Source organism: Exiguobacterium sp. Helios (genome assembly GCF_014524545.1).
GTDB lineage: Bacteria > Bacillota > Bacilli > Exiguobacteriales > Exiguobacteriaceae > Exiguobacterium_A.
The window spans coordinates 2,923,353-2,981,023 of record NZ_CP053557.1 but is presented as its reverse complement, the minus strand read 5'-3'; the positions used below and the strand labels follow the sequence as shown (position 1 = coordinate 2,981,023).

General features: G+C 49.3%; 56 protein-coding genes and 3 riboswitches (1 of these 59 only partly in view). Of the genes, 41 read left to right on the top strand and 15 right to left on the bottom strand.

Annotated features, from left to right (window positions below):
* Positions 1-203: 203 nt before the first annotated feature.
* The gene (locus HNY42_RS15340) at positions 204-1,799 is read left to right on the top strand and encodes a CTP synthase (protein WP_131502434.1); all 1,596 of its coding nucleotides are present in this window, start codon (positions 204-206) and stop codon (positions 1,797-1,799) included.
* Between the two features lie 80 nt (positions 1,800-1,879).
* Here HNY42_RS15340 and HNY42_RS15335 read toward each other — a convergent pair whose 3' ends face one another.
* A complete protein-coding gene (locus HNY42_RS15335) occupies positions 1,880-2,389 on the bottom strand; it encodes a DUF2529 family protein (RefSeq protein WP_131502433.1) in 510 nt (169 codons plus the stop codon).
* A gap of 93 nt (positions 2,390-2,482) precedes the next feature.
* Here HNY42_RS15335 and HNY42_RS15330 point away from each other — a divergent pair, with 93 nt between their 5' ends.
* The 5 genes from HNY42_RS15330 (at position 2,483) to glpX (ending at position 6,928) form a co-directional block, all read left to right on the top strand.
* Positions 2,483-2,857, top strand: coding sequence for a response regulator (locus tag HNY42_RS15330; RefSeq protein ID WP_026827306.1), 375 nt, complete (start codon positions 2,483-2,485; stop codon positions 2,855-2,857).
* A gap of 132 nt (positions 2,858-2,989) precedes the next feature.
* Complete coding sequence (gene fba / locus HNY42_RS15325) at positions 2,990-3,844, top strand: class II fructose-1,6-bisphosphate aldolase (RefSeq protein ID WP_131502432.1); 855 nt, start codon at positions 2,990-2,992, stop codon at positions 3,842-3,844.
* Positions 3,845-4,008: 164 nt separating this feature from the next.
* Entirely contained in the window at positions 4,009-4,656 is a 648-nt protein-coding gene (gene fsa, locus HNY42_RS15320; protein WP_012371594.1) for a fructose-6-phosphate aldolase, read from the top strand.
* Positions 4,657-4,683: 27 nt separating this feature from the next.
* A complete protein-coding gene (murA, locus tag HNY42_RS15315) occupies positions 4,684-5,931 on the top strand; it encodes a UDP-N-acetylglucosamine 1-carboxyvinyltransferase (protein WP_131972053.1) in 1,248 nt (415 codons plus the stop codon).
* 31 nt (positions 5,932-5,962) lie between these two features.
* Entirely contained in the window at positions 5,963-6,928 is a 966-nt protein-coding gene (glpX, locus tag HNY42_RS15310; protein ID WP_114597299.1) for a class II fructose-bisphosphatase, read from the top strand.
* A gap of 645 nt (positions 6,929-7,573) precedes the next feature.
* On the opposite strand, the gene HNY42_RS15305 is transcribed toward glpX, so the two are convergent.
* Entirely contained in the window at positions 7,574-8,269 is a 696-nt protein-coding gene (locus tag HNY42_RS15305; RefSeq protein WP_304999573.1) for an SDR family NAD(P)-dependent oxidoreductase, read from the bottom strand.
* Positions 8,270-8,419: 150 nt separating this feature from the next.
* Complete coding sequence (locus HNY42_RS15300) at positions 8,420-9,103, bottom strand: C40 family peptidase (RefSeq protein ID WP_131502430.1); 684 nt, start codon at positions 9,101-9,103, stop codon at positions 8,420-8,422.
* A gap of 360 nt (positions 9,104-9,463) precedes the next feature.
* On the opposite strand from HNY42_RS15300, the gene rho reads away from it, so the two are divergent.
* Both rho and HNY42_RS15290 read left to right on the top strand, forming a co-directional pair.
* Positions 9,464-10,828: a transcription termination factor Rho gene (rho, locus tag HNY42_RS15295; protein ID WP_131502429.1), complete on the top strand. Its 1,365-nt coding sequence runs from the start codon at positions 9,464-9,466 to the stop codon at positions 10,826-10,828.
* A 97-nt stretch (positions 10,829-10,925) separates the two neighbouring features.
* Positions 10,926-11,171: a type B 50S ribosomal protein L31 gene (locus tag HNY42_RS15290; protein WP_012371588.1), complete on the top strand. Its 246-nt coding sequence runs from the start codon at positions 10,926-10,928 to the stop codon at positions 11,169-11,171.
* A 35-nt stretch (positions 11,172-11,206) separates the two neighbouring features.
* On the opposite strand, the gene HNY42_RS15285 is transcribed toward HNY42_RS15290, so the two are convergent.
* A complete protein-coding gene (locus HNY42_RS15285; RefSeq protein WP_188004807.1) occupies positions 11,207-11,857 on the bottom strand; it encodes a DedA family protein in 651 nt (216 codons plus the stop codon).
* 177 nt (positions 11,858-12,034) lie between these two features.
* On the opposite strand from HNY42_RS15285, the gene HNY42_RS15280 reads away from it, so the two are divergent.
* The gene (locus tag HNY42_RS15280; protein WP_131502427.1) at positions 12,035-12,655 is read left to right on the top strand and encodes a thymidine kinase; all 621 of its coding nucleotides are present in this window, start codon (positions 12,035-12,037) and stop codon (positions 12,653-12,655) included.
* Positions 12,656-12,722: 67 nt separating this feature from the next.
* Here the strand turns inward: HNY42_RS15280 and HNY42_RS15275 are convergent, their stop codons facing one another.
* Positions 12,723-13,481 carry an alpha/beta hydrolase gene (locus HNY42_RS15275; RefSeq protein ID WP_255508386.1) on the bottom strand — a complete coding sequence of 253 codons (759 nt, stop codon included), beginning with the start codon at positions 13,479-13,481 and terminating at the stop codon, positions 12,723-12,725.
* A gap of 62 nt (positions 13,482-13,543) precedes the next feature.
* Positions 13,544-13,647: riboswitch (SAM riboswitch) on the bottom strand.
* A 249-nt stretch (positions 13,648-13,896) separates the two neighbouring features.
* Positions 13,897-14,000, top strand: a riboswitch (SAM riboswitch).
* A gap of 86 nt (positions 14,001-14,086) precedes the next feature.
* On the opposite strand from HNY42_RS15275, the gene HNY42_RS15270 reads away from it, so the two are divergent.
* From HNY42_RS15270 to HNY42_RS15230, 9 genes are all read left to right on the top strand, one after another.
* Entirely contained in the window at positions 14,087-15,118 is a 1,032-nt protein-coding gene (locus tag HNY42_RS15270; RefSeq protein ID WP_188004805.1) for a methionine ABC transporter ATP-binding protein, read from the top strand.
* Positions 15,108-15,758 (top strand): methionine ABC transporter permease, encoded by a 651-nt coding sequence (locus HNY42_RS15265; RefSeq protein WP_188004804.1) that lies wholly within the window; start codon positions 15,108-15,110, stop codon positions 15,756-15,758. The genes HNY42_RS15270 and HNY42_RS15265 overlap by 11 nt, the downstream gene beginning before the upstream one ends.
* 33 nt (positions 15,759-15,791) lie before the next feature.
* The gene (locus tag HNY42_RS15260; RefSeq protein WP_131502423.1) at positions 15,792-16,613 is read left to right on the top strand and encodes a MetQ/NlpA family ABC transporter substrate-binding protein; all 822 of its coding nucleotides are present in this window, start codon (positions 15,792-15,794) and stop codon (positions 16,611-16,613) included.
* A gap of 26 nt (positions 16,614-16,639) precedes the next feature.
* Entirely contained in the window at positions 16,640-17,851 is a 1,212-nt protein-coding gene (locus HNY42_RS15255; protein ID WP_188004803.1) for a M20 family metallopeptidase, read from the top strand.
* Between the two features lie 158 nt (positions 17,852-18,009).
* Positions 18,010-18,157: riboswitch (FMN riboswitch) on the top strand.
* Positions 18,158-18,313: 156 nt separating this feature from the next.
* The gene (gene ribD / locus HNY42_RS15250; RefSeq protein ID WP_188004802.1) at positions 18,314-19,360 is read left to right on the top strand and encodes a bifunctional diaminohydroxyphosphoribosylaminopyrimidine deaminase/5-amino-6-(5-phosphoribosylamino)uracil reductase RibD; all 1,047 of its coding nucleotides are present in this window, start codon (positions 18,314-18,316) and stop codon (positions 19,358-19,360) included.
* Positions 19,345-19,974, top strand: coding sequence for a riboflavin synthase (gene ribE / locus HNY42_RS15245; protein WP_188004801.1), 630 nt, complete (start codon positions 19,345-19,347; stop codon positions 19,972-19,974). The genes ribD and ribE (HNY42_RS15245) overlap by 16 nt, the downstream gene beginning before the upstream one ends.
* The gene (gene ribB, locus HNY42_RS15240) at positions 19,971-21,155 is read left to right on the top strand and encodes a 3,4-dihydroxy-2-butanone-4-phosphate synthase (RefSeq protein WP_188004800.1); all 1,185 of its coding nucleotides are present in this window, start codon (positions 19,971-19,973) and stop codon (positions 21,153-21,155) included. The genes ribE (HNY42_RS15245) and ribB overlap by 4 nt, the downstream gene beginning before the upstream one ends.
* 1 nt (position 21,156) lies before the next feature.
* Positions 21,157-21,615, top strand: a complete 459-nt coding sequence (gene ribE / locus HNY42_RS15235) for a 6,7-dimethyl-8-ribityllumazine synthase (protein ID WP_131502418.1) — start codon at positions 21,157-21,159, stop codon at positions 21,613-21,615.
* A 126-nt stretch (positions 21,616-21,741) separates the two neighbouring features.
* Positions 21,742-24,378 (top strand): EAL domain-containing protein, encoded by a 2,637-nt coding sequence (locus HNY42_RS15230; RefSeq protein ID WP_188004799.1) that lies wholly within the window; start codon positions 21,742-21,744, stop codon positions 24,376-24,378.
* A gap of 58 nt (positions 24,379-24,436) precedes the next feature.
* On the opposite strand, the gene HNY42_RS15225 is transcribed toward HNY42_RS15230, so the two are convergent.
* A complete protein-coding gene (locus tag HNY42_RS15225) occupies positions 24,437-25,087 on the bottom strand; it encodes a DUF4352 domain-containing protein (RefSeq protein ID WP_131502416.1) in 651 nt (216 codons plus the stop codon).
* An 11-nt stretch (positions 25,088-25,098) separates the two neighbouring features.
* Complete coding sequence (locus HNY42_RS15220; RefSeq protein ID WP_131502415.1) at positions 25,099-26,457, bottom strand: alkaline phosphatase; 1,359 nt, start codon at positions 26,455-26,457, stop codon at positions 25,099-25,101.
* 259 nt (positions 26,458-26,716) lie between these two features.
* Here HNY42_RS15220 and HNY42_RS15215 point away from each other — a divergent pair, with 259 nt between their 5' ends.
* Positions 26,717-27,526, top strand: a complete 810-nt coding sequence (locus HNY42_RS15215) for a DUF6612 family protein (RefSeq protein ID WP_188004798.1) — start codon at positions 26,717-26,719, stop codon at positions 27,524-27,526.
* Between the two features lie 368 nt (positions 27,527-27,894).
* Positions 27,895-29,253: an alanine/glycine:cation symporter family protein gene (locus HNY42_RS15210; protein ID WP_131502413.1), complete on the top strand. Its 1,359-nt coding sequence runs from the start codon at positions 27,895-27,897 to the stop codon at positions 29,251-29,253.
* A 58-nt stretch (positions 29,254-29,311) separates the two neighbouring features.
* On the opposite strand, the gene treC is transcribed toward HNY42_RS15210, so the two are convergent.
* The 7 genes from treC to HNY42_RS15175 form a co-directional block, all read right to left on the bottom strand.
* Positions 29,312-30,955, bottom strand: coding sequence for an alpha,alpha-phosphotrehalase (gene treC, locus HNY42_RS15205; protein ID WP_188004797.1), 1,644 nt, complete (start codon positions 30,953-30,955; stop codon positions 29,312-29,314).
* Between the two features lie 23 nt (positions 30,956-30,978).
* Entirely contained in the window at positions 30,979-32,418 is a 1,440-nt protein-coding gene (gene treP / locus HNY42_RS15200; RefSeq protein ID WP_188004796.1) for a PTS system trehalose-specific EIIBC component, read from the bottom strand.
* A gap of 302 nt (positions 32,419-32,720) precedes the next feature.
* A complete protein-coding gene (locus tag HNY42_RS15195; protein ID WP_255508450.1) occupies positions 32,721-35,498 on the bottom strand; it encodes a sensor domain-containing protein in 2,778 nt (925 codons plus the stop codon).
* 141 nt (positions 35,499-35,639) lie between these two features.
* Positions 35,640-36,350 carry a trehalose operon repressor gene (gene treR / locus HNY42_RS15190; RefSeq protein WP_114597318.1) on the bottom strand — a complete coding sequence of 237 codons (711 nt, stop codon included), beginning with the start codon at positions 36,348-36,350 and terminating at the stop codon, positions 35,640-35,642.
* Positions 36,351-36,396: 46 nt separating this feature from the next.
* Positions 36,397-37,359 carry a hypothetical protein gene (locus HNY42_RS15185; RefSeq protein WP_131972077.1) on the bottom strand — a complete coding sequence of 321 codons (963 nt, stop codon included), beginning with the start codon at positions 37,357-37,359 and terminating at the stop codon, positions 36,397-36,399.
* Positions 37,352-38,218 carry an ABC transporter ATP-binding protein gene (locus tag HNY42_RS15180; protein WP_188004794.1) on the bottom strand — a complete coding sequence of 289 codons (867 nt, stop codon included), beginning with the start codon at positions 38,216-38,218 and terminating at the stop codon, positions 37,352-37,354. The genes HNY42_RS15185 and HNY42_RS15180 overlap by 8 nt, the downstream gene beginning before the upstream one ends.
* Complete coding sequence (locus HNY42_RS15175) at positions 38,212-38,580, bottom strand: GntR family transcriptional regulator (RefSeq protein ID WP_114597321.1); 369 nt, start codon at positions 38,578-38,580, stop codon at positions 38,212-38,214. Before HNY42_RS15175 ends, HNY42_RS15180 begins: the two co-directional genes overlap by 7 nt.
* 194 nt (positions 38,581-38,774) lie before the next feature.
* Here HNY42_RS15175 and prfA point away from each other — a divergent pair, with 194 nt between their 5' ends.
* The 14 genes from prfA (at position 38,775) to wecB (ending at position 51,503) form a co-directional block, all read left to right on the top strand.
* Complete coding sequence (prfA, locus tag HNY42_RS15170) at positions 38,775-39,833, top strand: peptide chain release factor 1 (protein WP_131502407.1); 1,059 nt, start codon at positions 38,775-38,777, stop codon at positions 39,831-39,833.
* Positions 39,833-40,681, top strand: coding sequence for a peptide chain release factor N(5)-glutamine methyltransferase (gene prmC, locus HNY42_RS15165; RefSeq protein WP_188004793.1), 849 nt, complete (start codon positions 39,833-39,835; stop codon positions 40,679-40,681). Before prfA ends, prmC begins: the two co-directional genes overlap by 1 nt.
* Positions 40,678-41,676 carry an L-threonylcarbamoyladenylate synthase gene (locus HNY42_RS15160; RefSeq protein WP_131502405.1) on the top strand — a complete coding sequence of 333 codons (999 nt, stop codon included), beginning with the start codon at positions 40,678-40,680 and terminating at the stop codon, positions 41,674-41,676. The genes prmC and HNY42_RS15160 overlap by 4 nt, the downstream gene beginning before the upstream one ends.
* 17 nt (positions 41,677-41,693) lie before the next feature.
* Complete coding sequence (locus tag HNY42_RS15155) at positions 41,694-42,209, top strand: low molecular weight protein arginine phosphatase (RefSeq protein WP_012371560.1); 516 nt, start codon at positions 41,694-41,696, stop codon at positions 42,207-42,209.
* Between the two features lie 6 nt (positions 42,210-42,215).
* Positions 42,216-42,656 carry a ribose 5-phosphate isomerase B gene (gene rpiB / locus HNY42_RS15150; protein WP_012371559.1) on the top strand — a complete coding sequence of 147 codons (441 nt, stop codon included), beginning with the start codon at positions 42,216-42,218 and terminating at the stop codon, positions 42,654-42,656.
* Positions 42,657-43,196 carry a TIGR01440 family protein gene (locus HNY42_RS15145; RefSeq protein ID WP_131502404.1) on the top strand — a complete coding sequence of 180 codons (540 nt, stop codon included), beginning with the start codon at positions 42,657-42,659 and terminating at the stop codon, positions 43,194-43,196.
* Between the two features lie 110 nt (positions 43,197-43,306).
* Positions 43,307-44,566, top strand: a complete 1,260-nt coding sequence (gene glyA, locus HNY42_RS15140; RefSeq protein WP_131502403.1) for a serine hydroxymethyltransferase — start codon at positions 43,307-43,309, stop codon at positions 44,564-44,566.
* A gap of 100 nt (positions 44,567-44,666) precedes the next feature.
* Positions 44,667-45,338: a response regulator transcription factor gene (locus tag HNY42_RS15135; protein ID WP_255508384.1), complete on the top strand. Its 672-nt coding sequence runs from the start codon at positions 44,667-44,669 to the stop codon at positions 45,336-45,338.
* Positions 45,335-46,705 (top strand): HAMP domain-containing sensor histidine kinase, encoded by a 1,371-nt coding sequence (locus HNY42_RS15130; protein ID WP_188004792.1) that lies wholly within the window; start codon positions 45,335-45,337, stop codon positions 46,703-46,705. Before HNY42_RS15135 ends, HNY42_RS15130 begins: the two co-directional genes overlap by 4 nt.
* A 70-nt stretch (positions 46,706-46,775) precedes the next feature.
* Positions 46,776-47,807, top strand: coding sequence for an ABC transporter permease (locus tag HNY42_RS15125; RefSeq protein ID WP_188004791.1), 1,032 nt, complete (start codon positions 46,776-46,778; stop codon positions 47,805-47,807).
* The gene (locus HNY42_RS15120; protein ID WP_131502400.1) at positions 47,804-48,448 is read left to right on the top strand and encodes an ABC transporter ATP-binding protein; all 645 of its coding nucleotides are present in this window, start codon (positions 47,804-47,806) and stop codon (positions 48,446-48,448) included. The genes HNY42_RS15125 and HNY42_RS15120 overlap by 4 nt, the downstream gene beginning before the upstream one ends.
* 106 nt (positions 48,449-48,554) lie before the next feature.
* Positions 48,555-49,532: a hypothetical protein gene (locus tag HNY42_RS15115; RefSeq protein ID WP_188004790.1), complete on the top strand. Its 978-nt coding sequence runs from the start codon at positions 48,555-48,557 to the stop codon at positions 49,530-49,532.
* 76 nt (positions 49,533-49,608) lie between these two features.
* On the top strand, positions 49,609-50,238 hold the full coding sequence (gene upp / locus HNY42_RS15110) for a uracil phosphoribosyltransferase (protein ID WP_012371551.1): 630 nt from the start codon (positions 49,609-49,611) through the stop codon (positions 50,236-50,238).
* Between the two features lie 128 nt (positions 50,239-50,366).
* Entirely contained in the window at positions 50,367-51,503 is a 1,137-nt protein-coding gene (wecB, locus tag HNY42_RS15105; protein WP_188004789.1) for a non-hydrolyzing UDP-N-acetylglucosamine 2-epimerase, read from the top strand.
* Positions 51,504-51,860: 357 nt separating this feature from the next.
* On the opposite strand, the gene HNY42_RS15100 is transcribed toward wecB, so the two are convergent.
* Positions 51,861-52,652, bottom strand: a complete 792-nt coding sequence (locus HNY42_RS15100) for a pentapeptide repeat-containing protein (protein ID WP_131502397.1) — start codon at positions 52,650-52,652, stop codon at positions 51,861-51,863.
* Between the two features lie 647 nt (positions 52,653-53,299).
* On the opposite strand from HNY42_RS15100, the gene HNY42_RS15095 reads away from it, so the two are divergent.
* The 7 genes from HNY42_RS15095 to atpA all read left to right on the top strand — a co-directional run.
* Positions 53,300-53,518 (top strand): AtpZ/AtpI family protein, encoded by a 219-nt coding sequence (locus HNY42_RS15095; protein ID WP_012371548.1) that lies wholly within the window; start codon positions 53,300-53,302, stop codon positions 53,516-53,518.
* Positions 53,515-53,901: an ATP synthase subunit I gene (locus HNY42_RS15090; protein WP_012371547.1), complete on the top strand. Its 387-nt coding sequence runs from the start codon at positions 53,515-53,517 to the stop codon at positions 53,899-53,901. The genes HNY42_RS15095 and HNY42_RS15090 overlap by 4 nt, the downstream gene beginning before the upstream one ends.
* 8 nt (positions 53,902-53,909) lie before the next feature.
* The gene (atpB, locus tag HNY42_RS15085) at positions 53,910-54,653 is read left to right on the top strand and encodes a F0F1 ATP synthase subunit A (RefSeq protein WP_026827347.1); all 744 of its coding nucleotides are present in this window, start codon (positions 53,910-53,912) and stop codon (positions 54,651-54,653) included.
* Positions 54,654-54,728: 75 nt separating this feature from the next.
* Complete coding sequence (atpE, locus tag HNY42_RS15080) at positions 54,729-54,941, top strand: F0F1 ATP synthase subunit C (protein ID WP_012371545.1); 213 nt, start codon at positions 54,729-54,731, stop codon at positions 54,939-54,941.
* A 137-nt stretch (positions 54,942-55,078) separates the two neighbouring features.
* Entirely contained in the window at positions 55,079-55,612 is a 534-nt protein-coding gene (atpF, locus tag HNY42_RS15075; RefSeq protein ID WP_188004788.1) for a F0F1 ATP synthase subunit B, read from the top strand.
* Positions 55,612-56,145, top strand: a complete 534-nt coding sequence (locus tag HNY42_RS15070) for a F0F1 ATP synthase subunit delta (RefSeq protein ID WP_131502395.1) — start codon at positions 55,612-55,614, stop codon at positions 56,143-56,145. Before atpF ends, HNY42_RS15070 begins: the two co-directional genes overlap by 1 nt.
* A 19-nt stretch (positions 56,146-56,164) precedes the next feature.
* Positions 56,165-57,671 carry the 5' portion of a F0F1 ATP synthase subunit alpha gene (gene atpA, locus HNY42_RS15065; RefSeq protein ID WP_012371542.1) on the top strand. Its footprint extends 2 nt past the window's final position, so 1,507 of the gene's 1,509 nt are visible here — the first part of the coding sequence; it begins with the start codon at positions 56,165-56,167; its stop codon straddles the right edge of the window (only 1 of its three bases is visible, at position 57,671).

Below are 57,671 nucleotides of genomic sequence, written 5' to 3'. Positions count from 1 at the left end.
GGCTGACACAAGTGTGTGTGATTTTTTTCTTTAAAAAATCTGCTTGACGAAGTTTTCGGAATGACGTAAGTTAGTCATGGGCTTCTTTAAGCAACGTGCTTAATTTCAGCAAAAGTGTCTCCTGTGAATGGGGGCACTTTTGCTTTTTTATTTTTTAACGACCTCTGACAGATTTCTGGACTCGAGAAGGGAGCAATTTAATCATGACAAAGTATATTTTCGTAACCGGTGGGGTAGTATCTTCACTCGGTAAAGGGATCACGGCAGCATCACTCGCCCGTCTCTTGAAAAACCGTGGCCTCAACGTCACGATCCAAAAATTCGACCCGTACATCAACATCGACCCGGGGACGATGAGCCCGTACCAGCACGGGGAAGTATTCGTCACGGATGATGGCGCTGAAACCGATCTTGACCTTGGTCACTACGAACGGTTCATCGACATCAATCTCAGCCAGAATGCGAACGTGACATCCGGCCGGATTTACTCGACCGTTCTTAAAAAAGAACGTCGCGGTGATTACAACGGTGGAACGGTTCAGGTCATTCCGCACATCACGAATGAAATCAAAGATCGTGTCTTCCGTGCCGGGAAAGAAACAGGCGCAGATGTCGTCATCACAGAGATTGGCGGAACAGTAGGGGATATCGAATCGCTTCCGTTCATCGAAGCCATTCGTCAGGTGAAAAACGATATCGGAAAAGAGAACGTCATGTACGTTCACTGTACGCTCGTTCCGTATCTTGCAGCTGCTGGCGAGCTGAAGACAAAACCGACACAACACAGTGTCAAAGAACTCCGCAGCTACGGCATTCAGCCGGATATCATCGTGCTTCGTGCCGAGCATGATGTACCGCAAGAAATGAAAGATAAAATTGCCCTCTTCTGTGATACACGTCCGGAAGCCGTCATCGAAGCGAAGGATGCATCGACACTGTATGAAGTACCGCTTAACTTACAACGTCAAGGCATGGACCAGCTCGTCTGTGACTACTTCAAGTTCGATACACCGGTTGCTGATATGACAGCATGGAAGCAACTCGTTCACACCGTGACACACCTCGAGAAGAAAACGAAAATCGCACTTGTCGGGAAGTACGTTGAATTGCGTGATGCGTACATTTCGGTTGCAGAAGCTTTGAAGCATGCCGGTTTTGCTTTTAACAGCGACATCGAAATCGACTGGATCAATGCAGAAGATGTCACACGTGACAACGTTCAGGAACTGCTTGGCTCAGCAAACGGAATCCTTGTTCCAGGCGGATTCGGAGAGCGTGGAATCGAAGGGAAAATCGAAGCAACACGTTTTGCCCGTGAAAACAATGTACCGTTCTTCGGAATTTGTCTCGGTATGCAACTGGCGACAGTTGAGTTCGCGCGCAACGTCTTGAACTTAAAAGGTGCCCACTCGGCAGAAATCGATCCGGCGACACCGTATCCGATCATCGACTTGCTTCCGGAGCAAAAAGACATCGAGGATCTCGGAGGAACACTTCGTCTTGGTCTGTATCCATGTAAGCTCGAAGACGGTTCAAAAGCACGTGCCGCGTATTCAAGCGAACTCGTGTACGAGCGTCACCGTCACCGTTACGAGTTCGGTAACGAATTCCGTGAACAGTTCGAAGCAAACGGTATGATCTTCTCCGGTACAAGCCCGGATGGTCGTCTCGTTGAAATCATCGAGATTCCAGAACACAAATGGTTCGTCGCATGTCAGTTCCACCCGGAATTGATTTCGCGTCCGGAGCGTCCGCAAGCCTTATTCCATGACTTCATCCAAGCATCACTTGGTGAGTAAGAAATTTAGCGAACGGCTAAACAACCCTGTTTCCAAATTGGAGACAGGGTTGTTTAGTTTATTACTATAGAAGAAAAGCCTCATTCCCACTCTTCCGTCATCTCCTGTAATTGCGTCAAAATGTGCGTTAACAAGAAGGCACCAAGCGCGAGACTCGGCAATCCGTGACGGGAACCGTCCTCAGCCGGAAGCAGCCCTTTATCGAATTTCAAGGCAAGCGGAGCAATCGAACGTTCTAGTGTTTCGGTCACGTCGCCGAGCGTGATGATCGAATACGGCGTGTGCCAGGCATCATAGCGGGCAAGCGACGCGAGCAGATCGGAACGTTCCGTATCCGGTGTAAAAATCAACACGCGGTCGACCGCATGGAGGGTTTTATGATCCTTAATTTTCGAGACACGTTTCATCTGGTCCGGACCGTCTGACAACATTGGATACAGTCCTTCAAACTCGCCGTAGGCATCGAGATAGACTTTTCCTTGACCGACGAGTGCCTGGGCAAGCAGCCGGACGACATCGAACAATTCGTCTTCCTGTTTTGTAAGCGTTTGTAGTTTCCCATTGAATTGTGTCGCTAAAATTTTCAGCATTTCTAACATCCTTTCTAAATTTCTCACACACACAGTATATAGCAAGTTTTGCTTTCATGTAGAATGGAAATAACTAGAGGAGGAGTGTGGGAGATGAAAGGAAGATTACTCATCGCGGAAGATGAACCGGGGATTCGGAATTTACTGGCACAATTGTTTCGGGCGCAAGGATATACGACCGATGTCGCTGTCGATGGTCTTGAGACGATCGAACGGCTGAAAGAAACGGAATACGACTTATTATTGATGGATGTCAATATGCCGGGCCGAACCGGTCTTGAAGTATTGCGCCATCAGGACGAGGTCGGACGACGGATCCGGACGATTCTGATGACTGCTTTGGACGAAACAGAAGCGATGGAAGAAGCGAAACGACTCGGTGTCGTCGCCTTCTTCGGAAAGCCGTTTGACATCTTTGAATTAAAAAAAGAAGTGACTGTGCAAATTTCGAACGATGTAAGCGGTTAATCCTTCACGTCGTCGTCACAATCCTAAATTCGGAGTGAAATGCTGTACGTTCCGGTGAATCAGTGTGTTATAATCAGTCTGAAAATGCACGTTTACGTGTAAGTAGCGATCAAAACAGAGGAGGATGTCATTATGCCATTAGTATCTATGACAGACATGTTAAACAAAGCTCTCGAAGGTAAGTACGCAGTAGGTCAATTCAACATCAACAACCTCGAGTGGACTCAAGCAGTACTCGGTGCGGCTCAAGAAGAGCAGTCGCCGGTTATTCTTGGAGTATCTGAAGGTGCAGCACGTCACATGGGCGGATTCTACACAGTTGTTAAAATGGTAGAAGGTCTCGTTCACGACATGAAAGTAACAGTTCCTGTTGCAATCCACCTCGACCACGGTTCGAGCGTTGAAAAATGTAAAGAAGCGATCGACGCTGGATTTACATCTGTAATGATCGACGATTCACATAGCCCGATCGACACAAACATCGAAACAACAAAAGCTGTTGTTGAGTATGCGCATTCGAAGGGTGTTTCAGTCGAAGCGGAAGTTGGTACAGTTGGCGGACAAGAAGACGACGTCATCGGTGATGTCATGTACGCGAAACTTGACGACTGCGTTCGTATCGTCAAAGAAACTGGAATTGACACGCTTGCTCCTGCGCTCGGTTCTGTTCACGGACCATACAAAGGTGAACCAAACCTTGGTTTCACTGAAATGGAAGAAATCCGTAACGCAACAGACCTTCCACTCGTTCTTCACGGTGGAACAGGAATCCCGACACACGATATCGAAAAAGCAATTTCGCTTGGTACTTCGAAAATCAACGTCAACACGGAAAACCAAATTTCGTTCGCGAAAGTGGTTCGTGAAGTCTTGGCTGAGAAACCAGAAGCATATGACCCACGCGTATTCATCGCACCAGGTCGCGAAGCAATCAAACAAACAGTCATCGGTAAGATGCGTGAGTTCGGTTCAAGCAACAAAGCTTAATTTTCCATGCCTAAAGCACGGTAGACACTCGTCTATCGTGCTTTTTTTCATCTAAATCAGCAGATTGTTTTGGAAAACGTTAGGACTTCTCGGTGAAAAAATTTATAATAGAAGAGTAAGCGATTTCAAGGGATATTTTAAGGAATGAAAGGGGAAAGAGAGAGATGAGATTTTTTATCGACACAGCAAACGTAGAGGATATTAAAAAAGCACATAAAATGGGGATTTTGGACGGGGTCACCACAAACCCGTCACTTGTCGCGAAAGAAGGCGTCGATTTCCATACACGACTGCGCGAAATTTGTGAAATCGTCGGAGACGTCTCCGTCAGTGCCGAAGTCATTGCGCTTGATGCAGAAGGAATGATTCGGGAAGGGAAGGAACTTGCTCAGATTGCACCGAACATTACGGTAAAGGTTCCGATGACACCGGCAGGATTGGAAGCCGTCGCAGCTCTTTCAAAAGAAAACATCACGACGAACGTCACATTGATCTTCAACCCGAACCAGGCCTTGCTCGCGGCACGTGCCGGTGCGACATATGTATCACCGTTCCTCGGTCGTCTGGATGATATCGGTCAAGATGGAATGGGACTGGTCGAGACGATTGCTCAAATCTTCGTCATTCATGATATTCCGACACAAATCATCGCGGCTTCTGTCCGTAATCCGGTGCACGTCACGAATGCGGCACTCGCTGGAGCTGACATCGCGACGATTCCGCTCAATGTCATTGAGTCACTGACGCAACACCCGTTAACGACACAGGGAATCGAACGTTTCCTTGCTGACTGGGAAAAAGCGCAGCAATAACAGATTGTAGAGAAAGGTTGATGGAATGTGGACATTTTGCATATCGTAGGACAACAACGTCTTGAAGGAACCGTCATGATCAGTGGATCGAAACAGAGTGCGATTCCGTGTCTCGCGGCAGCATTACTGACCGATCAACAGGTCATTCTTGAGGGGGTACCGGACATTGGCGACGTTGCGACGATGATCCAGATCATTGAGATGCTTGGAGCCGTCGTAACACGTCAAGGCGATATGGTGACGATTGACCCGAGTCATGTCGAACCGATGCCGCTCACAGGGACAGATACACGAAAATTACGTGGATCGATTTATCTGATGAGTGTCCTCGCGGCGCGATTCAAACAGGGGGTCGTCGGTCTGCCCGGTGGTTATGCCATCGGTCCTCGGCCGATTGATTTACACATCAAGGCACTGGAACGACTTGGTGTCGCGATGCGAAATGAACAAGGGGTTTACTACATGCATGTCGAAGAGTTGAAGGGAAACCGGATCTATTTGGATCTTCCTTCATTCGGTGCGACGATCAGTGCTTTACTGGTCGCCGTCATGGCGGAAGGAACGACGGTCATTGAAAATGCAGCGTGTGATCCGGAAGTCATCGACGTCAGTACGATGTTGACGAATATGGGTGCGAGTGTCAAAGGTGCAGGGACCGATGAGATTCGAATCAAAGGCGTCAAGACGCTTCAAGGATGCCGCCATACCTTGATTCCGGACCGGATGGAAGCAGGTACGTTCCTGGCAATGGGAGCAGTCCTCGGCCGTGTGACGGTGGATAATGTCATTCCGTTACATCTTGAAAGCATCATTCAAAAGCTGGAACGGTTCGGGGCCAACATCGAGTTGGCGGATGATTCGGTCACAGCATCCATCGATATGGCGAAACCGATCGATATTCGTGTTTTTCACTATGGCGGCTTTCCGAGCGATCTTCAACCGATCATCTCGGCTGTCCTGTTGAAACCGAAAGGCGCGAGTGTCGTCGTCGATAAGCTGTATCCTCAACGTTTCCGGCATGTCCAGGAGATGCGGCGGTTGAATGCACGAATTACACACGAAGACGCTTCGATCATCATCCGTGGTGGTGAAGCGTTACGTGGTACGGAAATTGAAGCTCATGATCCGCGCGGTGCAGCGGCCCTCGTGTTAAGTGGAATGCTTGCTTCCGGTGAAACGTCATTACACCATGCAGAAGTACTTGATCAAAGCTATGAACAGTTCGTCGAGAAGTTAAAAGGACTCGGAGCTCTTGTTTGGCGCGAAACGGTTTAAGGTTTTCAGTTAGGGAGAGGGGATTATACACATGGAGAGAAGTTTATCAATGGAACTCGTACGCGTAACGGAGGCAGCAGCACTGGCTTCGGCACGCTGGATGGGGAAGGGCTTGAAAAACGAGGCAGATGACGCAGCAACAAGCGCCATGCGTGATGTATTTGATACGATCCCGATGAAAGGAACGGTCGTCATCGGCGAAGGGGAAATGGATGAGGCACCGATGCTTTATATCGGTGAGAAACTCGGAAATGGATACGGACCACGTCTTGACGTCGCCGTCGATCCGCTCGAAGGCACGAACATCGTCGCTAAAGGAACATGGGGCGCACTCGCAGTTCTTGCGGTCGCCGATGCGGGAGACTTATTACATGCACCGGATATGTACATGGATAAGATTGCTGTCGGACCGGAAGCAGCAGGACACGTCAGCCTGGATGCGACGATTGAAGAAAACATCGCGGCCGTCGCAAAAGCGAAAAATAAAGAAATCGAAGACGTCGTCGTCTCGATTCTTGACCGGGAACGTCATGAAGAAATCATTCAACGGATTCGGGCAACAGGGGCACGGATTCGTCTGATTGGGGACGGAGATGTCGCAGCAGCCATCAATACGGCTTTCCCGCACACAGGGATTGATATTCTGCTCGGTTCAGGCGGGGCGCCGGAGGGTGTTCTGGCAGCTGTTGCATTAAAATGTCTCGGCGGAGAACTTCAAGGCCGGCTCTTACCGGCAGATGAAGCGGAAGTCGCACGATGCAAGAAGATGGGGATTGAAGATCCGTCGAAAATCCTCATGATGGATGACCTTGTCACGGGAGATGACTGCATCTTCGCAGCAACCGGTGTCACGGACAGCGAGTTGATGAAAGGTGTTCAGTTCACGGCACAAGGCGGTCAAACGCACTCGGTCGTCATGCGTGCGAAGTCGGGAACAGTTCGTTTCGTTGAAGGAATTCACTCGTTCAAGAAAAAACCGAAGCTCGTTATTAAGTAATTGGGATGACAGGCTTATCCAAAAGAATCTACGTTTTCTTCACCCGCTTTCCTCGGGCGAGACACAAGCTGCGCCTACTTTGTCCAAATGGACAAGTAGTCGGGTTTTGTTTGTCTCTGACAGCGCGGAACACCGCGCTTTTTCCCGTAGGAGTCGAGTGAAGAACGTAATTCTTTTCGAAAAGGGAATGCAGTTTGATGCTGTATGCGAGTGATGATTCAAAAAATGAATGAAGGGAGGTAGATTTTCGGTATTTAATCCGGAAATCTGCTTCTTTTTTCTTTTTGTACAAGAAATAAGAGCATTTGTATGAGGTATCTCAATTACTCACCAAACTGTCGTAAATGAGCATAGAAACAGCCGATGGTCCCATGAAAAGGATCATCGGCTATTTGATTCCTGTAGAACGGAGGCATACATTCTCGACTCCTACGGGAAAAGGAAGCGCGATTAGTGCTTCCGTCAGGGATAGGGAAGACCCGGCAGATTGCATATTAATTCGAGCAGCCGCGGCTTGTCTCCCGCCCGTGGAAAGCGAGGATGTAGGAAACGTTCGTCATGAGAATTGATTTTGGAGTGACTGATGAGTCAGGCTCTGATATCAAATTTATAAAAGTCCAATCGCATGGAAATTATAAAACTGTATTAAAGACTGTGTGTCGGAGCTTGCAATTGGTGTGTCATCTGGACGAATTTACGACGTGTGAAAAAGCGTGTCATAAAGACATACACTGCATTACTGCGACCGGGGATGACAAGCGTTTTTCCTTTCATGTACCCGGTAATGGAAAGCTTTGCAACTGTATTGGCATCCATGATACCTGGTCGTTTAAACAATCCGGATGTCGCAAGATCGGCTGTTTTAGCGAAATCTGTATACGTGGCGCCCGGACAAACAGCTGTCACTTGAATATTGTAAGGCGCAAGCTCATCAGCCAAAGCTTCCGAAAAACTGAGGACGTACGCTTTTGTTGCATAGTAGACGCTCATGAAAGGACCGCCGTGGAAAGAAGAGGTCGAAGCAATCTGAATGATCCGTCCGCTCCCTCGAACTTTCATCCCACGGGCAAAAGCTTTCGTCAAATGCGTCAGTGCTCGAATGTTGACGTCAATCATGTTGAGTTCATGGGATAAATCAGTTTCGACAAACTCCCCATACAGACCAAACCCGGCATTATTGATCAAGATATCAACCGGAATGTTTTCTGTCGCACGTAACAAGGCTTCGATTTGAACGGTTTGTCCGATATCATATGGAAGCACGACGGCAGATCCGCCCCGCTGTTCAACAAAGTGTTTCGTTTCGAAAAGTTGTTCGACGTTCCGTCCGACCAGTAACAGGTGATGTCCTTATTCGGCATGCAGATAGGCCAGTTCGCGCCCGATTCCGGCAGAAGCGCCGGTAATTAATACGTTCATGATCCGTCCTCCTTATGTAATAGGGTAGAAAAAAAGCGATCGAGCCGATGCTCAACCGCTTGGTTTGTTCAATTATAGGTATGAACCCGCGCCGACAAGGCGTGAACCCCAGTAACCTGATTTGAAGCTTGAGTACTTAACGCCACCTGTTTCTGAGTTCACCATGCTTGTTTTGCTTGTTGCCATACCGACGTGTTGAATGCCGCTACCGTGTGAGAAGAAAACAAGATCTCCAGGTTGAACGTTTGAGACACTTACTTTTCTAGAAGAAGAATATTGTGAAGAAGACGTACGTGGCAATGTTTTGCCCGCTGCTTTTTTGTAGACGTAGCTTGTGAAACCAGAGCAGTCAAATCCACGAGTTGTCGTTCCGCCCCATACATAAGGAGTTCCTTTATGTTTAGCTGCTTCGCTTAGAAGGCGTGTACGTGTTGAAGATGAAGTTGTTGATTTTTTAGCCGTTGAAGTAGAAGACTTGTATGTTTTCGTATACTGTGTAGAAACATAACGTGTTTTTCCACCGTATGAAATTTTAGTCCAGCTGCCTGATTTACCTTTGTATGTAAATGTTTGGCCTGCGTTTACTTTACCAACGATGCTTGCTTTTGTAGAAGGACCCGTCCGAACACGTAATCCGCTGTCTGTGATTTTAACTTTCGTTACTGTAGAAGCTGCCTCAACCTTATCTGTTCCCACTGATGCAAATCCTGAAACCACTAATGCTGCCGTTGCGACCGATGCTAGAAAACGTTTCATATGTGAAATCCTCCATGTCATTTTAAAGTAGTTTTGAAAACCGAGTTATATGATGTATCTCATTAAGTGTTTGTTTAAGCAGTTTGCCTTACAACTGTGTAAGTTTTTCTCTGCACGATTATCTTAGCATGCGGAGACATGAAAACGTTTTTTCAGTTCCGCTACAAAACATGACGTTTTTGTAACATAACTGCAATAATATACTCGAATATTACAAAGAAGAAATTCCCATTTCTTAAATCACGACGAAATGGATGAAATGTGATACCTTTAATTCACGAAGAATATACAACATGATCATCGCACTATGATGATTACATCCTTTGCTCCTGAATTTATACGAAGAATAGGTGAATGCATATGCCAACTGAAAAAACTGACAAACCAGAACGTTCCTATACACTCGCTCAACTCAGCAACCTGACATTAAAAGATTTATATGAGATTGCAAAAACAAAAAACGTACCACAGTACCGAGAGGCGCGTAAGCGTGAATTGATGTTCAAGATTCTTAAAGCACAAGCAGAGTCCACCGGTCTTTATTTCCTCGAAGGGGTACTCGAAGTTATCCCCGGAAACCCACAAATGCAAAATGATGGCGGCTTCGGCTTCCTTCGTCCTATCAACTATTCGCAATCCTCTGAAGATATCTACATCGCCGCCTCACAAATCCGCCGCTTTAATCTCCGTAACGGAGACGTCGTGACTGGAAAAGTCCGGCCGCCAAAAGAAAATGAACGGTTCCAAGGTCTTTTAAGTGTGGAAGCCGTCAATGGAGAAGCACCGGATACGGCGCGCAATCGTCTGTTCTTCCCGGCATTGACACCGATCTATCCAGATCGTCTGATGCGTCTTGAGACAGAACCGCGTCATTTGTCGGTCCGGGTGATGGATATGATTGCCCCGGTTGGATTTGGCCAACGCGGTTTGATTGTCGCGCCGCCAAAAGCAGGTAAGACTTCTCTATTAAAAGAAATCGCCAATTCGATCCAGGTGAATCATCCGGATGTTGAATTGATTATTCTGTTGATTGACGAACGGCCGGAAGAAGTGACGGATATCGAACGTTCTGTCCCCGGAGCGGATGTCGTCAGTTCAACGTTTGACGAAACACCGGACAACCACGTCCGGATTTCGGAACTCGTTTTGGAGCGAGCGATGCGCCTCGTCGAACATAAAAAAGATGTCGTTATTTTAATGGACTCGATTACACGGTTGACGCGGGCTTATAACTTAACTGTTCCGCAAAGCGGTCGGACGTTGTCCGGGGGGATTGACCCGGCAGCCTTCCACAAACCGAAACGCTTTTTCGGTGCCGCCCGGAATATCGAACACGGTGGTAGTCTGACGATTCTTGCGACGGCACTCGTCGAAACCGGTTCCCGGATGGATGATGTCATCTATGAAGAGTTTAAAGGAACCGGCAATATGGAACTGCATCTGGACCGGAAATTATCCGAGCGCCGGATCTTCCCGGCCATCGATATCCGGAAATCCGGAACACGGAAAGAAGAGTTGTTGTTACCGCAAGATCAGCTCGATGCCTTGTGGACGATCCGCCGGACGATGAACGAGTCCAATGAGTTTGTCGACAGTTTCTTACGCAAGATTCGGGACACGAAAAATAACGAAGAATTTTTTGTCGAACTGGAGAAAGAAAAGAAGAAACCCGTACGGCGCGCACCTGTGAAGCCACGTGTGACGAAAACCGACACAACGACTTGAAAATAGGTATTGCGGGGCATGAAAAAATCGTTTAGTATAGGAAGGTAACTTACTCTGGCTCAGCAAATGAACCAGGGCGGAAGGAGAGAAAACAACCATGAAACAAGGAATTCACCCAAACTACAACAAAGTTGTATTTATGGACTCAACTACTGAGTACAAATTCTTGACTGGTTCTACACGTTCTTCGAACGAGACAATCACTTGGGAAGATGGAAACGAGTACCCACTCATCCGTGTGGATGTGTCTTCGGACTCGCACCCATTCTACACTGGTCGTCAAAAGTTCAACGCTGCAGACGGTCGTGTCGATCGCTTCAACAAAAAATACGGCCGCAAGTAATTGCGACTTCAGTATTAAAAAACAGCCTGTCTCCATTACTGGAGCAGGCTGTTTTTGTATAGACAGAACTTGGCACGGTACGCCAGATACGTTTTTAAAACGAAGGATAGACCGATTCCACCGGCAGCACCAATCAGATACGGAAGTGTATCCGGATTGTTCGCAAAATGTTCGAGTAAAAGACTGAAGGAAAAATGGCGACCTAGGAAATAACCTGCTCCTAAAAAGACACTGATCCAAATTAAAGCACCAGTATAGGCATAAGTAACGAAGATCCGGAACGGCATTTTCGAGACGCCGGCAAAAAAAGCGGACAGCTGCCGGAGACCGGGTATGTAATAACCGATGATTAAAACCGTTTTTCCGTAACGTAAAAATCCGGCTTCTGCTTTGAAAACATGTTTTTCAGAAATACGTAACTTCGGAGCCATTCGATGGAGCAACGGCATTCCAAGTTTCAGACCGAGCACATAGCTGATTGTCATTCCGATACAACTGCCGGCATAGGCAGCAAAAATTGTTCCGACGAGCGGCAAATCACCATGATGCATCCAGAATCCTGACATGACGAGTAACGTCTCGTCTGGAACCGGAAGACCGACGATTCCACCGGCCAGAAGAATTGCGAGTCCGAACGCTCCATATTGATGGAGGACTTCATGTAATATGTGATGAATCGGAGTCACCTTCCTTCAAAGAAACTTCTCTTTCAGTGTACAGGAAATACATACCAGTTGAAATGAGAAGATGAAGAAAGTGGCGAATTTGGCAAGGGTTTTTGATTTTTAGAAGTCAATCCTTTTTCTCAATTTAGATTCGGGCTATACTCGTTAAAGTGACTAATTTAGAGGACGGTGTTTACGATGATGCATGTGATCAATCAATATGGTTGGATTGAAGTGATTTGCGGAAGTATGTTTTCCGGTAAGTCAGAAGAACTGATCCGTCGTGTCAGACGGGCACAGTATGGAAAGTTACCGGTTCAAGTGTTCAAGCCGGCAATCGATGACCGGTATCATGAAGAGCATGTCGTGTCGCATATCGGCAACTCGGTCATTGCGATTCCGATGGCGACGAGCCGTGATGTCTATGCAGCAGTGGCGGAAGAGACGCAAATCGTCGCGATTGACGAAGTTCAATTTTTTGACGATGAGATTGTCGCAGTCATCGAAGCACTGGCTCAGGATGGCAAACGCGTTATTTGTGCGGGACTCGATCAGGATTTTCGGGCCGAGCCATTCGGCAAGATGCCTGAATTACTGGCACGTGCGGAATTCGTGACGAAATTACAGGCGATTTGTCTGTCGTGTGGAGATCCGGCGTCACGGACACAACGATTGATTGACGGGAAGCCGGCAAACTACAATGATCCAATCATTCTCGTCGGGGCGTCTGAATCCTATGAACCGCGTTGCCGTCATTGTCATCAAGTTCCGGGCAAACCGCAACCGTTACAGGAATGGAAAAAACAACAGCAAAATTGAGAATAGACGATTTGAAAAAGTGAACGATTCTTTGGCCTCACGGCCGGGAATCGTTCACTTTTTTTTATCAACCAGTTCGTGTCAACCGGCTGAACTGTTCGATGAATTGTAAGGTCTCACGGACAATCGTCTTTTGATCATGGTCAAGCGTCGCGACATGGTACGAGTCGAGCAGACAATAACTGCGTTTATCTGTTGCCCCAATCGTCCGGTACAAATAATCGGAACAGGCCGGCGGGACGACGTGATCCTCAGCAGAATATAAAATAAGTGTCGGAATTTGAATCGTCGCTAAGTGTAGTCGCGTGTCATCAATGAGTCGTAACAGTTCTGAAGCACAAACTGCGGGGACAAGATCATAGATGATTTCAAAAGCGGTCTGCTTGATATCAGGGGTGCTTTCCGGCAGATAGACCGGACAATCGGTGAAGGATAAGGCTTCGTAAGCAGGGACGGACAAGGCGGCATTGATCGTGATGATTCCTGCAATCGGGAGACCTTCAGCGGCAAGTGACAGGGCAAGTGTCGCCCCCATCGATTGTCCGACGATGAAGATCGATTCGCACCGTCTGGCTAACTGTTCGAAGCCGTCACGCAAGCTCTGTTTCCAGTCATCTGCCGTCGTCGCTTCGAATTCCAGGACATCGGTCCCATGACCGTGCAGGCGAGGGGCATAGACGGAGAAACCTTGTTCTGCGAACTGTTCTCCTACAGCCCGAACGCTTTGCGGCGTTGCGTTAAAACCATGACAGAGCAAAATGCCGACGGATCCGCGTCCTAAGGAAAAGGCTTCCGCACCCGGTATAACAGGATAAACCATACTCATCATCTCGTCCTCCATTTCAAAAATAAAAACCCGTTTGGCTTTGGACGCAAACGAGTTTCTCGTGTGTATCATCCAAAGCAACCGCTTTGCTGGTCGGAGCACCTTGCATAACAGCAGGTTGCCGTGGAGTCCTAGAGCCAGGTCTCTCGTCCACTCTTGATATATCGTATAGGAATTGTCGGATTAATCATTGAGAAGATGATAGCATTGGCGGAAATGAATTGTCAAACTCTCTTGAACAGGCGTCAAAATTCAAACAACGATCCAGTTTGTCCCGGGAAAAAAATCGATATGGGTCATATGGTTTATTTTTGAAAATATGGTTGACCTTTAAAAGATCTTTCTGTAGTGTAAAAATTAGTTTTACGACATAAGTTCAACCGGCAACAACACACATACGAATTTCATACCGCAACACTTATCCAGAGAGGTGGAGGGACTGGCCCTACGAAACCTCGGCAACAGACTCATTATGAGCACTGTGCCAATTCCATCAGACAATTGTCTGAGAGATGAGTCGAGTGGATTCTGCCATTGTGCGGATCCAGGTCTCTTCTTGTTTCTTAAGAAGAGACCTTTTTTGTATTTTAAAGGGGGAACAAGTGGTGATTACATTCAAAAATGTAAAAAAAATCTATGAAACAAAGGAACAATCGATTGCTGCGCTGAACGGGGTCGATCTCGAAATCCGAAAGGGAGAAATCTTCGGTGTCATCGGTTTCAGTGGAGCCGGTAAAAGTTCCTTATTACGATGCGTCAACCTGCTTGAACGGCCGACATCGGGCAGTGTGACGGTCGATGGCCAAGATTTGACGGCGCTCTCGGCGAAACAGTTACGGGAAGCCAAACAACACATCGGGATGATTTTTCAGCACTTCAATCTGCTGGATTCGAATACGGTTTTTGCGAACGTCGCAAAACCCCTTGTCTTAAAGGGCGTCAAAAAAGACGAGGTCCATCGGCGGGTCAATGAACTGCTGGATTTCGTCGACTTGGCGGATAAGGCCGATCATTACCCGGATCAGTTATCGGGCGGACAGAAACAACGGGTCGGGATTGCCCGGGCACTTGCCACCCAGCCGTCCGTCCTGTTGTGTGACGAAGCAACCTCGGCGCTTGATCCGCAGACGACACAACACATATTACGCCTGCTGAAACAAATCAATCAGGAATACGGCATCACGATCTTACTGATTACCCATGAGATGGGTGTCATCCGTGAAATTTGTGACCGGGTCGCCGTCATCGAAGCCGGCAAGTTGATTGAATCGGGTACCGTATTCGACGTCTTTTCGAACCCCCAGACGGCGACGGCAAAAAACTTCGTCCGTTCCGTCATGCAGGATGAGATTCCGGCGTCAGTTCAAAAAGTCATCGATCAACGGGATACCGGGCACCATATCTACAAAATCAACTTCCTCGGGGCAGGGACCGGACAACCGCTTTTATCGCAAGTCGCGAAACGGTTTGATGTCGACCTCAACATCCTGCACGGCAGCATCACGGAACTGCAAAACATTCCGTTTGGCAGTCTGCTTGTTGAACTGATCGGTGATGCGGCGGAAATCAAACGGGCACTGCATTACATCGATCAATCGGATGTCGTCGTCGAGGAGGTGCTCGCAGATGCTGGTTAACTATACGGATATTTGGACCGCTTTTTTGCAAACGATGACGATGGTCGGACTGTCGTTACTCTTTTCGACATTGATTGGTTTACCGCTCGGCATCCTGCTTGTCGTGACACGAAAAGGAGCATTGCTCGAACAAATCCCCTTCTTCAATGTCTTAAGCAGTATTGTCAACATCTTCCGGTCCGTTCCGTTCATTATTTTGCTCGTCGCGATCATTCCGTTGACCCGCTTGATTGTCGGATCGTCGATCGGGACGCAGGCAGCGATCGTTCCGCTCGTCTTTTATGCGGCACCGTACATCGCCCGCCTGATTGAAAGTTCATTGCTCGAAGTCGACACCGGTGTCTTGGAGGCGGCAGAAGCGATGGGGGCGACACCGCTGCAGACGATTTTCCGTTTCCTCTTGCCGGAAGCCCTCAGCTCGCTTGTCCTGAACCTGACGATTGCGACAATCGGCTTGATCGGGGCATCGGCAATGGCCGGGGCAATCGGCGGCGGGGGACTGGGTGACTTGGCGATCACGTACGGCTATCAACGGTTTGATACGACCGTCATGATCATCACGGTCGGGATTCTCGTCATTTTGGTTCAAGGGTTACAGACAACAGGCAACCTGTTGGCACGAAAAATTCGGAGACACTAAAAAAACATAGAACAGATAAGGGAGAGATGGATGATGAAAAAAGGATTAGCGATTGGTGCAGCATTGACGACGGTATTGTTTGCGGGATGTGCCGCTTCCGGAGAAGAAGATCAAAAGACGGTGAAACTTGGCGTCAGCGGTTCTGACACCCAAGTTTGGGAATACGTCGCGAAAAAAGCGAAGAAAGAAGGCATCACGATTGAGCTCGTTAAGTTCTCCGACTATGTTCAACCGAATCTCGCACTCGCGGAAGGAGAGATTGATGCGAACTCCTTCCAGACCGTCTCTTACTTTAACGCCTTCAAAAAAGAACATAAGTTAAAACTGTCGCCGATTGCGACTACGGTCATCGCGCCGATGGGAATTTATTCGGATAAGATCAAGGACGTCAAAGACATTCCGGTCGGTGGAAAGATTGCCGTCCCGAATGAAGCGACGAACATGGGGCGGGCATTGCTCCTGTTGCAGGAAGCAGGCCTGATCAAGCTGCCGGACGACTTTGACGGCAACGGATCCGTCGATAAGATCGTCGAGAATCCGAAAAAACTGAAGATTGTCCCGGTCGTCGCCGGACAGACACCACGCGTCCTACCGGATGTCTCCGCCTCAATCATCAATAACGGAATCGCTGTCGATGCCGGCTTTAATCCGATCAAAGATTCGATTCTCCATGAAAACGAGACGGCGAAACCGTACATCAACATCATCGCGACCCGGACAGAAGACAAAGACAAAAAGACGTTGAAAAAAATCGCTTCCCTTTACCAGCAGGACGATGTCGCTGCCTTCATCAAAAAAGAGTACAAAGGAAGCACGATTCCGACGTTCGTCCCACTTAGCGAGATTGGCGAATAACAAAAACCAAAAGGAGCGTGACCCAAATGACAATTCAGACGAGACGGCAAAACCTGACACAAACGATTGAACAGGATATTGAGCAAAAACGGGAGTCGTATCTTGAGACGAGCCATCGGATTCATGCGACACCGGAAATCGGCAATGAAGAATATTTTGCGTCGCGTCATCATGCGGAACGCCTGACAGCCGAAGGGTTTACAGTCGAACTTGGTGTGGCCGGACACGAGACAGCGTTTCTCGCCCGGAAGGTCTCGGATAAACCGGGAGCAACGATCGCTTTTCTAGCTGAATATGATGCCTTGCCGGGAATCGGTCACGCATGCGGACACAACATCATCGGCACGACAAGTGTCGCAGCAGCGATTGCCGTCAGTCAAGTTCTGGATGAAGTCGGCGGCAGTGTCGTCGTCCTCGGGACACCGGCGGAAGAAGGCGGACCAAACGGGAGTGCGAAAGGGAGTTTCGTCAAACACAATCTGCTGACGGGCATCGATGCGGCCTTAATGGTCCATCCGTCCGGACAGACCCGGATTACCGGTTCTTCGCTCGCCGTTGATCCGCTCGATTTTGCCTTTACCGGTAAACCGGCCCATGCGGCAGCTTCGCCGGAAGAAGGGATCAATGCCCTGGATGCCGTCATTCAGTTGTTTAACGGAATCAATGCGTTACGGCAACAGTTGCCGAGTGACATCCGGATTCACGGAATCATTACCGATGGTGGAGATGCGCCGAACATCATTCCGGAGTATGCCAAAGCCCGCTTCTTCATCCGGGCGACGACACGCGAACGGCTGAATGCGGTGACGGCAAAAGTCAAAGCCGTTGCCGAAGGGGCAGCCCTTGCGACCGGAGCGACGCTTGAGATCATCGCCTTCCAAAACGAAGTCGATAACCTGTTGTTCAACCGGACGTTTGACGAGATTTTCCGGGAAGAAGCGACGGCGCTTGGGGAAGACGTCAAGACCGATGAACGGCAGGGTCTCGGTTCGACCGACGCCGGCAACATCAGCCAGGTCCTGCCGACGATCCATCCGTACATCAAGATTGGAGCAGACGACTTAGTTGCCCATACGGAAAGTTTCCGGGAGGCGACGAAATCGGAACAAGGCGACGAAGCCTTGATCACGGGAGCGAAAATCCTGGCCCGGACGGCGTTCCGTCTGCTGACGGATGACTCGTTACTCGGGACGGTCAAACAGGAGTTCCACGACCGGAAAAACGGTTACTTGATGTAACAGCGAAAGACAGAAGTATGTGTTGGTCCGACCGGATGTCATCAAGACGACCGGGCGGGCCAAACCATACTTTTTTTGTTGAACCGGAAAAAAGAAAATAAATTCTCTTTTGTATTTTAAAATAACCTGTGCTAGTCTTGACCTGTACAACTGAATAACCAGTTCTTCGGGGTAGGGTGAAAATCCCAACCGGCGGTAATGCGATGATTTTCGAATCGACGAGCCCGCGACCCACAATGTACGCATTGTGGCTGACTTGGTGTGATTCCAGGGCCGACGGTAAAGTCCGGATGGGAGAAGAACGAAAAAATGTGCTTGAAACCATTTTCTGAAAAAATATGTTCGGGAAAAGGTCTATTTCTGTATGCTTTTGAACAGAAAACAAGACGTTTCTTTCGTGATCCTTCAATCATGACGCCCTGCAAATGCAGCGGCGTCTTTTCTTTTGAAAGGAGCGGAAATATGAATAATCGAATGCACCAGGCGATGCAGTTGGCACGGATGCTGGACGGACAAACGAGTCCAAATCCGAGTGTCGGTTGTGTCATTACGAAACATGGAAAAGTGATCGGCTTCGGTGCCCACCGGTTTGCGGGTGGTCCGCATGCGGAAGTCGAAGCATTAAACATGGCAGGAGAAGCGGCGCGTGGTGCGGATCTCTATGTCACACTCGAACCGTGTAACCATCATGGAAAGACACCGCCCTGTACGGAGGCGATTTTAGCCGCCGGCATCAAGCGGGTGTTCGTCGCAACGGAAGATCGGCATGCAATCGTCGCCGGACAAGGTATTACGCGTCTGCGTGAAGCCGGACTGACGGTCGAAACCGGATTACTCGAAGACGAAGCGGTTCGATTTTATACACCGTTTTGGCAAAGTCTCGAGCGGAAACGACCGGTCGTCACCGTCAAAGTCGCCCAAAGTTTAAACGGTGTCGTCACGACAGGTGAGCAACGCCTGATTACATCAGATGCAGCCCGGGCGGCAGGACGTGAGCTGCGGGCAACACATGACGCCATCTTAGTCGGGAGTGAGACGATTTTAATCGATGATCCCGCATTGACGTTACGCACGGAAGCCGGACCTGAACCGATTCGGGTCGTCGTCGACCGTCGTGGACGTTTGACGGAAAGCGCCCAAGTCTTTCGGGACGGTTTGAATCCGACATACTGGCTGACGGAACAACCGCGTGTCTCAATTCAATCGAACGTCACGGTTCTCGTCGGCACGTATACGACACCGAATCAGATTTTAGACATATTGTACGACCAGGGGATCCGCAGTTTGTTGATTGAAGGCGGACCAACGATTCAGTCGTCATTTTTAGAAGCAGACCTTGTCGATCGTCTTGAAATCTATCAAGCCCCGTCCGTCTTACAAGGGACGACCGGATTGACAAGCACAATCGAGATTGAAGACCGGTTCGATTTAACCGACGTCGCGCAAATCGGACAGGATGTCCATCTGCGTTATACGCGGAAAGGAGACGGCTTATGTTCACGGGATTGATTGAAGAAGTCGGGACGATTAAACGAAAAGTTCCGCGCCCGAACGGTTTAGCGCTCGAAATCGAGGCGCGGCATGTTCTTGAAGAAACGAAGATCGGCGACAGCATCGCCGTCGACGGGATTTGTTTAACGGTCACGGCGATGACGGCGACCGGGTTCACGGCGGACGCCGTTCACGAAACGATTCGGGCAACGTCCCTTCAGACGTTGCGGGTCGGCACACCGGTTCAGCTCGAACGGGCGATGCCGGCGAACGGACGGTTTGGCGGTCATTTCGTCAGCGGACACATTGACGGAACAGCCCGGTTCTTAAGCCGTCGACCGGACGGTGAAGCGATGGAATACCGGTTCGAGACCGGGGAGTGGAGTAAATACTGTATTCCGAAAGGCTCGATTGCGATCAACGGAACGAGCTTGACGGTCCAACACGTGGAACCGAACAGTTTAATCATCTCATTGATTCCGCACTCCCGACAGTTGACGACGTTCGACCGGTTGCAAAGCGGGGCACTCGTCAATATCGAGTGTGATTTGATGGCAAAACATTTGTATCACTTTACACAGCAGGAACAAAAAACGGATTGGTCGGCATTTTTAGGAGGCGGAGCAGGATGAACGGATTTGATCTCGTAGAAGAAGCGATTGAAGAATTAAAACACGGACGTCCGATCATCGTCTGTGATGATGAAAACCGGGAAAATGAGGGGGACCTGATTCTCCTCGCGGAACATGCGACACCCGAACAAATCAACTTCATGATCACGTACGGGAAAGGACTCGTCTGTGTTCCGGTCAGCCCGCAACTTGCAGAACGCCTTGAGCTGAATCCGATGACAGATCACAATACCGATCCGCACGGGACGGCGTTTACGATCAGCATCGATCATGAAGAAGCGAAGACCGGCATCAGTGCCGCGGAACGTGCGTTGACGATTCAACGGATGCTGACGGATGAGGCGAAACAATTTAAGCGTCCCGGTCATATTTTCCCCTTGATTGCGAAAGAGGGCGGTGTCCGGGAACGGCGTGGACATACGGAGGCCGGTGTGGATTTGGCACGGCTTGCCGGAAGTGCTGAAGCAGCTGTCATTTGTGAAATCATCTTAGAGGACGGGACGATGGCGCGCGTGGATGATTTGCTGACGTATAAAGAAGTCCACGGGCTGAAGATGATTACAATCGATGCCCTCGTCACGTATCTCGAACGCCCCGTCCGGCGCGAAGCGGACGTCCTGCTTCCGGCCGCGCACGGCGCGTTTCGGATACTCGGCTATACGACGCCTGATCAAAAAGAACACGTGACCGTCCTGTCGGGAGAGCCGGAAGACGGAATGCTCGTCCGGCTGCATTCGGAATGTCTGACGGGAGACGTCTTCGGATCAAAACGCTGTGATTGCGGTCCGCAACTTGACGCAGCACTGGCACGCATCGGACATGAAGGCGGAGCGGTACTCTACCTGCGCCAGGAAGGGCGCGGTATCGGCTTGATGGCGAAACTGAAAGCCTATGAGTTGCAGGAGCAGGGACTCGATACGGTCGAAGCGAATCACGCGCTCGGGTATGCGACTGATTTACGGGATTACAAAGTCGCAGCCGCGATGTTACACGATTTAGGTGTCACGAAAATTCGGCTGATGACGAATAATCCGGAAAAACAACAGGCACTCGAACAAAACGGTATTACGGTGCTCGAGCGGATTCCGCTTGAGATTGCCCCGGTTCCGGAAAACAAGCAGTATCTGCAAACCAAACAAACGAAACTCGGGCATCTGCTCGATATCCAAGGAGGACAATAACATGGTATTCGAAGGATTTTTAACAGGTGAAGGACTACGCGTCGCAATCGTCGCAGCACGATTCAATGAATTGATCACATCGAAACTGGTCGGTGGAGCAAACGATGCATTCCGTCGTCACGGAGTCGCTGCGGATGCTGTCGATACAGCATGGGTTCCGGGAGCGTTCGAGATTCCGCTCGTCGCGGAAAAGCTTGCGAAAAGCGGAAAGTATGACGCTGTCATCACACTCGGTGCCGTCATTCGCGGTGCGACATCACACTACGATTATGTCTGCAACGAAGTCGCGAAAGGTGTCGCCGGCGCGTCACGTGAAACAGGGGTGCCGATTATCTTCGGTGTCCTGACGACTGACTCAATTGAACAGGCGGTCGAACGGGCGGGAACGAAAGCGGGGAACAAAGGATACGAAGCAGCGGTCTCAGCAATCGAGATGGCGAACCTGTTACGGACTATTTAATGAAATAACTGAGTCTTGAGACCTGTTTCCGAATGGAACAGGTCTCTTTTTTTATTCTGGCAGGACTTTACGAACTCCATCCCTAATGATAAGGGAAAGACTCTTTACAGAAGGGTGGAAAGGAAGATGGTGCGTTCAAAAAAAGCTTATTATCTGCCTGTTATCGTCTGCTTTATTACAATTTACTATCTTTGGCTGATTATTTTTGCAAACCAGCCAGAGTTGTCAGCTTGGGGCAGTAACTTGTTTTCCATACTCGGTTGCGCGTTTGCGACATGTTTGTTGGTTCAGGCGCAACGAGAACCGGACCAACAAGAAGGACATTTTTTTCTCTACCTTGCATACGGAACAGGAAGTTATCTGATTGCCGAATTGATGTGGGGGACGTATGAGAATATTCTTCAAGTCGAAGTTCCCTTTCCCGGTATCTCGGATCTTTTTTACGTGTTGCAATCTGTCTTCTTTTTAGTGGCCTTTCTACACGCAATCCAACGCCATGTCACAAAAGCTCGTTTAGTCAGCTTTATATTTGATATCGCCATCGTTATGACGGTCGCTGTTACCTACAGTTGGTTTTTCTTAATCCGTCCGCTGTTTGACGAACCGTTCACCTCGAAAGCGGAATTCGTCCTGGCCTTTGCTTACCCGATGTGCGATATCGTTCTGTTATTTTGTATGATCAGTATCTATTATTTATTTGAGAAACACGAGTGGCAAAAACGACGACGTATGTTTCAGTGTTTGTTCATCGGATTGTTGTTACAGGTCGGCGCAGATACATCGTTTGTCTATGTGACGACCGTCAGCGGTGAGGATGTCATCCGGTTGATTGATCCATTGTTTGTCATTGGTTTACTGACGATTAGTATATCTGGTCATTTGGATAATCCCGTACAAAAAAGGCAACAGAAAGAAACAACGCGACGAAGACGTGCACCGATCGGGAAAATGTTTTTACCATATCTGTTAGTCATATTTTTATTTTCAACGATGACCTTTTATGCACGCCAAAATGAAGCAATGAATGGCTTAATGATAGGTTGCGCTATCACGATTCTCCTGATTTTAGTCCGCCAGATTCTAATGATTTTGAGTCACCAAGAATTAATTGAAGAAATTCATCATAAAGCGGACGAGTTAGAAGTGAGTGAGGAACGGTATAAGTCTTTGTTTACTTACCATCCGGATGCCATCTATTCACTTGACTTGAAGGGACGTATTGAAAGCGCGAATCCTTCGTTCGAAAAATTGACGGAGCAGGATGCGGAGGAATTGATTGGCAAAACGTATCGGCAGTTCACGACATGGCAACAGACATCGACAGACAAGGCGACAGCACAGCAATTTGAAACTGTTTTCCAAAAATCTGGCGGTCCAGATGTTTTGCTGAATGTAACCAACATTCCGATTCGCGTCCGGGATCGATTCGTCGGGATGTACGGGATTGGGCAGGATATCACGACCATCCGGGAAAATGAATTAAAAATCCGCCGGCTTGCTTATTACGATCATTTGACCGGGGTCATCAATCGGACCTACTTTGAAGAAGTATTGCACCATTTAGTCGAAGAAGAGCGGAAGGAAGAAACCATCATTCTCTGTTTTATTGATCTCGACGACTTTAAACTCGTCAATGATTCGTTCGGTCACCATGTCGGCGATCAGTTGTTGATTCAAGTGGCAGAGCGCCTGCAAGAAGCCGTCAATCCGGACGATATCGTCGCCCGTCAAGGCGGAGATGAGTTTACCGTCATCTTGCGGGATGTTACGTCGGATGAGCAGGGCAGAAGCCGAACGGCCCGTCTGCTCGATGACTTAAAACGAACGTATGCGATTGAAGGAATCGAATTGATTTCCAATCCAAGTATCGGAGCCGTCATATGTCAGCGGACAGCGGGAAAACACGTCGTGACGTTGCTGAAGCAGGCCGATCTTGCGATGTATCAGGCAAAATCGGGTGGCGGTAAATCCATCATCTTCTTTGAAGATATTGCCGAAAAAGCGTCCTACCGCTTGCGACTCGAATCGGAGCTGCCGATTGCCATTGAAACCAATCAATTGATTTTACATTATCAGCCGCAAGTCGATACGGTCACGTATAAGATGGTCGGTGTCGAAGGACTGATCCGTTGGAATCATCCGGAACTCGGAATGATTGCACCAAACGATTTCATTCCGATGGTGGAAGAAGTCGGCATGATTATCCGGCTTGGTGAATGGGTGTTACGCGAAGGGTTTTTACAGGCAAAACGGTGGGAAGATGAAGGAGTCACATTGAAGGTTGGACTGAATGTCTCGATGCAACAGTTTCATCATCCGACGTTCGTCCTGACTTTGATTCGTTTAGTAGAGGAAACAAGTGTTGATCCGACGCGTATCGATCTTGAAATCACGGAAGTCTCAGCTGTCGAAGATATCGAAGAAACCGTCGTGACGATGAATCGCTTAAAAGAACTCGGCTTTACGATTTCGATTGATGACTTCGGAACCGGCTACTCTTCCTTATCCCGTTTAGCGGACTTCCCGATTGATACATTGAAGATTCCCCGCGAGTTCGTCGAAAAAATCCAAGCGGCGACGACCGGCTACTCGATGATTTCATCCATCATCCATTTAGCGAAGTCACTCGATCTTGAGGTCATCGCGGAAGGTGTCGAGACGCTCGAGCAGGTCAACGTTCTAAATTGGTTGGAATGCTCGCGGATGCAAGGTTATTACTTTGGTCGCCCGATGCCCGCAGAACAAATTCCGGCTCTTTACTAAAAAAGAAGACGATCCTTTCCAGCAAAACAGGAAGGGATCGTCTTTTGGTCTTTTAGCATTATAAGCGCAAAGAAAGGGACGAACCTTTTCCAAGCACATCACGTTTCGCACTGAGGACATCACTCGTCAACAACTCGACTGATGTGAGCGGTTGTTCGATAATGAAACCGAAGTTTCCGCTTCGTGTCTCGCCGGGGGCATATGTCGCAGCGAGCGACTCGAGGTAGACATCGTCTTGCAGTGTCTTCTCGGTTTTTGCATCGAGCCTGAAGTGAGCGACGGGGTTAAACGTGACCGGCTCATCGCCTCTGTTCGTGATCGTCACACGTGTCTTGACGAGGTCAAACGATTCCTCATGCGTAAACCCGTGGAAGAAATCAATCATCCCGTAACTCGGCCGGGCATGGAACACTTTCACTTCTTCGACTTTCATCGTGATCGGTCCGATCGTGCGTGTCACGTCGGGACGGACAAACTGTTTTAACGTCAATTCGCCTTTGTCGTCGGTAACCGATGCGTCGACTTTCGTCAGTTTCCGGTCATCTGGTAATTGCGGGTTCGGGACATATGCGGCAGACTTTTCGATCGATACCGGTGTCTCCTGTTTCGGGGCCGACTTTTCTGATGACTTCTCTTGGACGGTGTCTGGCGTAGTGCCACAACCCGAAAGAATCGTCCCGAGCATCAAGGCAGCAAGTATCTGTTTCATGGAAAGTCTCCTTATTTCTTCGACTTCAGTAAATCGAAGATGATTTTGGCATGATCCGTATTATCGACTTGTCCGGCAAACCGTTCCTTCGCTGGACCAAACGCATAGACTGGAACGTCTTCACCCGTATGTCCGCCTGTCGTCCAGCCGGTGTGCGACCGTTCATTGAAGATGGCTTCGATCGCATTGTCGACATCAAGCAGTTTCTTCGATTCCGCAGCACGTGTAACGGATTCGATTTCATCTTCCGTCAGGGTGAGTTTCTTCTGGTCGATATATGTCGTCAACGTTTTTTTGACATCGGCACCTTCGATGATTTTTGCTGCCATGAAGTCTGGTGTCTTTTTCGCCGCCTTGATCGGCTCGGCGAACCAGTTATAGATACCATCCGCTCCAATCGAGTAACCGCCGGTCGAATGGTCGGCTGTCGCCACGACAAGCGTGTGCTTGTCTTTTTTGGCAAAGGCGATTGCCGCTTTGAAGGCACGTTCGAAGTCTTCCATCTCGCTCATGGCACCGACGATGTCATTGTCATGACCGGCCCAGTCGATTTGACTTCCTTCAACCATCAGGAAGAAGCCTTTTTTGTTTGAATCAAGTCGTTTGATGGCGGAATTCGTCATCTGTTCGAGTGACGGAACGGATGATTCCCGGTCGATGCGTTTCGGCAGACCACCGTCCGCAAACAGACCGAGGACCTGTTTGTTTTTATCCGCCTGCATTTGATCCAGATTCGTGACGTAGCTGTAACCGTCTTTCTTAAACGCTTTCGTCAAATCGGTATCCGGACGGACGAAGTTTGATTTCCCGCCTCCGAGCAGGACGTCGATCTTATGTTTGCCGTTGACCCGCTCCTTGAAGTAGTCGTCCGCAATCGCATTCATGTTTTTCCGGTTCTCATCGTGCGCGCCGAATGAAGCCGGTGTCGCGTGTGTAATTTCGGATGTCGCAACAAGTCCCGTCGATTTTCCGCGTTCTTTCGCTGCTTCAAGGACCGTCTTGACCTCTGATTTATCATTGTCGACGGCAATCGCGGCATTATATGTTTTGACACCGGACGACATCGCCGTCGCGGCGGATGCGGAATCCGTGATGTTTTGCTCCGGGTCTTCCGGATAGGTCATCTGTTGTCCGACGAGATATTGATCAAATGCCGTTTTTTCCGCGACCGGCGTCGAAGGATCATTTTTTAAGTACCGGTGGGCTGACGTATACGAGACACCCATCCCGTCCCCGATCAGGAAGATGACATTCCGGATTTCCGGTGATTTTGCATGTTTCGTCTTAGCCTCAGCGTCGTTCATCGAGACCATCGTACTTAAGGAAAGGGTCGACAAGGCAAGAATGGGAATGATTCGTTTTAACTTCATGGATTGTTCCTCCTTCAGGAAAATAAATAAATAGTTTAGTATCGGATCAAATCTACAGGACTAACTTTAGCGGTAGAGTGTAAAACGAACATTTGAGGGATGTAAAGTTTTGTTAAGAATCAAACAGAAAACTTTACGTCGGACAGGAAGTTCGATGAGTAAAAAACAGTCAGAACGGTAATAAGATAAGAAATGGTTTTGAAACATTTTCCAGTGACAGCTCGTAAATAAAGATAATCAATTTCAAGGAGGAATGACGATGAAGAAGACAAGGTGGATGACGGTCGGTCTCCTCACGGCAACGATTGGACTGGCAGGGTGTAATAACGAGACCATAGAAGATGGTCAAGGGGAGAACGGTTCCAAACAGCTTTCGAATACGGAGTTGCTGAAAAAAGCGTCAAGTGCACAAGAAAACATCAAGTCGTTTCATATGGACAGTGACATGATGTCGGAAGTTGGCGGTATGCCGATCAGTCAAAAGATTTCGGCAGACATCATCCAAAAGCCGATGACGATGTATCAAAAGATGACAATGAAAAATGCAGAAGACGGGACCGATGTCGAAACGGAACTGTATCTCGTGGATGATAAAATGTATATGTCGCAATCCGGACAATGGTTGGTACAAGATACATCGGAACTAGGGGATATGTTAGAAAACATGGAGTCGTCGGCATCGACAGAACAAAGTCTGAAGTTACTCAAAAAATATAAAGACAATTGGACGATGAAAAAAGAGGGCGATGTCTATCAAATCGATGTTGATTTGAAAGGCGATCAACTGAAAGCCTTCATGAAGGATTCTCTTGAACAATCCGGACAGCTTGCCCAAATGAAAGAGGTCATGGATCAAGTGGATTATAAAAAGATGGAGTACTCGATGACGTATGATGCAAAAACCTACTATCCAAAGACGCTTGATATGGAAATGGCGTTTGAGATTGAAGAAGGAACGGAATTTACGATGAAAAACGAATCTGTATTCTCGAAATTCAATGAGATTAAATCGATTGAGTTGCCGGCGGAAGCAAAAGACGCACAGGAGTTGCCGAGCAGCAAGCAATAAGAAGAAACTGATTGACCTGAAAAGGGACTGACTCAAAATTCAGTCTCTCCAAAGATAAGGGTGGCAGATTATAATTCTGCCACCCTTATCCCGTTTAAAGAGGAATCACTCGTTTCACGCTGGCAGAGACAAACAAGACCCGGTTTCCTGCCTGGATCAGGAAGGGAAACTGGCTTGTGTCTCGCTTGAGGAAAGGGCGTGAAAGGACGAGAGATTCCTTTTTGAGTCAGCCCCTTTTAGTGAGCAGTAAAAAGAATACAACAATATAAGCTAGGCAATCGTCTGCACAGAAAATTAACCATTGACAATAATCTGTAAATTCTGAAAAGATAGAAAAGTACATATCGAATTGAAGGAGGGGAAACAGAATGGGGACAGCGTTCAGTGAGTGGATTGGTACGGTATCGGATTTTGTCTGGGGACCGCCGTTGCTTATCTTTTTGGTCGGTACAGGGATTTACTTGACGATACGACTTGGATTCATTCAAATTACCAAGCTTCCGTATGCCTTAAAACTGGCATTCACGAAACATCAGGACGACACGTCGGAAGGGGATATCAGTCATTTTCAGGCATTGATGACAGCTCTTGCGGCAACGGTCGGTACAGGGAATATCGTTGGGGTTGCAACAGCCGTCGTCCTCGGGGGACCGGGCGCGATCGTCTGGATGTGGTTATCCGGATTATTCGGGATGGCGACGAAGTATGCCGAGGCGATTCTCGCCGTCAAGTACCGTGTTGTCGATGAGAAAGGACAGATGGCCGGGGGGCCGATGTACTATCTCGAACGGGGATTAAGACAGAAATGGCTCGGCGTGTTATTTGCCGCGTTTGCTTCGCTTGCCGCCTTCGGGATCGGTAACGGTGTTCAGACGAACTCTGTTGCACTGGCGATGAAATCGACGTTCGACGTGCCGTTGTATGTAACGGGGATTGTCCTGATGGTGGCGACGGGGGTCGTCATTATTGGTGGAGTTAAGTCGATTGGGAAAGTCGTCAGTTATTTTGTCCCGTTCATGATTTTCTTCTATGTCGGAAGCGGTCTCTTGATCATGGTCATGAACTTTGATTTGATTCCGGGTGCGCTCGCGACCATCTTCAGCAGTACATTCTCGAACGAAGCCATCACCGGCGGAGCAATCGGTGCCGCGATTCGTTACGGGGTCGCCCGCGGGGTCTTCTCGAATGAAGCAGGTCTCGGTTCTGCACCGATTGCCGCCGCCGCTGCAAAAACGGATTTCCCGGGGCGTCAGGCACTCGTCTCGATGACGCAGGTCTTTCTCGATACGCTTGTCGTCTGTTCGATAACCGGCTTGACACTCGTCATGGGTGGTCAGCTCGATAAAAAGCTGGAAGGGGTCGAATTGACGACAGCCAGCTTTGAAGTGTTCCTTGGACCGGCCGGGAAGTACATCGTGACGATTGGTCTTGTCATGTTTGCCTTCTCGACAGTCCTCGGATGGTCCTATTACGGGGAAAAATCAATCTATTATCTGTTTGGTCAAAAATCGATTTTACCGTACCGGATTCTGTTTGTACTCGTCGCGGGACTTGGTGCGATGACGACGAACTTGAACATGGTCTGGGCGATTTCCGACGTCTTCAACGGACTGATGGCCATCCCGAACTTGATTGGTTTGATTGGTTTGTCCGGTGTCGTCATTGCGGAAACACGACTGTTCCGGGAACAGTTGAAACGGGAGGAGGCCGAACGACGAATTTCATAGAATCTCTGACATTGCACAAATCCCGCATTCTCATATGGAGAGTGCGGGATTTGTTTGATTAAGCCGTTTGATACAGCATGAGGGATTCGTACGGGCGTAATGTGACTTGCCCTGACGTCTCTAAGACATCCGGATAGTTCTGAATCAGGATCTGATGATCAAGCCACTCGTCCGGTAACGTGAACGAAGTTGTCGTACCGTAAAAGTTTGACAAGACGAGCAGCCGTTCCTCATCAGTGATTCGTTCGTACGCCCAGAGCGCAAGATCATCAGGTGTCAGAAGCCGGTAAATGCCGTTCGTCAAAACATCATACTGTTTGCGCAGGTGAATCAGCTTCTTGTAATGATAGAAGACCGAGTCCGGATCGGCGAGAGCAGCTTCAACATTGATCGAAGTATGATTTTCAGGAACCGGAATCCATGGTGTCGCGGTCGAGAAACCGGCGTGCGGTGACGCATCCCATTGCATCGGTGTCCGGGCATTGTCCCGGGATTTTTGACGGATTGCGGCCAAAATATCAGCTTCCGTTTCACCGAGCGTTGTTTTTTCAGTATAGGCGTTCAGCGTCTCGACATCCCGGTAATCCGCCAAGTCGGTAAAGTCCGGGTTTGGTGTGCCAATTTCTTCGCCCTGATAGATGTACGGTGTTCCTTGTAAGCCGTGTAACGTCGTTGCAAGCATCTTCGCACTTTCGATCCGGTAAACCGTGTCGTCACCAAACCGGCTGACGACGCGGGGCTGATCATGGTTACACCAGAAAATCGCATTCCAGGCATTTCCCTGCATCCCGACCTGCCAGTCGGAGAGAATCCGTTTCAGCTCGAGGAAATCAAACGGAGCTGCCGTCCATTTCTCTCCGTTCGGATAATCAACTTTTAAGTGGTGGAAGTTGAAGGTCATTTTCAGTTCCTGCTCGTTTGTATTCGAGTAACGAAGGCAATGATCGAGTGTCGTTGACGACATCTCACCGACGGTCATCAAGTCATGACCGGCAAAGACACGCTGGTTCATCTCCTGCAGGTAGTCATGCACGCGCGGACCGTCCGTATAGTATTTCCGGCCGTCACCGGTCGGGTCATCTGCAAAACTGTCATCTTTTGAAATCAGATTGATGACGTCGAGCCGGAAGCCGCGGACGCCTTTATCGCGCCAAAAGCCCATCATCTGATAGACGGCTTCCCGGAGCGCCGGGTTTTCCCAGTTGAGATCGGCTTGCGTCTCGTCGAACAGATGCAGGTAATACTTACCGGCGACGTCGTCGAACGACCAGGCCGGTCCACCGAATTTTGACACCCAATCCGTTGGTTCGTCCCGCCAAATGAAGTAATCGTGGTAGGGGCTGTCGGGATTTCGTCCTTGCTGGAACCACATATGATCGGTCGAACAATGATTGACGACGATATCCATCATGACGGATAACTGGCGTTTGTTTGCTTCCACAATCAATTGATCGAAGTCTGCCATCGTACCGTAAGACGGGTCAATCGCGTAATAGTCACTGACATCATAGCCGTTGTCGCGTTGCGGGGACGCATAGACCGGCGTCAGCCACAGGTAATCGACGCCGAGCTCCGTCAGATAATCGAGTTTCGCCGTCACACCACGCAGGGTACCGGTCGCTTTGCCTTCCGGACTGTAAAAACTTTTCGGATAGATTTGGTAGACGGCGGATTTACGCCAGTCGGTTGTCGTAAGAGTCATATCAGGTCACACCTTTCTAAAACTTATGCTGCCTCTTTGAGTGCCGCTTTGCGGGCACGTTTCGTCGAGACGTAATGGAACAGGAACGTACAGACGATCGGAACGATGATCGCGATGACCATCCCGATGATGAAGGACAGAATCGATCCGGGAACAATTGAGATGAAGGCCGGAAGACCGCCGACACCGATTGCCGGTGCGAGTACTCCGCTGACAGCGATGAAGGAAGACGCAATCGCGGATCCGACCAGTGCCGCATAAAACGGATACTTGAACCGGAGATTGACCCCGAACATGGCGGGTTCGGTGATTCCGAAGTAAGCCGAGATGGCGGAAGTCGATGCCATGTTTTTATCATTGACGTTTTTCGCGAGGAACAGCATCGCAAGTGTCGCCGATCCTTGAGCGATGTTCGAGATGGCAATCATCGGCCAGATGAACGTCGTCCCGCTTTGACCGATCAGTTGCAGATCGACGGCGATGAACATGTGGTGCATTCCCGTGATGACGAGCGGGGCATAAAGCGCACCAAACAGCAACGCACCAAGAAGTGGAACGGCTTCAAACGTATTGACGACGCCGATTGTAATCCAGTCCCCGATTTGACGCGTGACCGGTCCGATGACGGCAAGGGCCAGGAAGCCGGTTAATGTGATGGTCGTGATCGGGACGACGAGCAGCTGAATCGCATTCGGAACACGGTTCTTGAGCCAACGTTCGATTGTACTTAAGACGTAAGCGGCAGCGAGGACCGGTAAAATCTGTCCTTGATAACCGACTTTTTCGATTTCAAATAAGCCGAGGATATTGAATGTCGGAATATCCCCTTTCAGTGCACTTTGACCGTAATTCCAAGCATTCAGGAGATCCGGGTGCACGAGCATCAGTCCCATGACAATCCCGAGGATTTCACTGCCGCCAAAGCGTTTCGTGGCGGACCAGCCGACCAGTGCCGGCAGGAAGACGAACGCCGTGTTCGCCATCATGTTGATTAAATCCCATAAACCCTGCAGGTTCGGATACCGTTCGATCATCGTCTTGCCGCCAAACTCGATGCCGAACAGATTGTTAATTCCCATTAACAGTCCGGCGACGATGATGGCCGGGATGATCGGCATGAAGACATCGGAAAAGACTTTGATCAGTTTTTGGAACGGATTCATTTTCGAGGCACCGGACGATTTGACGTCAGCGATTGTCGTCGCCTGTAAACCGGTTAATTGAATGAACTCGGCGTAGACACGGTCAACGTCGCCGGCACCGATGACGATCTGATAGACACCCGCATTCAGGAAAGCTCCTTTGACGAGCGGGACTTCAAGTAACGCTTCTTGTTCGACCAAACTTTGATCTTTTAATGTCAAGCGGAGGCGGGTGACACAGTGGGCTGCCTGCTCGACGTTATCTTTGCCACCGATTCGTTCGATGATTTGTTCTGCAATTTGCTGATAGTTGGGTTTCATCTCACATTCTCCTTTGGGATTGAACTGAAGACTCATTTTGAAATGAAAACGTTTTCTTATATGCGCACATTCATCTTAACTTATCTATATAAGTTAAGTCAACAACTTATATAGATAAGTTCGAAACCGCTTTGATCAATAAAAAAGGGGCTGACTCAAAAGTCAGTCCCTACAAAGAAAAGGATGGTAGATTCTAATTCTGCCGCCCTTTTCTCGTTTAAACAGGAATCACTGTTTCACGCAACTCCTACAGGAAAGAGCGTGAAAAGACGAGAGATTCCTTTTTGAATCAGTCTTGTTTTTCAGGAAGATTGCAGCGCTTCGAAGACGAGATGGGACTGCTTCACATCCAAGTACTGGCATTCATATTCGATCTTACCGTTATCCAGTTCGATCGCCTGAAGCGGTCGGACCGGAATCGGCTGTTGTTTCAAAATCAAAACAAGTTCAATCCCTTCATGAACAGGCAGATGTAGCGGGGAATAGAAGGAGACACTATGCATGGTCCCTTTGGAGACCACGATATTTGTTCGACCGACGTGGATATCCTGTCCGTTCAGCCGTTGAATCGTAATGGAAGCATCGACCGTCCGGGTGCTGATTGGGGCAGTCATCGCTTCCGTCGCTGCAATCTGCCGTTCGCGCATGGCGCGTTCGAAATGGACTTTAGGTAACGGTTTACTGAACAAGTATCCTTGGATGGTCGTACATTCGAGTCCTCGTAAGAAGTGGAGTTGTCCCATCGTCTCGACACCTTCTGCAACGACATCCATGCCGAATTCCTTTGCCATGAAGAGGACGCTCCGGACGACGGATTGTGTTTTTTTGTCCTGGATCAGCGTCGTCGCGAACTGCCGGTCAATCTTAATCGTATCAATCGGATACTGTTGCAGATAAGAGATTGATGAATAGCCTTTTCCGAAATCATCCAAGGCAATCTTGATGCCCATTTGACTGAGCATCTGAAGTGACTGCTGAATTTTACTGTTATCAAACAAGACATCGGTCTCGAGAATTTCGATTTCAAGCATGCTTGGGGAAACACCGAAGCGCTGGAGTGTTTCCTGGCAGGTCTCGGCAAAGTTCCCGTGGATCAAGCGTTTTGGAGAAACGTTGATTGAAATCGGAACGATCGGTAAATCGGCAAGAATCCATTGATTGATATTCCGGCATGTTTCTTCGAGCACCCAGTCGGCAATCAGGATATGCATCTCGCTTTCCTCGGATAACGGAATGAAATCGTTTGGCGGAATCCGGCCCCAGTCCGGATGTTGCCAGCGGATTAACGCTTCAGCTCCGACAATCGTTCCGGACCACGCGTTAACTTTTGGCTGATACTCAAGGAACAGTTCGTTCCGGCGGATAGCCGTTCGGATACTTTTTTGAAGTTGATGGCGCCGGTAAGTCTCGATATTGAACGTCGAGGAATAGACACTGTATTCATTCACACGGGCCCGACCGAGGGCGATGCTCGCTGTTTTGACAAGGTCTTCCGCCGAATCCGCATCTTCTGGAAAACGGCTCACGCCGATACCGATTGACGGGTACCATTCGTAGGAATCGACGACGATTTTTTGTTTGGACAGTTCAATCAATTGTTCACAGATCTTGTTGATTGAACATTCTTCGACGACGTTCGGGAACAGGACGATGTATTCATCTCCGTAGAGGTGACCAAAGTAAGAAGCAGTCGGCAGGTGGTGTAACAATTGTGTTGCTGTTTTTGACAACCACTTATCACCAATCGGATAACCGAAATCATGATTGATGTCCTGTAAGGCATTGTAGCTGACGGTCAAGACGCTGAACGTGGGATAAGTAGCAATCCATTGGTTCATTTGTTCAAGAACGAGTGTCCGGTTCGGCAGTCCCGTCACCCGGTCATGCATCGCCAGTTGAAAGATTTTCTCTTCCTGTTGTTTTAACTGTGTGATGTCCTGAATGACACTTTGGAAAGCGGAGACGACACCGTCTGCGCCACGGATCGGTGTCCGGTTTTCTAAAATCCAATGAATCCTATCGTCGTGACGGATACGATAGGAGACTTCGGACTCATGATTGGCGAGAATCCGGTGATAACTCGCTTCGACTTTTGATCGATCTTCAGGAAGAATCAAATGCTCGATCCAAAGCCCGTCGACCTGTTGGTGCCGGTGCAGCAATCCTTCAAAGATATTTTCAAATCCCCGTGTGTGAAAATCAATCTTTTTTTGATCAATATCGTACCGGTAAATCGCACTCGTCGACACTTGTTGGAACGTTAAAAACTTTTCTTTTTCATCATGAAGTTGTTTATCCAATGATTTGTGTTCCGAAAGATTATAGAGAACACAAGTGAGCTCTGCCTGTTGTTGCCGGTCATCTTGCCGGAACGCACATCGGCAGAAGATATCCTGATAACCATGCTGTGGATGAAGGACACGTGTTTCGATGTCGAGTGAAGGCAAACAGCGGTTTGTTTTCAACAGATCGAGATACTCACGAAACTCCTGTTGGTCAGCAGGATGAATCCGTTGGAAAAACTCTTGTTTAGACAAATGTTTGAGCTGTTCGGGCCGGACTCCGAATAATTCCGCGAACGAGTCGGAGGAGCGCAACAAGTTACCGTGCTCATTGAATGCGGCCAGGGCGATTCCCGGAAGTGTTTCGACCAATTGCTGATCAAACTGAATCGAGTCCATCTGTTGTTTCATCAGTCGGTTTGTCGTTAAATCGCGAGCAATTCCATAAGCCCCGACAATCAGACCATTGGAGAAGATCGGAATATTGACGATCATCATTTCGAGATAATGACCTTTCGAATGCCGGATGCGTACCGTATACGTCTCGCTTTTTCCCTGCATGACCTGTTGAAAATGGAACACTGTGCTGTCTTGATCGTCCGGATGAACAAAATGTTTGAAGTGGTTCATTAAAGCGTCTCTCGTGTAGCCCAGTAATAGGGAGGTTTTATCGTTTAGACGCGTGACACGTCCTAATATGTCGAGCGTATAAATCGCATCTGGATGGTTTTCCATGAAGTGTTCATCAATGGTGGATACGTCCTGACCGCGTTTTAGTAAAGTATTTAGTCCTTTCATAAATGGCAATGGCAAAACCTCCAGTTAAAAAATATAAAAAGAAACCTAAAATTTGGTTCACATTTTTATAATATAACATTCAAATGGAAGAATGAACGTTTCGTTCAAAAAAACAAAAAAAGGACTCTGAGTTTAGAGTCCTTAGCGGCGGGCAATATCCGTGAATTGAAACTTATCGAGCCGGTGACGCGACTGTGTCCGTTCAAAATGCTGACCCTCGTAATAATACGTATCATTCGTAATGACGATGACATGGGAGGTGCCCTCGAGATCCAGATACTGCTGATCTTCCGCCGTCGCGGGTTGGGCCTCGATTTTTCGTTTGGCATAACTGATCTGCCGTCCGAGTGTCTGTTCGATATACGCATAAATCGACGCACCGGCAATTTCTTTCGTCAAACCGGGGACAAGGGACGTCACGAACAGGTTGATATCAAAGATGACCCGTTCCCCGTCAATCGACCGGACCCGTTTGACCTGCGTGAGCGACGTACCGGGCGTGACATGGAACAACTGGGCCAGTTCCTCGGTCGCTTCGAGCAGCTCACAGGAAATGACATCGGTCTTGACGTCATGTTCGCCGATTTGCCGGTTTGCTTCAGAAAAGCTGACGATGCCGTTGAACTGAAAGGCAATCGCATCCTGACTGAGTACGAAGACTCCTTTTCCCTGGTGTTTGCGGACGAACCCCTTGTCCTGCAAGGCATCGATTGCCTTGCGGACCGTGCCGCGACTGGCACCGAATTCCTGCATCAATTCCGTTTCCGAAGGAAGTTTGGTTTCAGCCGGTAACGTCCCGCCCTGAATCTGGTCGACCAATTGCTGATAAATCTGAAGATATTTTGGCATCATCGATTCCGTCCTTTATCCAAAGTGTTGGGGATAGTGTAGCACGGAATCAACGTTTCCACCCAATCATCCGGCGGTACGAACTAAAAGCAGGCCAGGCGAGAATCGCGACGGCAAGCCAGTAGAGAAATTGATTTTCAGACGAGATCACACCGATGACAGCTGCGAGCAAAATGGTCGTATAGACGGAGAAAACGATGATCAACAGCGGATGGATCTTCGGGAAAACCGTGAAACGGCCAAGGCGTTCGTTTTCGCTTCTGACATAAAGCAGACTGCCGCAACTGATTAAGAGGACCAGCAAGACCAGGTTGAATACGAGGGCGCTGATCAACTGTTCGTCTTGGAACAACAAGGTGAACGGTGAAGCCGTCGTCGTCAGGAAATCGAACAACGAAGCCTCCTCATCGGCGAGACCAAATCCGAGTGTCGTGATGGCGGCGATCGCAAAAAAGGTCAGGTAGTTTAAAAACAGAAAGAACAATCCGAGTAATAATTGGCCGATGACGTCGCCGGCAATCGTTCCCGCGAGTAAAAAGATACTGAAGACGACGAGATCGAATAGAAAATACGAGACAAAATCGAGCGTCAGGTCAGACAGGCTGACGTAGTCAAACGGATGAATGCCGCCGATTCCTTGTAAAATCAGCCAGCTGACGAAGAAACCGATGATCGGCAAAATCAGCAGGATGGCGACGCCGAGACTCCATTTGATCCAGTAGAGCGTTTTTTTATTGACCGGCAAAGCGTGAAGCATTAAGCTCCGGCCGCTTCCACGCTCTTTTCCGAGGATTAAAATCGCGAAGACCGCCATCAGAATCGCGCCGAATCCGGCAAAACTCGGACTGACGAGGACGGATTGGATGATTTCGTTTTCTGCTCCACCGTATGTACCGAAGTTATCGATGACCGTGTAACTGCCGAAGCCGTAACTGAAGACAGCGAGCAGGAAAAGAGAAGCGAGTGGCCAGATGCCCTGCTTGATATGATAACGGATCAGTTGTTTATACATGTTGATCGCCTCCGAACGTTCCTAAAAAGTAATCTTCGAGTTGGACAGGTAACACATCTCTCAGTAACGGATTTGTCTTGTCGACGTAAGCGGCACCGGCTTCCGAGCGGACGATCAGCGTCACGACCCGGCCGGTTTGTGACAGGACGTGAACATCGTTATGGTGGAAATCCGGGACCGTCTCATAGGCGAGTTGCCATTTCTGCATACTCGATTTCGCATCTTCGAGTGTTTGTGGTTCTTTGACGAGGTGTTGTTCGATCGTCATGATCCGGTCGGCCAGTGAATCGAGTTCCTCTAACTGATGGGACGCGATCAGGACGGCCGTTTGACGTTCAGCAAGCAAGGTCACAAGCTGTTTTAAGTAATTTCGTTTATTGATCCGGTCGAGTCCGTCCGTCGGTTCATCGAGCAACAGGACCGGTGCGTTGGTTGCGAAAGCAAGCTGCAGTAAAAACAGCTGGGCCTGACCTTTTGAGAGTGAGGTGACACGGCGTCCACGATCGAGATTCAACGACCGGCAATAGTTTTCAATAAAAGTCCGTTCGAAATTCGGATAAAACGCATTGTAAAAGCCTATCAATTCCCCGAGTGTCATCTGACGGTAGACGCCGATTGAATCCGGAACTAAAAACAGATGTTGCCGGGCTGACGGAACGTGATGGATGGACTGTTGGTTCCATTCGACTTTTCCGCGGGACGGCTCAAGTGCTCCGACGAGTGTTTTCAGTAACGTCGTCTTGCCGGCACCGTTTCGTCCGATCAGTGCTGTAATCGTTCCGGCTGGCAACGTGAACGAGGCGTTTTCGTAAATCATTTTGTAATCAATCTGTTTGGTCAGGTGAGACACGGTCAACATGAGGAATCCTCCCTTGTTTGGATAAGTAGTTGATAAAGATCTGCATTGGATATCGATAATTCATCGGCTACGCTGCACAGTGTCTGCACATGTGGTTGAATCGCAGCCTGTTTGACCTGTTCGATCGGTAAATCGGAAATAAAGGAACCTTTGCCGCGCATCGTGACGATGAAGTTACGGCTTTCGAGTTCCTGATAGGCACGGGAAACGGTATTCGGATTGACGAGTAACGTGCTCGCCAGTTCACGGACCGACGGCATCTGTTCACCGGACCGGAGAAGTCCGCGGGCAACCGCACGGATGATTTGGGCGACCAGTTGCTCGTAAATCGGCAACGAACTTTTAGGGTCAACCGTAAACATTCGATTACCTCCTTAAGTGTATTAATTCAATTAGTACACTAATTATAGGAAAATCCATCCAGGACGTCAAGTGGAGTAAAAAAAGGAGTGACGGGAAACGCTTTTAATAAGGAAGAAATGTTGCTCCGGCGTAACGCGACTCTAAATATTTGCTATACTGACGACAGAAGAATCATCAGGAAGGATGACCGAGAATGTTAGAGCGATTAAGTGCGTTGGAAGACCGTTATGAAAAATTAAATGACCTGTTGGCGGACCCCGCCATCATTAAAGATACGAATCAACTGCGTGAGGTATCGAAGGAGCAGTCCCAACTGGCACCGACCGTTGAAGTGTACCGCGTCTACCGCGATAAGATGGAAGCCTATCAGGAGGCGCGTCATATGTTGACGGACCCGGAGATGCGCGATCTCGCGAAAGAGGAAGTCGCCGTGCTCGAGCCGGAAATCAAGGAACTCGAGACGAAGCTGAAAGCTCTGCTCCTGCCGAAAGATCCGAACGACGATAAAAACGTCATCGTCGAAATCCGTGGTGCGGCAGGCGGTGATGAAGCGGCGTTATTTGCCGGCGATCTCTTTAAAATGTATTCGAAGTTCGCTGAAAAACAGAGCTGGAAAATTGAGATCATCGATGCCAGCTATACGGAGCTTGGCGGCTACAAGGAAATCATCTTCATCGTCAAAGGAACGGGTGCGTATTCGAAGCTAAAGTATGAGAACGGCGCCCACCGAGTCCAGCGTGTCCCGTCAACCGAGTCGGGCGGACGGATTCATACATCGACCGCAACCGTTGCCGTCTTGCCGGAAGCAGAAGATGTCGAAGTCGAGATTCACGACAAAGATGTCCGCGTCGATACGTTCACATCGAGCGGACCGGGCGGACAATCGGTCAACACGACCCAGTCGGCTGTCCGGGTCACGCACGTACCGACGGGAATCGTCGCCAGCTGTCAGGATGAAAAGTCACAAATTAAAAATAAAGAAAAAGCGATGAAGGTGCTGCGGGCACGTGTTTACGATAAGATTCAACGCGAGCAGCAGGCCGAGTACGATGAAAAGCGGAAATCAGCGGTCGGAACGGGTGACCGGTCAGAGCGGATCCGGACGTATAACTTTGCCCAAAACCGTGTCACTGATCACCGGATCGGTTTGACGATTCAAAAACTTGACCGGATTCTGCAAGGTGAGATGGATGAAGTCATCGATACTCTCGTCATGGAGTATCAGGCCCGGGCATCGGAGGCGGCGAACTGATGCGAATCGCAAAACGTCTGAATCAGGCACAAACGATGCTCTTGACGGCAGGACGCGAGGCCTCGAGTGCCGAATGGTTACTTATGCACGTTTTACAGGTCGACCGGACCAGATTGTTGATCCGTTTGTCGGACGAACTTGAGCCGGAACAGGACCTGTTGTTCAGTGAATATTTACTGGCCCATTTAAATGGTGTCCCGGTCCAGCATTTGATCGGATACCAGCCGTTTTACGGACGCGACTTCCGCGTGTCACCCGCTGTTTTGATTCCGCGGCCGGAGACGGAAGAATTGATTGAATTCGTGACGGGACGCCTGCAAGGAGAAACATTCAAACCCGGTGAAATCGTCGATATCGGAACCGGCAGCGGAGCGATTTGTCTGACGCTTGCCCTTGAACTGAAACAACCGGTCACGACGGTCGATATTTCGGCGGAGGCGATTGCGGTTGCCAAAGAAAATCAACAGATGCTTGGCGGAGAGGTCACCTTTTTGGAAGGGGATTTGCTGGCACCGCTTGCTGACCGGTCAGTCCGGGTGTTAGTCTCGAATCCCCCTTATATTGAAGAAGATGAATTGCTCAGTGACGTCGTGTTTGACCATGAGCCCCACCTCGCGTTGTTTGGCGGGAAAGACGGACTCGTGTTCTACCGCCGCCTGATTGAAGACAGCAGTCGGATCCTGCGCGATGATTTTCGTTTGATTGCGTTCGAAATCGGACACAATCAGGGCGATGAAGTGCAAATGATGTTAAAAAAACGTTATCCAACTGTAGAAACGGGTATTTTAAAAGATATAAACGGTAAAGACCGTATCGTGTATGCGGAACGAAAGGATTGTCCAGAGTGAAGACGGAAATGATTCAGCAGAAGACATTAAATGAAGCGGTACGACTATTACAAGAAGGTGAAGTCGTCGCGATTCCGACGGAGACGGTCTATGGTCTCGCAGGGGATGCGACGAGCGAAACGGCCGTTCGGCGAATTTTCGCCGCGAAGGGTCGACCTTCCGACAATCCGTTGATTGTCCATGTCGCATCCATCGAACAGGCAAAGCAGTTCGTCACTCATATTCCGGATGTCGCGACTCAATTGATGGATACGTTTTGGCCGGGTGCCTTGACGATCATTTTAGAATCAAACGGACGTGCATCCTCACTCGTCACCGCAGGACTGGATACGATCGGATTACGGATGCCGGACCATCCGCTGGCGCTTGAGTTAATCGAAGCGACTGGGTTAGGTCTGGCAGCACCAAGTGCCAACCGTTCCGGAAAACCTTCACCGACGTCATCTGCGCATGTCGCACATGACCTCTCGGGCCGCATCGCCGCAATCGTCGACGGCGGGGAGACCGGAATCGGTGTCGAATCGACGGTCATCGACTGTACCGTGAATCCACCGGTGATTTTACGGCCGGGTGGTGTGACGCGGGAACAGATCGAATCGATCATCGGGGACGTGTCACTTGATCCTGCCTTATCGATGAAAGACCAGACACCGAAGGCACCAGGCATGAAGTACACGCACTATGCACCGGAAGCAACGTTATCCGTTGTAGCGGGTGACCTCTCATTCCTGCAGCAACTCATCGATGAAGCACGCCAAACCGGACAAAAGACAGGCGTCATTCTCTTTGACGGAGAAGACATCGAAGCCGATGTCCGTTGTTTCCTCGGAACGACGATGGAAACAGCTGCGCAACGTCTTTACGATTGTTTACGGCGATTTGATCAGACGACAGTAGATCAGATTTTTGTACGGGATCTATCAGAAGAAGGGGTTGGGCTGGCAGTCCGAAATCGGCTCCACAAGGCAGCAGGTGGTCGGATCATTCGCCCGTAAAGAAGGAGGATACTGAGATGAGCACACGTCGTGTATTGTTTATCTGTACAGGAAACACATGCCGCAGTCCGATGGCAATGGCATTATTACGGTCAAAAGTGGCCGATCAAGAATTTGATGTCCGTTCCGCCGGTCTGCGTTCGATGCAAGGATTCGATGCTTCTGAAAACGCATTGCAGGTTTTACGTGAGCGCGGCATTGAACTTGAACACTATACGCAAGTATTTGACGACGTCCTCGGGCGTTGGTCGGATATCATCTTGACGATGACACGCAGCCATAAACAGGAAGTCGGCGAACGGTACCCGGAACTGAAAGACCGGACGTTTACGCTGTACGAGTACGTGACCGGCCTTGAACGGGATATCAATGATCCGTACGGCGGATCGATGAACGTTTACCGCCAGGTCCGAAATGAACTCGAACCCCTCGTCAACCGTCTTGTGTTAAAATTGACGCAGAACGGAAACGGAAGAAAAGCACCGGACAACCGGAAGCTTCCGAAAAAACAACCTAAACAAACGGGGGAATAGTTAACGATGAAAGTAGCAATCGGAGCAGACCATGGTGGTTTTAAGTTAAAAGCGGAACTGAATGAACTCTTACAGGAGCTCGGAATTGATTATACGGACTTCGGAACGTATTCGTCTGAATCAATCGATTATCCGGACGTCGCGATTCCGGTCGCGGAAGCGGTCGCGAACGGTGAATTCGACCGAGGGATTTTAATTTGCGGGACAGGTATCGGAATCGGTATCGCTGCGAACAAAGTCAAAGGCATCCGGGCAGCACTCGTCCATGATACGTTCAGCGCCAAAGCGACACGTCAGCATAACAACTCGAATATCTTGACGATGGGCGAACGTGTCATCGGACCGGGTCTTGCGCGTGACATCGCGAAAATCTGGCTTGAGACGGAGTTCGAAGGCGGACGTCACGAAAACCGCGTCTGCAAAATCTCAGATTATGAGGTGAAGTAAATGGATCTGGAACAAATCAAACAAGATCTCGAAGCGTCGTTGACGGAACTGAATGAACGATTCCCGTTAAAAGGGAAACTACTCGTCATCGGGTGTTCGACAAGCGAAGTCATCGGCAAACAAATCGGTAAGGCGGGTTCGCCCGAAGTCGCAGAAGCGTTGTTCGATGTCTTTGATACGTTCCGTCGTTCGCATCAAGTCGATCTGGCGTTTCAAGGTTGCGAACATATCAATCGTGCCTTGACGCTGGAGCGGCAAATCGTCGAACGGCTCGGACTGGAAGCGGTGACGGTCGTTCCGGTTCCGGAAGCAGGCGGTTCGATGGCGAGTGTCGCCTATCAACGTTTTTCGGCACCGGTCGTCGTCGAAGCGATCCAGGCCGATGCCGGGATTGATATCGGAGACACATTCATCGGGATGCACTTGAAGCAAGTGGCGATTCCGGTCCGTCTGCCGCACCGCGAAATCGGTGAGGCACATGTGACAGCTGCCGTCACGCGACCAAAACTAATTGGTGGCGCGCGTGCTAAATACGAATGATTTGCGCAAGGGGTTGCACTCCCCTTGCTTTTTTAATGGATTTTTAGAGGGTGCCCGCAAGTGATTATTCGTGTTAAGATAGGTCTATCGAAATGAATGGGGGAATTCAGATGGAACAAACACCACTAACGTATCTGAAACAGCAAGATGAGGAACTCTTTTCGGCTATGCGCAAGGAATTAGGGCGTCAACGCGATAATATCGAGTTGATTGCGTCAGAAAACTTTGTCTCACAAGCGGTCATGGAAGCTCAAGGCAGCGTGCTGACGAACAAATACGCAGAAGGTTATCCGGGTCGTCGTTATTACGGCGGTTGTGAGTTCGTCGATTTAGCGGAAAACTTGGCACGTGATCGTGCGAAGGCCATCTTTGGAGCAGAACATGTCAATGTTCAGCCGCACTCAGGTGCACAGGCCAACATGGCGGTCTACTTCACGATTCTCGATCAGGGCGACACGGTCCTCGGGATGAACCTCTCCCATGGTGGTCACCTGACACACGGTAGTCCTGTGAATTTCTCCGGTGTTCAATACAACTTCGTTGAGTACGGCGTCGATCCAGAAACAGAGATGATCGATTACGATGTCGTCGCGAAGCTTGCGGAAGAACACAAACCAAAACTGATCGTCGCGGGAGCATCGGCTTATCCGCGCGTCATCGACTTCAAACGATTCCGTGAAATCGCGGACAGTGTCGGTGCCTACTTGATGGTCGACATGGCGCACATCGCGGGACTCGTCGCGGCAGGTCTCCATCCGAATCCGGTCGAACATGCGCATTTCGTCACGACGACGACGCACAAGACACTTCGCGGACCACGCGGCGGGATGATTCTTTGTAAGGAAGAACATGCCAAAGCCATCGATAAATCGATTTTCCCGGGAATCCAAGGCGGACCGCTCATGCACGTCATCGCAGCGAAAGCCGTTGCCTTTGCGGAAGCATTAGCACCTGACTTCAAGGAGTACATCGAGCAAGTCGTGGCCAATGCGAAAGTCCTCGGCGAAGAGTTGACGGCACGTGGACTGCGGATCGTCTCTGGCGGTACCGACAACCACCTGCTTCTCGTTGATCTCCAACCGCTAGGCATCACGGGCAAGCTTGCGGAGCATGCTTTGGACGAAGCCGGCATCACGGTCAACAAAAACACGATTCCGTTTGATCCGGCGAGCCCGTTCGTTACGAGCGGAATCCGAATCGGGACGGCAGCGATGACGTCGCGTGGATTCAAAGAAGCCGAGATGAAACAAATCGCAGAGCTGATTGAACTCGTTCTGAAAAACCCGGAAGATCAAGAAACACTGACAAGTGCCCACAAGCAAGTTCTGGCATTGACAGGTCGTTTCCCGCTTTACCCGGAACGCGGTTAAGTTTTAAGCGTACAATCACCACCTCGACCTTTTCGATTGATGAGAAGTGCGGGGTGGTTTTTTTTTGATGACCTTCAGCTAATCGGAAAGGAAGTGAAGGATGATGAAGATTTTAGTCGTGGAAGATGATCTGCATATTCAGCGACTTGTCCGGGAGACACTTGAAGCGGACGGCCATCAGATTGTCGCGACGGCGGACGGGAACGAAGCGGCCCGATGGATGGACGACCAACTGTTCGAAGCAGCCGTGCTGGACGTGATGGTGCCGGGACGAACCGGTTTTGAATTGTGTACCTTGTTGCGGGAAAGTCATGAAATTCCGATTTTGATGCTGACAGCTCTCGGAGAACTGACCGATAAACGTGACGGTTTTTCATCGGGAGCGGATGATTACATCACGAAACCCTTTGATCCGGAAGAACTGGTTTTCCGTCTGCATGCCGTTGCCCGGCGGTATCAAAAAGCCGTTGTCCCCATCATACAATTTGGTGAGGTTACGATTGATAAACAGAGCCAGCAGCTGACGATCGGAACGACCCGGTTGACGATTCCCCGCCGTGAGTTCGAATTGTTGCACCAATTGGCCAACTTTCCGGGACGGGTCTTCAGCCGGGAAGAATTGATCGAACACGTCTGGGGACTCGACTTCATGGGGGACGACCGGACGGTTGACGTCCATATCAAGCGACTGCGCAAACGACTGCAGGAGACGGACGCAATCAAAATCCAGACTGTCCGCGGTCTCGGATACCGGTTGGAGGCGACGGCATGAAATCGTTGTATGTGAAAATTGTCGGGCTCGTCTGTCTGGTTCTGCTCGTCTCCGCATTGATTGCCTTATTGATCAGTAATGTCTTGTATTACACCGTGTGGCAAGCTTCTTACAGTCAGAAGGTAGAAGAGGCGGTCGAGACATCGTTCGCTTATTACGAACGACACGGGGACCGGCGTGTCGATTCGTTTTACGAGATGCTCAGTGCGACCGGCTTTCAACTTTATGTCGTGTCGGAATCCGGACAGGTCAAGCGGTACGGGAATCCGTTCCGTAATGAGACAATCGCACCTGCTGTCATTCAATCAGTGCAAGAAGGACAGGTCTATCAAGGGATGCGGGACTACCCGTTCCATTTGTTCCTGCTTGGATTGTTTGATAATGAAGTCATCAATACGTACGGAACGTCCTTAGAAACGGATACGGGGACGGATGCCGTGTTCATTCGTCCGGACTTAAGCCGGCAGATTCGTGAGCTGCATCTGTTCGTCGGTGCGTTCCTGGCGTTACTCATCCTGCTCAGCTTCCTGCTGCTCGTCTTTTCGATCCGTTACCTGGTGCGTCCGATCAAACGATTAACGACGGCGACGGAACGGATGACGAAGGGGGATTACTCGATTTCGGTCGCGACGACCGGGCAAGATGAAATCGGGGAATTATCGCGACGGTTCGACGAGATGGCGCAGGCCGTTGCCAAGTCGGACGCCGAACGAAAAGCATTCGTCGCCAATGTCTCACATGAATTCCAATCACCACTGACGACAATCAGAGGATACGCCGGACAACTCGACCGGTCTGCGCGACCCGAAGACCGGTTGAAATTAAGGACAATCGGACAGGAAGCGACACGAATGGCCGAATTGACCCGTCAATTACTGACCTTGGCCCGGCTTGACGAGGGGCGTCCGCTGAGACGCCAGCCGATTCAGCTCATCCAGTCGATTCAGGCGACACTGGAGACACTTCGTTATCAGTTGGACGAACGTGGAGTGGCCGTCGCACTCGATGCATCGGATGATCCGGTGATTCGTGCAGATGAATTGGCGCTGGAACAGATTTTTCAAAATCTGATTCGAAATGCCTTACATGTCTCGGCGGAAGGCGACTTGATTACGATTCAAGTCGACACACAAGCGGATTCCGTCATCGTTCAGATCAAAGATCAAGGACCGGGCATGACGGAGCAAGTAATCGCTCATGCCTTCGAACGATTTTATCAAGGTGATGCGTCACGCGGGACGAGTGGAACCGGTCTCGGACTGGCGATCGTCAAGGAAACGATGGATCAATTGGATGGACAGATTCAAATCGAGTCGATTCCGGATACGGGAACAACGATTGTGCTGACTTTTGTAAGTCAGGACTGAATCGTTCATGTTCCGTTCATCTTTCACCTCTACAATCAAACCTGTAACGTACAAACAGGAGGGATGAAAGATGAAGATGGGATGGCGTGAATTGATTCGGATGCGACAACGCTTCTTCTTGATGGCAATCGTGACGACGTTGATCGTCTTGTTGATTTTAATGATTTCCGGACTGGCCGACGGACTGGCTTATGACAATGGAGCGGTTGTCCGCAACTTGCCGATCGAGCAGGTTGCCTTGAGTAAAGATGCGGAAGGGCAGCTGACACGATCCTTTTTGGAACGGACGGATCAACCGGTGGCGACGGAAGCATTAGGTGTGCAAAACATGGTGCTTGAAAAGAAAAATGGGACAAAAGAAGATGTGACGGTGTTTGCTTCTCCGAGTGATACGCGTTACGGACCGCAGCAATTAGCGGACTTAAAGGACGGTCAAGTCCTGGTCGATCGACAGTACGCCGAACAGAGCGGCACGAAAGTCGGCGATTCGGTCACGGACTTCCGGACGAAACAGACGTTTGAAATCGTCGGTACGGTCAACGACGGACGCTACAGCCATGCACCGGTCGTCTGGATGACGATTTCGACATGGGATGCCTGGCAAAAAAAGATGGACTCGAGTTATGTCTCGGCATTCATCAGCCGGGATTCGATTAAAACAAAGCTTGCAACGTATACGAAACAGCAAATTGTCGAACAAGTGCCGGGTTACGCGGCGGAACAAAACTCGTTCCAAATGATGCGGCTCGCACTGATCATCATCGGTTCGTTGATTTTGACGGCTTTCTTTTACATCTTGACGATGCAAAAAATGAAACAACTTGGTATCTTGAAGGCAATCGGGATTCGGACGCGGACGATTGGGCAAGGACTCGTCCTACAGGTTTTCCTGCTGACGGTCGTCTCGTTTTCGGTCAGTCTGCTTTTGACTTGGACGGTCGGACAATTGTTGCCGGACGATTTACCATTCCGGTTTGAATGGACGACCAGTCTGCTGTATGGTGGACTGATTATCCTGATGGCTTTGCTGGGCGGTCTGATTCCGTTGCGTGCTTTGAGAAAACTGGAACCGGCTGATGCGATTGGAGGAATGACAGGATGATTAAGCTGACAGATGTCGAACAAACATATGGTGCGATGAAGGTGTTGCAACACGTCTCGTTCGAAGCCCGGGAAGGAGAATTAATTGCGCTTGTCGGACCGAGCGGCAGCGGGAAAAGTACGTTACTCCAATTGCTGGGTCTGTTGCAGACACCATCCGCCGGTCTGATTCAATTTGATGGAAGTCCGCTTGGAGATACGTCGGATGAAGGACGGCGCCGGATGCGTCTTGAGGCAATCGGCTTTATTTTTCAGGAATCCCATCTTGTACCCTTCTTAACAGCAGCGGAACAACTGGAGCTCGTTGCGGAAGAAGCCGGACGAACGATTGATGCAGCAGCTCAGCTGGAAGTGTTCGGATTACGTGAGAGACGTCATCACTTGCCGCACGCTTTATCCGGCGGAGAACGGCAACGGGTGGCGATTGCCCGGGCGCTTGTCAATGATCCGCGTCTCGTTTTGGCGGATGAACCGACGGCGAGTCTTGATTATACGAATGCCCGACAGGTGATGGAGTTGTTGCAGCGACAGGCACATGAGCACGGCAAGACGGTCATCGTCATCACCCATGACGAACGGATGCTGACGTATTGTGACCGTGTCTTACGGATGGAAGATGGACAGATTCAAGAAATCAATTAAAACGGGATACTGCTCTGACTTTTGTTTTCGCACGAAAAATAAAAGTTGGAGCAGTATTTTTGATATACTGAACTGAACACGAATAATTTAAGGGTGGATTTAAACGATGGACTTATCTAAATTCATACGATCGGAACTAGAGACGATTAATACGGCACACATTACGAAATGGTTGGAAGATAAAAGTTTATCAAAACGTGACTATAAACGATTGGTTGAAGATTTTAAAGCCATTGTCATCATGGAACAAGCCGGTTTTTATGAACAGGCCGATGCACGGTTCATGCAGTGGAAACCTCTTCCGTTACCGGCGGAGATTTACCGTTACCGATTGGCGATTGCGGGAAAAATCGGTGGGAAAAGATTGGCCCGAAAACGTTTTTCGGCATATCCTTCTGTTGTACAAAATCATTCGCAACTGAAGTCATGGAAAAAAAATCTGCGGAGCAATCCGTTGTGGTTAGGTGGACTAGTCGTAGCCGGCCTATTAGCAGTCGGAATTACGCAAGTTGATTTTTCCGAGGAAGCTCCGTCTAAAAAAACTTCCGAACAAACGAACGTTGAACAAAAGCTTGCGTCTTTAGAAAAAGAAGTCGAACAGCTGAAACAAAAAAATGAGAAGCTGGTGGCATCTGAAGAAAAAAAGACGGAAACAAAAAAAACCAAAGCCGATCAATCGAAAGAAATGGAACAAGAGGAGCCGCAGGCGTCAACGAAGGATCCTGAGCAGGCCCTTCAGGAGGCAGTTTCTTCCGTTCAGTCCAATGAGTATGAAACGGCGAACCAATTGTTGACCGGAAAGGTCCTGACGAATAAAGAAACAGCCGGTATGGCGCGTTTCTACAAATTGATTGCAGCCGGAAAGCTGAAGGAAACGAAACAAAGTGACTACCTGGCCTACCGGAATGATTTTCCAGAATCCGGTTACATGAGTGATGTCTTATGGATGCAGGCTGTTTACGAACAAAAAAACAAAGTCGGAAACTACAAGACGACATTACAGGAGTTAGCGAAACAACCGGACAACGAATGGTCATATGCTGCGAAGGCAATCCTTCAAGGGAAGAGTACGCTGGGAGATTGATTCGAAGAAAACAGTTCCCAAGCAGTCGCTTTTTGGAGTACAATGCGAAAAGAGAATGGAGAGGAGATGCAAAACAATGAGTAAAGTACATGTATTTGATCACCCATTGATTCAGCACAAGATGACGATCATGCGTAAAGTCGAAACAGGAACGAAACAATTCCGGGAGCTTGTCGACGAAGTGGCTTCATTGATGGCATATGAACTCACGCGTGATCTTCCACTTACTGACGTTGAAATCGAGACACCGGTCACGAAAACGACGCAAAAAATGATCGAGGGTAAGAAACTGGGAATCGTTCCGATTCTTCGTGCAGGTCTTGGGATGGTGGACGGCATGCTTCGCATGATGCCGAACGTCAAAGTAGGACATATCGGTCTTTACCGTGATCCGGAAACACTTGAGCCGACGGAATACTATCTCAAATTACCGACAGACGTCGCAGAACGTGATTTCGTCGTCGTCGATCCAATGCTTGCGACCGGCGGTTCTGCTGCTGACGCAATCTCCTCTTTGAAAAAACAGGGTGCACAAAGCATTAAGCTGGCTTGCCTCTGTGCGGCACCTGAAGGCGTCAAACGCATTCAGGAAGAACATCCGGATGTCGACATTTATCTCGCGGCACTCGATGAGAAATTGAATGACCATGGTTACATCGTTCCTGGACTCGGGGATGCGGGTGACCGTCTGTTTGGTACGAAATAATCAGCAGACTGAAAGGCGCTTCCTGTGAAGGGAGCGCCTTTTTTTGTACGAGTTGCCACAAGTGTGAACTGCGCACGTGACATGGAATATGTTTTAATAGGAGCAGAAGCAAGAAGGAGGAAGTCTGTATGCCCATCAAAGTCATGCCGATTTTCGGCACGCGACCGGAAGCCATCAAAATGGCACCGCTCGTCAACGTCTTAAAGAACAATCCTGCGTTTGACGTCCATGTCACAATTACGGCCCAACACCGGGAGATGCTCGATCAAGTATTGGAGCTGTTCGAGATTACACCGGATCACGACTTGAACATCATGAAAGCGCGGCAGACCTTGGTCGATATCACGACACGCGGTCTCGAGGGACTCGATGCTGTCATGAAGGAAGTCAAACCGGATCTCGTCCTTGTCCATGGCGACACGACGACGACGTTCGTCGGCAGTCTCGCTGCCTACTACAATCAAATCGCCGTGGGACATGTCGAAGCCGGACTCCGTACATACAATAAGTACTCACCGTTCCCGGAAGAAGTGAACCGGCAACTGACCTCGACGCTGGCCGATCTGCATTTTGCACCGACCGAGCAGGCGGCAGCGAATCTGGCATCGGAAAACAGACACGCGGGCGTTTTCGTGACCGGGAATACGGCGATCGATGCCCTGCAAACGACGGTCCAGACAGATTATGTGCATCCCGTTCTCGAAAAGATCGGTTCGAAGCGACTTGTCCTGATGACGGCGCACCGGCGGGAAAATTTAGGTGCGAAGATGCACCAGATGTTCCGGGCGATCCGGCGTCTTGTCGACGACCATCCGGACATTCATGTCGTGTATCCGGTTCACTTGAATCCTGTCGTCCAGAAGGCGGCGAGTGACGTATTCGGAGGACACGACCGCATCACCTTGATTCCGCCGCTCGACGTCTTTGACTTCCATAACTTTGCGAGCCGGGCGCACCTTATCTTGACGGATTCCGGCGGCGTTCAGGAAGAAGCTCCGTCACTCGGTGTGCCGGTTCTCGTCTTACGCGATACGACCGAACGTCCGGAAGGCGTTAAAGCGGGAACGCTGAAGCTGGCCGGAACGGATGAAGAAACAATCTATCGTCTCGCGAGTGAGTTGCTCGAGGACGAAGCAGCGTATAACAAGATGGCCCAGGCTTCAAATCCTTACGGAGATGGTCATGCTTCCGAACGGATTGCAGCGGCGATTCTGGAACATTTTAATCAGGATGCGGAGTTTGAGCCGTTTAAAGTCGAAAACTGACGAAAGTTTAGACATACAGCAAAGGACCGATGTCCCCGTCAAAAACGGAGGCACCGGTCCTTTTATGGAATCCAACAGATCATCTGTTCCAAAGATGGACGTACGAACGATGTGTCAACAGTCCGAGTGAACGTCCTCATTTCATGCGACTCCTGCAGGGAAAAGCGCGTTTTTTGCGCTGTCAGAGACAAACAAGACCCGGTTTCCTGACCACAGGTGCAGGAAAGCTGGCTTGTGTCTCGCCTGCGGAAAGCGAATGAGGAAGAGGGCGGAACACCTGTCACGATAGAATGACGCATTATCTTTGGGAAAGAGACGGCACTTCTTTTGGACAATAATTAATACCCCATTGTTCCCTTACGCCCAGTGCGACGGGCGGAGCAACCGTTCCGGAAGACGTGTCTTCATATTGCCTTGCGCCGCATTGACCTGCGCCTGCGTCAAAAACAGCGCGTCGGTCAGATCGGCTCCTGCCAACTGACAGTCACGCAGGTCGGCACCGAGGAAGTTGACGCCACGCAACCGGCTGTTCGATAAGTTCGTCGCGAGCAAAAACTGTCCGCGGACACTTATGCCGGAAAAGTCCTGTCCGGCAAGATTTTTCCCGATCCAGTCGCGGGGAAGTGGGCGTCTGCTCGTCCCTGAAAACGGTGTTTGAACCAGTCCTTCGATTTTTGCAAGGAGCGGTAGCAATGTTGCCCTTACCTGATCGAGATCGAGTGCTGCAAGCTCGTCCGGAGAAGAACCGGTCATTGCATCCAGTTCAGCCAGCTTATTTTCTAGCAGATGATGAATCGAGCGGGTGGCTGGCCGGATGCCGTCTGTCAGGTACCACATCATTTCCTGCAGATGGACCATCTTCGGATACAGGGCGTACATGACCGGTTTTGTCGTCTCATCGTACACGCCGGAAAATGTCACTTGCGAAATCTGTTGTCCGGCACCAAAGCAGTCATAAACGGTACATCCTTTATACCCGCTCGGGCGCAAACGGTCATGAATCCCGCAACGGTAATCAGCATCTAAATTCCGGCATGGTGTCGCTTCCGGTTTGTTGTGACCAAAATCGCTTGAGGCGGAAAAAGCGAGTGCCGTACAACACAATCCGAAGCAGTCCCCGCACTGAACTCGAAAGCGTTCGGTTTCCATTCTCTTCACATCCTTTTGATTTGTTCATGTCACTTCTTTTTACCATATGTAGACAATCATTTTCAAATCACAATTAACGAGTAAACGAGCAGTGGTTCCACTCAAATGGAAGAACTAAATATATGATTTTTGTAAAAAAACAGCTGCACTATGACCTTGAAAGCAGCAAATCATCCGTGAATTTTTAAGCTGTGACAAGGCACACACGAAACGAATTGGAAATCGTCTGCGGGCTTTGTTACAAACAGATGTCAGAGGGGTTTTCGTGTCCCGAAACGGAAGCGTTTACAATTGTGAAGAAAAAATGTTTTTTCACAAAATCGACACAAATCAAATTTAGATGACTTGTTTCTCATTATGAAAGACGATATAACGTTACTGTTCAATGGTTTTGTTCACCTAGTGAACCATCTCGATAAACGTTGATAGTACTACATATTTTCTTCACATCTTCGTGAAAAGAGTGCCGGGGGAGACCTCTGTGAAAACCTTATCAATTGTTGATATACAATGGTTTCGACGGTCCATTTTAATTGTGAATTCATTTGACTATGAAATGGTTCTCATTGTATTCTTGACTAGTATGAAAATCCGCAAATTGTGGGAAAGAAAAAGAACTCACAACTGGGAAAAGGGGGTCGTCTCTAGTGCGCCAAAAAGGGCTCGCGACGAGTATGGTCATGGCCTCGCAAATTTCGACGGCACTAGCCGCACCGATCGTCATCGGCTTTCTTGTTGGGAACTATGGGGAACAGCAGGACTGGTGGCAAAAGATGGGCGCGACGTTTGCAGTGTTCATCGGGATTTTCATCGGAATTCTCTGCATGATCGCAATGATCAGGCACTTGTTAGGAGACAAGACATGAATATCATCCTTCAAGATGCGTTGTATCGTGCGTACTTACGATGGTTTGGACTCTACTATGGAATCCTTGCCGTTCTGTTACTTGTCGGTTATCCGAGTGATCCGGTGATTTATGGACTGGCGCTGGGTGGGGCAGGTAGCTTCATGATCTTGACGCTGCAACGATTAAGCGTCGATCGAATGTATCGTGTAATCGAGCGTGGGCGCAAGCCGATGTCTCGAGGGACCGTATCACGCATGGCGGTCGCGGTACTCTGTGTGATGATCGGCTTGAAGTATGAAGCCGAATTGTCATTAACTGCGGTGGTAATAGGCCTTCTCGCCGGCCACGTCATACAATTTTGTGAGTATTTTACTCACGAACTTAAGCGGGAAAAGAGGTGAATAATCAAATGAACCACGAAATGCCACTTTACGAAATCCCACTCTGGGGCGACTTCGTTCTGTACGGTAGCTGGACAAACTTGATCACAGTGCTGATTGCAGCTGCTCTCGTTTTCCTGATTGCCGTGGCCGGTACGCGACGTCTTGTGATGAAGCCGACCGGTGCTCAAAACGTGATGGAGATGTTCCTCGAGTTCGTTCGCGGAATCATCAGCAGCACGATGGACTGGAAAACAGGGGGTCGCTTCCTAACTTTCGGAATGACACTGTTCCTGTTCATCATCGTGTCCAACTTAATGGGTCTTCCCTTTAACGTTGTGACGGGTCACTACATTTGGTTCAACTCACCAACTGCAGATCCGTATGTGACACTTGCACTTTCATCTATGGTAGTGGTCATGAGCCATTATTACGGTGTGAAAATGCGCGGCTTCGGCTCGTATGCGAAAACGTTTATGACGCCGATGTTTATTATTACCATCATCGAAGAATTCGCAAACACGTTGACACTTGGTCTTCGTCTTTACGGTAACATCTTCGCGGGTGAGATCATGATTGGTATCATTCTCTCGATCGGTATCATCTCTGGAACGAACGATTTCCAATTCCTCGGACCAGTCGGTGTCATCCTGTCAGCGATCCCAATGTTGATCTGGCAAGGATTCTCACTCTTCATCGGAGCAATCCAAGCGTATATCTTCCTTATCTTAACGATGGTTTACATCGGGCATAAGGCAGCGCACGACCATTAATTCGAAGGTAAAGCATCTGCTTTTCCGATAATCGCACGACCAAATTTCGAACACAATCTAGGGAGGCAATTCATAATGGAACTTATTGCAACAGCGATCATCATCGGACTCGGCGCACTCGGCGCAGGTATCGGTAACGGTCTTATCGTAAACGGTACAGTATTAGGACAAGCACGTCAGCCAGAACTCAAAAACGAACTTCGTCAAACGATGTTCATCGGTATCGGTCTCGTTGAGGCACTTCCAATCATCGGTGTAGCGGTCGGTTTCCTTCTCCTCAACTCTTAATCCGTATTTAATTTTACGTACCAAGAACTGAGCTACATAGGGCGTTATTCGTTCCACTAGAGTGAACCGTCATGGGGGCTGAGGCTCCCTTATGTAGATATTAGAAGTAGGACCAACCACGAGGGGAGTGTAATCGAATGAATCTCACGTATCTTGCGGCAGAAGCAGGCGGCGAAGGTAGTCACCTCTTACTTGCTAACATGATCGTCACGATCGTCGTTTTCCTCTTGCTCCTCATCCTCTTGAAGAAATTCGCATGGGGCCCGCTCGTCAACATGATGAAAGCGCGGGAAGAGCATGTGGCTAGCGAGATCAATTCGGCTGAAAAAAGCCGGAAAGACGCTGAAGTCTACGTAGAACAACAACAAGCAGAACTGAGCAAGGCACGTACGGAAGCACGTGACCTGTTAGAAGCATCACGCCGTCAAGCTGAGGCAGAACAAGCACGTGCGATGGAGCAGGCACGTGTCGAAACAGAATTGAGCAAGGAAGAAGCTCGCCGTGCAATCGAACGTGAACGCGCTGAAGCACAAGCTGCTTTGAAGAACGATGTTGCTCTTCAAGCAATCGCTGCAGCACGCCACGTCATGAAAACACAGCTTGCGACAGACGAAGCGGCACAACGTGCACTCGTCGACCAATTCCTCGCTGACACTAAGGGCACGAACTAATGCGTGACCACGTAGCGGGACGCTACGCAAAAGCGCTCTTCGATCTTGCACTTGAGCACCATGTGCTCGAACAAGCAGAAGCTGATGTGCGAACGCTCGGCGAAGTGCTCCACGCAACACCAGAGCTCGCATCGGTTTTAGGAAACCCGTCGATTTCTGCAGAAGAGCTGAAGCAAGTCCTTCATACGAGCTTCACAGGCTTCAATACGATTGTCTTAAATACGATCCTCGTCATGGTCGAAAACGACCGGGCACCGGAAGTATTGTCATTGCCGGAGCATTTCATCGCGTTGTTGAATGAGCACCGTAACGTTGCAACAGCAATCGTGACAAGTGCATACAAACTGTCGGACGAAGAACTCACGAACGTGAAGGAAACGTTTGGCCAAAAATCAGGAAAAACGCTTGAAGTAGAAAATGTTGTTGATACGAACGTAATCGGCGGACTTCGTGTTCAAATCGGTTACACGACATATGATGGCACGATCGAAACGAAACTAACGCGACTTGAGCGTGAGCTGTTAAAAGCGTAAGAAAATAGGGGTGAAACGCATGAGCATTAGAGCTGAAGAAATCAGCGCCCTGCTTAAAGCGCGTATCGCGCAGTACGGTTCTACGATGGAAGTGAACGAGACAGGTACAGTCATCCAAATCGGTGATGGTATCGCTCGTGCACACGGACTCGACAACGTCATGTCGGGAGAGCTCGTAGAATTCGCTAACGGCACAATGGGCTTGGCGCAAAACTTAGAAGAAGGCAACGTCGGTATCATCATTCTTGGTGACTACCTTGAAATCAAAGAAGGTGACTCTGTTCGCCGTACGGGCCGCATCATGGAAGTACCAACAGGAGACGCACTCCTCGGACGTGTCGTCAACCCGCTTGGTATGCCAATCGATGGTCTTGGTCCAATCGAAACAGAACACTATAACCCGATCGAGCGTAAAGCTTCTGGTGTTATGGCACGTAAATCGGTTCACGAACCACTTCAGACGGGAATCAAGGCAATCGATGCCCTCGTTCCAATCGGTCGTGGACAACGTGAGTTGATCATCGGTGACCGTCAGACGGGTAAAACGTCAATCGCCATCGATACGATCATCAACCAAAAAGAAGAAAACATGATCTGTATCTACGTCGCAATCGGACAAAAAGAATCAACAGTCCGTGGTGTTGTTGAAACACTCCGTAAAAACGGTGCACTTGATTACACAATCGTCGTTTCGGCAGCAGCTTCACAGCCGGCGCCACTTCTTTACCTCGCACCATTCGCTGGTGTAGCGATGGGTGAACACTTCATGGATCTCGGCAAGCACGTTCTTGTCATCTATGATGATCTTTCAAAACAAGCAGCGGCATACCGTGAGCTTTCGCTTCTTCTGAAGCGTCCACCAGGCCGCGAAGCCTACCCGGGTGATGTCTTCTACCTTCACTCACGTCTCCTTGAGCGTGCAGCGAAATTGAACGACGGACTTGGTGCAGGTAGCTTAACAGCTCTTCCATTCATCGAGACACAAGCGTCGGATATCTCGGCTTACATCCCGACAAATGTTATCTCGATCACGGATGGTCAAATCTTCCTTCAATCGGATCTCTTCTTCTCAGGTGTCCGTCCAGCGATCAACCCGGGTCTCTCGGTATCGCGTGTAGGTGGTTCGGCTCAAGTGAAAGCGATGAAGAAGGTAGCGGGTACGCTCCGTCTTGACCTCGCTTCTTACCGTGAGCTCGAAGCCTTTTCACAGTTCGGATCTGACCTTGATAAAGCGACACAATCGAAGCTTAACCGTGGTGAGCGGACAGTAGAGGTTCTGAAACAGGACCTTAACCAACCGTTGACTGTCGATAAGCAAGTCATCATCATCTATGCCTTGACTCGTGGTCACCTTGATGATGTTGCCGTTTCAGATATTCGTCGTTTTGAAAAGGAACTCAACCTCTGGCTCGATCAAAACCGCAAACAACTTTGCGACGAGATCCGTAAAACAGGTAACCTTCCAGCTGACGAAGAAATCGTTACTGCAATCTCAGAATTTAAGAAAACGTTCCAACCGACTGTCT

Bases quoted from the DNA above. Each gene is read 5' to 3' on its own strand.
- HNY42_RS15340 (WP_131502434.1), top strand. From the start codon at position 204: ATGACAAAGTATATTTTCGTAACCGGTGGGGTAGTATCTTCACTCGGT.
- HNY42_RS15335 (WP_131502433.1), bottom strand. From the start codon at position 2,389: ATGCTGAAAATTTTAGCGACACAATTCAATGGGAAACTACAAACGCTT.
- HNY42_RS15330 (WP_026827306.1), top strand. From the start codon at position 2,483: ATGAAAGGAAGATTACTCATCGCGGAAGATGAACCGGGGATTCGGAAT.
- fba (WP_131502432.1), top strand. From the start codon at position 2,990: ATGCCATTAGTATCTATGACAGACATGTTAAACAAAGCTCTCGAAGGT.
- fsa (WP_012371594.1), top strand. From the start codon at position 4,009: ATGAGATTTTTTATCGACACAGCAAACGTAGAGGATATTAAAAAAGCA.
- glpX (WP_114597299.1), top strand. From the start codon at position 5,963: ATGGAGAGAAGTTTATCAATGGAACTCGTACGCGTAACGGAGGCAGCA.
- HNY42_RS15300 (WP_131502430.1), bottom strand. From the start codon at position 9,103: ATGAAACGTTTTCTAGCATCGGTCGCAACGGCAGCATTAGTGGTTTCA.
- rho (WP_131502429.1), top strand. From the start codon at position 9,464: ATGCCAACTGAAAAAACTGACAAACCAGAACGTTCCTATACACTCGCT.
- HNY42_RS15290 (WP_012371588.1), top strand. From the start codon at position 10,926: ATGAAACAAGGAATTCACCCAAACTACAACAAAGTTGTATTTATGGAC.
- HNY42_RS15280 (WP_131502427.1), top strand. From the start codon at position 12,035: ATGATGCATGTGATCAATCAATATGGTTGGATTGAAGTGATTTGCGGA.
- HNY42_RS15275 (WP_255508386.1), bottom strand. From the start codon at position 13,481: ATGAGTATGGTTTATCCTGTTATACCGGGTGCGGAAGCCTTTTCCTTA.
- HNY42_RS15265 (WP_188004804.1), top strand. From the start codon at position 15,108: ATGCTGGTTAACTATACGGATATTTGGACCGCTTTTTTGCAAACGATG.
- HNY42_RS15260 (WP_131502423.1), top strand. From the start codon at position 15,792: ATGAAAAAAGGATTAGCGATTGGTGCAGCATTGACGACGGTATTGTTT.
- HNY42_RS15255 (WP_188004803.1), top strand. From the start codon at position 16,640: ATGACAATTCAGACGAGACGGCAAAACCTGACACAAACGATTGAACAG.
- ribD (WP_188004802.1), top strand. From the start codon at position 18,314: ATGAATAATCGAATGCACCAGGCGATGCAGTTGGCACGGATGCTGGAC.
- ribE (WP_188004801.1), top strand. From the start codon at position 19,345: ATGTTCACGGGATTGATTGAAGAAGTCGGGACGATTAAACGAAAAGTT.
- ribB (WP_188004800.1), top strand. From the start codon at position 19,971: ATGAACGGATTTGATCTCGTAGAAGAAGCGATTGAAGAATTAAAACAC.
- ribE (WP_131502418.1), top strand. From the start codon at position 21,157: ATGGTATTCGAAGGATTTTTAACAGGTGAAGGACTACGCGTCGCAATC.
- HNY42_RS15230 (WP_188004799.1), top strand. From the start codon at position 21,742: ATGGTGCGTTCAAAAAAAGCTTATTATCTGCCTGTTATCGTCTGCTTT.
- HNY42_RS15225 (WP_131502416.1), bottom strand. From the start codon at position 25,087: ATGAAACAGATACTTGCTGCCTTGATGCTCGGGACGATTCTTTCGGGT.
- HNY42_RS15220 (WP_131502415.1), bottom strand. From the start codon at position 26,457: ATGAAGTTAAAACGAATCATTCCCATTCTTGCCTTGTCGACCCTTTCC.
- HNY42_RS15215 (WP_188004798.1), top strand. From the start codon at position 26,717: ATGAAGAAGACAAGGTGGATGACGGTCGGTCTCCTCACGGCAACGATT.
- HNY42_RS15210 (WP_131502413.1), top strand. From the start codon at position 27,895: ATGGGGACAGCGTTCAGTGAGTGGATTGGTACGGTATCGGATTTTGTC.
- treC (WP_188004797.1), bottom strand. From the start codon at position 30,955: ATGACTCTTACGACAACCGACTGGCGTAAATCCGCCGTCTACCAAATC.
- treP (WP_188004796.1), bottom strand. From the start codon at position 32,418: ATGAAACCCAACTATCAGCAAATTGCAGAACAAATCATCGAACGAATC.
- HNY42_RS15195 (WP_255508450.1), bottom strand. From the start codon at position 35,498: ATGAAAGGACTAAATACTTTACTAAAACGCGGTCAGGACGTATCCACC.
- treR (WP_114597318.1), bottom strand. From the start codon at position 36,350: ATGATGCCAAAATATCTTCAGATTTATCAGCAATTGGTCGACCAGATT.
- HNY42_RS15185 (WP_131972077.1), bottom strand. From the start codon at position 37,359: ATGTATAAACAACTGATCCGTTATCATATCAAGCAGGGCATCTGGCCA.
- HNY42_RS15180 (WP_188004794.1), bottom strand. From the start codon at position 38,218: ATGTTGACCGTGTCTCACCTGACCAAACAGATTGATTACAAAATGATT.
- HNY42_RS15175 (WP_114597321.1), bottom strand. From the start codon at position 38,580: ATGTTTACGGTTGACCCTAAAAGTTCGTTGCCGATTTACGAGCAACTG.
- prfA (WP_131502407.1), top strand. From the start codon at position 38,775: ATGTTAGAGCGATTAAGTGCGTTGGAAGACCGTTATGAAAAATTAAAT.
- prmC (WP_188004793.1), top strand. From the start codon at position 39,833: ATGCGAATCGCAAAACGTCTGAATCAGGCACAAACGATGCTCTTGACG.
- HNY42_RS15155 (WP_012371560.1), top strand. From the start codon at position 41,694: ATGAGCACACGTCGTGTATTGTTTATCTGTACAGGAAACACATGCCGC.
- rpiB (WP_012371559.1), top strand. From the start codon at position 42,216: ATGAAAGTAGCAATCGGAGCAGACCATGGTGGTTTTAAGTTAAAAGCG.
- HNY42_RS15145 (WP_131502404.1), top strand. From the start codon at position 42,657: ATGGATCTGGAACAAATCAAACAAGATCTCGAAGCGTCGTTGACGGAA.
- glyA (WP_131502403.1), top strand. From the start codon at position 43,307: ATGGAACAAACACCACTAACGTATCTGAAACAGCAAGATGAGGAACTC.
- HNY42_RS15135 (WP_255508384.1), top strand. From the start codon at position 44,667: ATGATGAAGATTTTAGTCGTGGAAGATGATCTGCATATTCAGCGACTT.
- HNY42_RS15130 (WP_188004792.1), top strand. From the start codon at position 45,335: ATGAAATCGTTGTATGTGAAAATTGTCGGGCTCGTCTGTCTGGTTCTG.
- HNY42_RS15125 (WP_188004791.1), top strand. From the start codon at position 46,776: ATGAAGATGGGATGGCGTGAATTGATTCGGATGCGACAACGCTTCTTC.
- HNY42_RS15120 (WP_131502400.1), top strand. From the start codon at position 47,804: ATGATTAAGCTGACAGATGTCGAACAAACATATGGTGCGATGAAGGTG.
- HNY42_RS15115 (WP_188004790.1), top strand. From the start codon at position 48,555: ATGGACTTATCTAAATTCATACGATCGGAACTAGAGACGATTAATACG.
- upp (WP_012371551.1), top strand. From the start codon at position 49,609: ATGAGTAAAGTACATGTATTTGATCACCCATTGATTCAGCACAAGATG.
- wecB (WP_188004789.1), top strand. From the start codon at position 50,367: ATGCCCATCAAAGTCATGCCGATTTTCGGCACGCGACCGGAAGCCATC.
- HNY42_RS15100 (WP_131502397.1), bottom strand. From the start codon at position 52,652: ATGGAAACCGAACGCTTTCGAGTTCAGTGCGGGGACTGCTTCGGATTG.
- HNY42_RS15090 (WP_012371547.1), top strand. From the start codon at position 53,515: ATGAATATCATCCTTCAAGATGCGTTGTATCGTGCGTACTTACGATGG.
- atpB (WP_026827347.1), top strand. From the start codon at position 53,910: ATGAACCACGAAATGCCACTTTACGAAATCCCACTCTGGGGCGACTTC.
- atpE (WP_012371545.1), top strand. From the start codon at position 54,729: ATGGAACTTATTGCAACAGCGATCATCATCGGACTCGGCGCACTCGGC.
- atpF (WP_188004788.1), top strand. From the start codon at position 55,079: ATGAATCTCACGTATCTTGCGGCAGAAGCAGGCGGCGAAGGTAGTCAC.
- HNY42_RS15070 (WP_131502395.1), top strand. From the start codon at position 55,612: ATGCGTGACCACGTAGCGGGACGCTACGCAAAAGCGCTCTTCGATCTT.